The following is a 57,671-nucleotide window of genomic DNA, read 5'->3' on the forward strand; positions in this document are numbered from 1 at the left end:
ATTTTGTACTTAAAAATAAATAAAGCACCATTTTCTTTTTATGATTTAACAATTTATATTTCATCTCCACTAAATTACAATATCGAAGATATAAACAATAAATTTTTAATAAGCAATATTCTTTCTTTATATTACGAGGAGATAAATAATATTTTTTATAAAGTTTATCCGAGAATTATTCGTATTGATAATAATTTTTATAGCATTCTTTACATTGATGCTATCAACGAAAAATATATAGATGGTAAACTTAAAATAAAGGAATTCTTATCATTAGATGAAAAATCTTTCTATAATAAGTTACTTGAAGCTAAAAATAAACAAATTCAAAAAATAACTAGATATCATAGTAATCCTCTCAACTATACTAGAAGTTTGATTAAAGATCAGCTATTTAATGATTTACTTATTGGAACTCAAAGACACGGTAGTATTAATGGAATAAATGAAGAAATAAATATAGATTTATTATATGAATATTTTATGAAAATTAGGGAAGATAAAAATATTTTTTGTGAAATTAAAGAAAATAATATAAAAATGAGAAAAAATAACATTTTTAATTCTAAGTTAAATACTATACAAAAAAAAGATATAGCCATTAAAAAAAATTCTTTAAACGGTCAACAAATTAATACAATTTGTTTTTACTTTAAAGAATCCAATTCACATAGTAAGTATATATTAGGGCCAATGATTCAATGTCTATTATCACAATATGGTCATTCGCTATTATTCAAAACTCTTAGAATTAATAATTTTCAACTTTATCATTTTGAAGCTCATTTTGATGAAGATACAGACCTTTTATTTATTCAATTTACATCTGAAAAGAATCAAATAAAAGAAATTTATAAATCTATTATTTATTCATTTCATAACTTAAAATTGAATGAAAATATTTTAAATGAATTAAAAGTATTTTTATCTAATGAATATCGATATAAGTTTCAAAAAAAGTATGGTCTTGTGAACTTTTATTTAAAATGTGGCAATTCAATCGAATATATGAATAATATATTTGAAGTTATAGAAAATGTCACTTTGGATGAATTAATTAAATACCTTAGTGATAGTGATTTAATTCTTATAAAAGAAGAGGACAATCTATGAATATAAATCGACTATTATTCCAAAAAATGGATGAAAATACAACAAATTCAACTTACAATGGTATAATCACTACCTCATACCATAATAGCCACTCTTTCATTAATAACATTAGTGTCGTAGTAAATATTGGTGGTCTTCAATCAACACCAGGAGCTGCTCATTTTCTAGAACATATGAAATTTTGGTATAATAATACAAATTTATACGATACTATGAATAAATTACAAACGGTATTAAATGCAACAACGTCTGAATTTACAACTGATTTTTCACTATGTTGTACAAAAAATCAAATAACCATTTCAATAAATCATTTACTAAAAAGTTTATATAATCATACATTTTCTATAGATATATTCGAAAAAGAGAAAAAAGTCATTATTAATGAAATTAAGGGTTATGATTTACTAATCTCTGATAAAGAACAATTAAATTTCATTAGAAAAATTATTGGGAGAATTCCTGAGGTGAAATCTCTAACAATTGAAGAACTATCTAAATTATCTATCAAAAATTATCAAAAAAATAATACTCATATCTACATATATGGCGATATGAGTATTGATAACGAAGAATCTACTTCAAATAATTACAATAACGGAGTTCTTCATATTCCAATCAAATTTATCGATAAAGAATGCACTATCTCAGGAAAAAATATAGAAATAATTATTAAAGTTTTATATTTAACGTTCTGTGGAGATTTTAATTTTACATATCATGGTAGGTATATTAAAACCAATCAGGCTTATAGAAAGCTAAGTAAGATACATTTTGATAATGATGATTATTTGATTTTTAAAAATAATTCATTTAAGAGAGTAGTGGACTTACTTGAGGATCCAAATAGTGCTTTAAGATTTTTAGAGTTTTTCAAAATACAAAAAGGTGATTTCTCAAGATTTTATGACTGTATGTCTAACTCACTTAAGTTAGAAACACTATTAGATAATTTAATAACGGAAGTTAATTAATTATGAAAATTCGCTATATACTCTTACCTTTTTTGATCTTATCTATTATGTATTATACTTTTGAACTTGATACTTATTTTTATAAAAGTTTAGACACATTACTTAATTCTAAGAGACATTCTTATAATTTATTCTTTTTATTTTGTATATTATTATCTTTGATACTTTTTCCACTTCAATCAAAATTTTTTAATATCGTTTATAATATGTCATGTATTAATAAAGAATATTCAAAATTAAAAAAAGAAGATAATTTAATGGAAATAAATAAAATTCTATTAAAGTATAAAATTCCTACCAAGAATAAAATTTTTTGTTTATTAATTACTAATGTTATCTCTTGGGGTATTGGCTTAAAAGTTATTGCATATTTTGAACTAAATTTAAATATATATGTATCGTATATTCTTTCATCAATATTTTTCATATGCAGTCTATACAATATATCCTCTATATTTAAATCCAAAATTAAAAACAGAATATATTTATTCTCTATTACGCTATTTCTTTCTCTATCTGTATTAATAATTTTAAATAGTGAAGAAATAATTTTTATATTAATACAATCTATATTCTTAAAACTTTATGCATTACTTTATTTAAAAGAATGATACTATGTCAAGAAAGACAAAGAAATTTGAATTTTGCTTTCATCCTCCCGCGCTACCGCTTGCTGGCCCTGATAAAAAAAGAAAGCAGGAATTATTCGCAGAACGAATAAATTCCTGCTTCTTATTTTACAAAATTAATCTTCCATCGTAGATAAATCACCTGTTGGTAAATTTAACTCCCACGCCTTTAACACTCGACGCATGATCTTACCACTGCGCGTTTTTGGTAGCTTATCCTTAAATTCGATTTCACGAGGTGCTGCGTGTGCGGATAAGCCCCTCTTAACAAAATTACGAATATTCTCAGTCAATGCATCTGAAGGTTCTACACCCTCACGTAAGGATACAAACGCTTTAATAATTTCACCTCGCACAGGATCTGGTTTGCCAATCACCCCTGCCTCGACGATATCAGGATGCTCTAGTAGCTTACTTTCTACCTCGAAAGGACCTACCCGCTCACCAGCTGTCATAATAACATCATCTATACGCCCTTGGAACCAGAAGTAACCATCATCATCCATATAGGCAGAGTCCCCAGTCACGTACCATTCACCTTTTAAGAAATAGGATTCATAACGCTCTGGATTTCCCCAAATTTGACGCATCATCGCTGGCCAACCACGTCGGATTGCTAGATTTCCCATTGTAAAAGGCGGTACTTCATTACCAGCGTCATCAACAATCGTCGCATGAATACCTGGTAATGGCTTACCCATTGAACCTGGCTTAATATCCATAGAAGGATAGTTACAAATCATATGCGCACCCGTCTCTGTCATCCACCACGTATCATGAATACGGTGACCTAGCTCATCAGTCCCCCAACGAATGACCTCTGGATTTAACGGCTCACCAACAGATAAAATATGACGTACCGAAGATAGATCATAGTTCTCAAGCATACCACTACCAGCACCCATTAACATTCTGAAAGCAGTTGGTGCACTATACCAAACTGTTACACTATAATCCTGAATAGCTTGGTACCAAGCTTGTGGTGAAAATCTCCCACCCACAATTAGCATAGTGACACCATTTAACCATGGACCAAAAATGCCATATGCTGTGCCTGTCACCCATCCTGGATCAGCCGTACACCAGTAGATATCGTCTTCTCGCAAATCTAATACCCATTGTGTTGATTGATATTGTTGAAGCATTGCATTATGAACATGTAATACTCCCTTTGGTGCCCCTGTTGATCCAGACGTATAATGAAGAATCATCCCATCCTCTCTGTCCACCCATTCAATGTCAAATTGAGAAGATGCTTCTTTCAAGCGTCTATTAAAATCTAAAATTTGTGTTGTTTCCTCTATATCAGACCCTACTAAAAAGACTTGCTGCAAATGTGGTAGTTTTTCTAAAGGTACACGTCCAAGTAACTCTGGTGTTGTCACTAATACTTTAGCTTCACTATCTGCAAGTCTGTCATAAACAGCACCTTCCATAAATGCCTCGAATAACGGACCTACGATTACGCCCATTTTCAAAGCGCCTAATAAAGAAAAATAAAGCTCCGGTGAACGGGGCATAAAAATAAATAATCGATCACCTTTTTCTAAATTTGTTACTGCCTTAAAAACATTTGCAGCTTTATTTGTCAGCTTCTTCATTTCATTGAAAGAATAAGCCTCTTTACGTTTTCCATCATTAAAATAAAGTGCAACTTTGTTTTTCCGATGTGTTTCTGTATGACGGTCAATTGCCTCGTATGCCATATTCACAAGCCCTGTTTCATACCAACTAAATCCCTTTTCTGTCTCTGCCCAATCATGTGTTGCCGCAGCTTTTTCATAGTCAAGCAAATTATATTGTCCCGGTAAAGCATTCAACTTCTCCAACATTTTCATCCCCATGAAACTACCCCTCTCTTTGCTATCGCCTTAGTACATTAGTAAGCAAATTTCAAATCATAATTTCATCATTTTCCCCCTTCAAAATCCGCCACCATCCCCAAAGACAAATACGTTATGCAGCAATTGTTATACAACAGTTTAGGTAGTATAAAATTAGTGAATGCTTATTCACACTGCATTCATCTGTTGAATAACAGTTGCAATATACATATATTTTACACGAATTCACCAAGAATGTCTTAATATTTTCATTTTTCTAAAAACACAGGTATATTTTGCAATAAATAACGTTTTTCCGCAGGAAATCAGCTATAATGGAATTATTAAACTCAGGTGGTGTAATCATGGAACATAAAAGAACTTTTTTTTCTGTCACAAAGGAAACAAAGCATGGTACTGTGTATGTGGAAGGACCTGTTCCTCCAGAAAAATTAGCTACATATTCATTCCACGAAGGCTTGGTTGCTTTTAGACCTCCAAAGCAACAACAGCAAGCCATTATAGAAATTGCAGGGCTTCCTGAAGGACGAATTATTATTATTCGAAATGAAAACATTATTGTAGGCTACGTCACTTACTTATATCCCGATCCACTTGAGCGATGGGCGGAAGATCGAATTGATAACATGATTGAGCTAGGTGCTATTGAAGTCATTCCAGAATATCGTGGTACAGGTGCTGGCAAGGCACTACTAGCCGTGTCTTTTATGGGAGATGAAATGGAAGATTATCTTGTTATCACTACCGAATATTATTGGCATTGGGACTTAAAAGGGACTGGTTTAAATGTTTGGGATTATCGCAAAATGATGGAGAAAATGATGGGCTCTGCCAACTTCGAATATTTTGCTACAGATGACCCTGAAATTACATCACATCCTGCTAACTGCTTGATGGCACGTGAAGGAAAACGCGTGCCCCCTGAGACAATGGAAAGATTTGATAGACTTCGTTTTAGAAATCGCTTCATGTATTAAAACCAACACAAGGGGATGAGTATATGATCGTAGAAGAAATTATGAATGATGAGCCTCACACACTGGCTCCGACAAATACAGTCGTTGAAGCACTGAAATTAATGCGTGAGAAAAAAGTACGTCATTTGCCAGTTGTAGATGAGGAACATCACGTTCTCGGGGTTATCACAGAAAGAGATATAAAAGAGGCTTTACCTTCCTCATTACGGGATGAACCTAACTCTCCAGTTTTTAATGCAAAAGTGGAAGAAATTATGATTAAAAATCCACTTGTCGGTCATCCACTTGATTTCGTAGAAGAAGTAGCTCTTACTTTTTATGAATCCAAAATAGGATGTTTACCCATTGTCTCTGGAGGGAAATTAGTTGGGATTGTAACTACTACAGATTTACTCTATACATATATAGAGTTAACAGGCGCCACTGAACCTGGCTCAAAAATTGAAATTCGTGTAGCCGATACGCCAGGAATATTATTTGAAGTCACAAAAATTTTTAGCGAACATCATGCAAATGTCCAAAGTGTCTTAGTTTATCCTGACTCTGAAAATACGCAAAATAAAATATTAAGTGTCCGAGTAAAAACCCTGAATCCACTAGCTATGATTGAAAAACTTCGTAAAGAAGGCTTTGATGTATTATGGCCAAATTTACCAGGTGTTTCATTACAATGAAAAAAGCAGTATTTGTTTACTCGCCAGAGCAACTCGGATATAAATTTTCAGATACTCATCCTTTCAATCATAAACGCTTGACACTTACAATGGATTTGCTAAAGAATATTGATGCTCTTACTGATTTTGATATCGTTCCAGCTCGTGTCGCTACAGAGGAAGAGCTTTTACTTGCACATGATCAAAAATATATTGATATCGTTAAAAGAGCAGGTCATGGCGAGCTCTCAGAGGCACTATGTGAAAGCTATGGCATCGGTACTGAAGATACACCCATTTTTAAAAATATGCATGAAGCAAGTGCACAGCTTGTCGGTGGAACGTTAACAGCTGTCGATTATGTTATGGAAGGAAAGGCCGAGCACGCCCTCAATCTAGGTGGAGGGCTACATCATGGCTTCCGTGGCCGTGCATCGGGTTTTTGTATTTATAACGATAGTTCTGTAGCCATTCGCTATTTGCAGGAAAAATACAATGCTCGTGTACTTTATGTAGATACCGATGCCCATCATGGGGATGGAGTGCAATGGAGTTTTTATGAAGATCCAGATGTTTGTACATTATCTATTCATGAAACAGGTCGTTATCTTTTTCCCGGAACTGGTAATATTACGGAACGTGGAAATGGACAGGGTTATGGCACTTCTTTTAATTTTCCAATTGATGCTTTTACGGAAGATGAGAGTTTCCTAGAAATATATGAAAAAGCTATGCGAGAAGTCTTTGAATTTTTCAAGCCGGATGTTGTGCTTACACAAAACGGCGCAGATGCACATTTTTTTGATCCATTAACACATTTATATGGGACAATGAATATTTATCGGGAAATTCCAAAACTTGCACATAAATTAGCACATGAATATTGCAGGGGGAAATGGATTGCTGTTGGCGGTGGAGGCTACGATATTTGGCGCGTTGTGCCTCGCGCATGGTCTATGCTTTGGCTTGAAATGACAGATCAGCAATTACCGACAGGACCCCTCCCTCAAGCATGGTTAGATCGATGGCAGCCTGAATCACCTGTGCCTTTTATTCCAACTTGGGAGGATCCAAATCCACTATATGAGCCAATCCCTAGAAAGACTGAAATTGAAGAAAAAAACACGCAAATGCTAACCAAAGCGCTACATATTATTCGCAATGAGAACCGCGCTTAACACTATGCCTCACGACTATCGTGGGGCTTTTCGTTTGCTCTTAGTCATCTATACGTCTATATAAAAACACGTAAATCCTTAAACAGATTTACGTGTTAAGTATCGTTATTTACTTTTGACAGATTGTCGATATTCAATACGATGCGGTAAAATAACCGCTTCGTCCTCAACAGGCTCTTTGTTCATTAATTTTGTCAGCAAGCGCATTGCGACAGCTCCGATATCGTATAGTGGTAACGCGACACTTGTTAGCTGTGGACGAACCATGCGAGCTAATTTTGAATTTTCAAAGCTAATTACTTCGATATCCTCAGGTACATCTTTGCCTGCATCCTGTGCACCATGAATCAATCCAATTGCTAATTCATCACTACCTGCAAAATAAGCTGTTGGAGGATTTTCAAGTGAGGATAATGTTTCCCACGCCTCTAAGCCCATATCATAGCTCGATTCATCCGCAGCGATTAGTGATTCATCTATAGGGTAACCTGCATCTTGTAAGGCTTTTTTATAAGCTGCAAGTTTGAATTTTCCATTAATAGTATACGAAAGCGGACCTGTTACGAAAGCGATTCGCTTATGACCATTTTGAATAAGTAATGTAACCGCCTCATAAGCCGCTTGGTAATAATCAATATTAACAGTCGCAATTGTTTGTGATTCATCTACTGAACCTGCAAGTACAATCGGCACAGGAGAATGATCCATAGTTTGTTGCATTTTTTCAGTTACTTCATCACTCATCATGACAATACCGTCAACCTGTTTCCCCAGCATTGTATCCAGTAGCTGAAGCTCTTTATCTTCATGTTGGTCTGAGTTGGCTAAAATAATATTGTAACGATACATTGTTGCAATATCCTCAACACCACGTGCCAGCTCCGCATAAACATTATTTGCAATATCCGGGATAATCACGCCAACTGTTGTTGTTTTCTTACTTGCTAATCCTCGCGCTACTGCGTTTGGACGATACTCTAATCGTTCAATTACTTCTAATACTTTTTTTCGTGTTGCCGGTTTTACGTTTTGATTACCATTGACTACACGAGAAACAGTTGCCATTGAAACATTTGCTTCTCTTGCAACATCATAAATTGTAACAGTCATCGTACGTGCCTCCCTTTTTCCTTTAATAGCCTTATCATACGATAATTTTCATATTCTTTTCAAGAAGCAGTATGTATATGCAAAGAAAAACCAAGTACAAGTAGTACTCTTCTAGACATTATTTTGTCACTATATAGTAAACACCACCTGCCGATTAAAGCAAGCGGTGTTTATCAACATATCAATTATGCCCCGACAAATTATGTCTGGAATCGGCTTTGGGCCAACAGATGCTTTTTGCGCGAAAGCGTAGTGCTAACGTAGCGGCAGCACCGTGTTTTTGTCTGTGCGAAAGCGAAGCGACAGCAACACAACACCGATGTTGGTCATTCAGCCGTTGCCACAGGACGTGGCGTTTTTAGACTGAGTTCCTCTATTTCAGCGGGTGTTTGGACACCCGCTGAAAAGTAACTTAAATCTGTATTCTATCTCACCAGCTATAGAGGCGGGGGACTTCTGTACCTGTCGCTACGCTTTCGGTACAGAAAATAATTGCTGAAAAAAGTTAAGCATTGATTTCATGGTTCTTCATGAAAGTTTGTAGTGTTTGGTAGAACGCATCAAATGTTGGAATATCCATTTGTTGTTGTGAATCTGAAAGTGCTACAGATGGATCTGGATGCACCTCTGCCATGACGCCATCAGCTCCAATAGCAATTGCCGCCTTAGCACATGGTAATAGTAAATCACGACGACCTGTTGAATGCGTAACGTCTACAAATACTGGTAAATGCGTTTCTTGTTTTAAAATTGGTACAGCAGAAATATCTAATGTGTTACGTGTTGCTTTTTCGTAAGTACGAATACCACGCTCACAAAGAATGATGTTTTCATTTCCTTTAGACATAATGTATTCTGCTGCGTGAATGAATTCATCTATTGTCGCTGCTAAGCCTCGTTTTAAAAGGACAGGTTTATTTGTTGCACCCGCTGCTTTTAATAATTCGAAGTTTTGCATATTACGTGCACCAATTTGGATAACATCGATGTAATCTAATGCTTCCTCTAAATGACCTGGTGTAACAATTTCCGTAATAACGCCTAAACCGTATTCCTCTGACACACGTTTTAAAATTTTAAGTCCTTCTAACCCTAGACCTTGGAAGTCATATGGAGAAGTACGTGGCTTATAAGCACCACCACGAATTAATTTTTCACCTTTTGCTTTAATAGATTCTGCTACCGCTGCTACTTGTTCGTATGACTCTACAGCACAAGGTCCAAATACGAAAGATGGTTTTCCTTGTCCAATTAGCTCACCATTTATATTAATGACAGTATCTTCTGATTTTTTCTTGCGGGATACAAGTAACTCTTTTTTCTTGTCTGCTTCAAGTTGTTTTAAAGCTGTTTTAAAAATTTGTTTAAATATATAATCTACCGTCATTTGGTTTAATGGACCTTGATTGTGTTCTTTAATAAGATCAAGCATGTGTCGTTCACGCAATGGATCATAGCGAATCACACCTTGTTTTTCTTTAATCTTACCGATTTCATCAACTACTGCTGCTCGTTCGTTAATTAGACGAAGAATTTCTAAGTTCAAACCGTCAATTTGACTACGTAAGCTTTCTAAATCTTTTTGGCTCATGCTTTCTTGCTCCTCTCCTAATGACAGACACTTTCAGAACTCTGAAATGTATGTTACATTTTTAGATAATAGCAACATTATAATCAATGTTGCACAGAATGTCACGTATTTTTAATTTAGCGCTTCAACTCGCTAAATTATATAATTATATTAACATATTACGAGAAAGGAAGCGAGTACATTGAGTTCAAAATTATTTGCACTTGATATCGGTACACGTTCTGTAGTAGGAATTATTTTAGCAGAAGATAATGACCACTTTCACGTGGAAGACATTTTAGTAAAAGAACATAAAGAACGCGCCATGGTAGATGGTCAAATACATAATGTCATGTATGTGGCAGATTTAATCAATGAAATTAAACATCAACTTGAAGAGAAGCATGGTCCTTTAACAAAAGTGAGTGTCGCTGCCGCTGGTCGCTCTTTGAAAACAGAACAAGCAAGCGTGACAATCAATATTCGTAATCGGCCAATCTTTACAGAAGAAGATATAAGCCGTTTAGAACTACAAGCTGTTCAACAGGCACAACAACAGCTCCTTCAACACAAAGATGATGCTAAAATAAGCCACTATTATTGTGTTGGTTATTCAGTTCTATACTATCGTTTAGATGGAGAAGAGATTGGTAGCCTACTCGATCAGCAAGGCGATGAAGCACAAATTGAAGTGATTGCTACGTTCTTGCCAAGAGTTGTCGTAGAATCCCTTATCGCGGCTCTTAAACGGGCGGATTTAGAGATGGATGCACTAACATTAGAACCTATTGCAGCTATTAACGTGCTTATCCCCCCAACGATGCGTCGTTTAAATGTGGCGTTAGTTGATATTGGTGCTGGTACATCTGATATTGCCATTACCGATAAAAGTACTGTTGTCGCGTATGGCATGGTACCAACAGCTGGTGATGAAATAACAGAAGCATTAAGTGACCATTATTTACTCGACTTCCCAGTTGCCGAACAAGCGAAACGACAACTGCAAACAGCAGAAGAAATATTAATTCAGGATATTTTAGGCTTTGATCAATATTATCCGAAAGAGGAAGTTCTTCAAGCAATTGATCCTGCTGTCAAGCAACTGGCGAAAGCCATTGGAGAAGAAATATTACGTCTTAATAATCAGTCAGCTCCTAAAGCGGTAATGCTTGTTGGTGGAGGTAGCTTAACACCCAAACTTACAACTGAACTTGGACTTATACTAAATTTACCTGCCAATCGCATTGCTGTTCGAGGGATTGACGCTATTCAAAACTTAACAAAGGAAGATCATATTAAAGCATCTCCTGAATTAGTGACTCCAATTGGTATTGCCATTGCGGCAAAAAAAACGCCTATTCAATATATGAGTCTAACTGTCAATGAACAAGTAGTGCGCCTTTTTGAATTAAAAGAAATGACTGTTGCTGATGCATTTTTAGCAGCCAATATTCGAGCAAAGCAGTTATATGGAAAACCAGGGCATGGACTATCAGTGAATGTAAATGGACAAGATATTTTCATTCCTGGTGGTCACGGTCAACCGGCAGAAATTTTAGTGAACGGCCACCAAGCATCCACTAAAACAATGATTAAAACAGGTGATGCCATCCAGCTAATTGAAGGCCAAGACGGTCAGCAAGCTAATGCTACGGTGAGAGATATTGTAGATGATGCTGCCATTAAAACCGTTACGATTCAAGAAACAAAATATGTAATTGAGCCACAAATAACTGTTAATGGTTCCCCTGCATCACTCGATAGTGCATTAAATGATCGAGATGTTGTGATGTTTGAAATAGCTGAAACAGTCGAGGATGTATTTAAGCTCACAAATAATTGGGCGTTATTAAAACAATTTGAGTCATTTTATATTCAAGTGGATGGAAAGCCACTTTATTTACCAGATTTTTCAGCTCATTTAATGATTAATAGTAAACCATCAAAAATGTCATATGCTGTACAAGATGGTGATGTACTTACATTTCAGCAACAAACATACCCTACCGTTCAACGGATTGCTGACCAAATGAGTGTTTTACTTGAGGATAAAATCATCATACACTTTCAAAACGAGGTAGTAGAGCTAAAAAAAATGGCTAACGAAGTTCTCGTAAATCAAGTAGTGGTATCACCTCATTCAACCGTTCCAAATGGGGCCGCTATTTCATTTAAAGAGAAAGACCGAAGTCGTTGGATATACCAGGATGTGTTCCGTTTCTCTAATTGGCAACTGCCTACTACTTTTAAAGGTAATTTTACGATTTTACGAAATGGTCAACCAGCAACCTTCGATATGGAGATTTTCGGTGGAGATAAACTAGAAATTTTACTAGAAAAAGCGCCTATATCTTAAAAAAAGGGATACGATACATCGTTGTCAGATGTATCGTATCCCTTTTATCTATTACGCGCGAACTTCTTCACTTTTTTCTTCAGCTTGTTCCTTTTTTTCACTAGCATCCTGTGCTTCAGGTTCTTCGCTAGGAATGAAATCCTCCAGTGGCTCTTCACCCTCGAAAGAAACAGTACCATCGTCAAAAACAGTTGGTGCCTTTGCTGATTTTAATGTTTTTACTTTCTCTACTAATTGTGTAGATTGTTCTTGAATTTGTTTAGATAATTGAACGGTTTTATCTTTTGCAGTTGTCGAGAAATCTGCACTCTTATCTTTTAAGTTAACAGCTTGTACTGCTACATCGCTAAGTAAATCTTTTCCTGATTTCGGAGCTAGTAATAAGCCAGCAGCTGCACCTACAATACCCCCAACTAATGCACCAATAACGAAATCCTTCATGTTCACTCGCTCCTCTTCATAAATCGATTCTTGCGGATGATAAAGCTGCGGCAATGAACTTTCAAGTTGTTGTTCCTTCACTTCATTAAAATTCGGCTTTTGAGTTGTCATGCAACAATTCCTCCCCATCTTATTATCTAATTTGCCTAGACTGGTTGTCCATCTGCTTTTGCGGATGCATTCTTCAACTTATGCCTAAGACTTTATTTTTATTCAGCTGGCATTAACGCCTACCGAACAATAATTATTTTTTACGGCCCCATTTTCTTTTCGATTTCTCAGTTTGCGCTGCTTCAAAAGGATAAACATCATCTTGAATCGCCTCATTGGCTTGTTCGATAATTTTACGTTTTTTCCACTTATCAGCAATGCCGATTGCGACATTACTCCACTGAACAACCTGTGCAATTTTTTCTTCATTTTGTTCCACACTTGTAGAAATTGAAGAAGTAATTTGCTGTACAGATTTATTTAAACCATTCACAGAGTCGCCAATCCCTTTGACTGCATGAACAACAGAATTTAACTGTTCAGATTTTTCTTGAATATCTTCTGCCAAGCTATTTGTTTTAGTTAGTAAGGAAGTCGTTTCACGTGTAATACCTTCCATTTGACCTTCTATACCTGATAATGTTCCTGCTAAACTGTTAAGGATTGGTTTGAGCGAAATTAATGTCATTCCTACACTCACACAAAAAATTAAAAAACCGATTGCTGCGATGATTGCTGCAATATACAAAATAACTTCCATAATTAGACCTCCTGCAAGTACAAATTCTCTTTACTATTCATTTCCTTATTTTCGACAAAAAAAACGGAATCCCTTCTCATTTTTGAGAAAAAACAGCTTATTCCTTGCGGACTAAGCTGTTTCGTTGTTCTTTAGCACGTCTTCAAAAGCATCCTGGAATTTGTGAACATCGCCAGCGCCCATAAATAAAAATACTGCGCCTTTATGCTTTGTCAACACATCGATTCCTTCAGTGGTAATCACTGCACTGCCTTCAATTAAAGACGCTAAATCTTGGATTGAAAGTGCGCCTTGTGTTTCCCTTGCAGAGCCAAATATATCACATAAATATGCTGTATCTGCAAGACTTAGACTATCTGCGAAATCCTGTAAAAAAGCTTGTGTACGTGTAAATGTATGTGGTTGGAAAATAGCTACTAGCTCACGATCCGGAAATTTTTGTCGTGCCGATTGAACCGTTGCACGGATTTCAGTTGGATGGTGTGCATAGTCATCTATTAAAACATTATTCCCAATTTCCGTTTCTGTAAAACGTCTTTTCACACCTTTATATGTGTTTAAACGTTCTTGAACGATGTCTGGTGAAATACCTTCATATTGGCAAAGTGTAATAACAGCTAAAGTATTTAATACCGCATGATCGCCAAACAACGGGATAAAGAATGTACTATAAAATTCATTGCGGACAAATACATCAAATTTTGTACCCTTTGTTGTTTTTTCAACATTACGAGCCTCAAAATCATTTTCAGCCCCAAATCCGTAATAAACAACGGGTACTTTCGCTTGAATACGTTGTAAATGTTCATCATCACCGCAAGCAATAATGGCTTTTTTAACTTGTAATGCTAATGCTTGAAAGGCTGAATATACATCCTCTATGTTTGCAAAATAGTCAGGATGGTCAAAATCAATATTAGTCATTACTGCGTAATCGGGATTGTAAGCTAAAAAGTGTCGACGGTATTCACATGCTTCCATTACAAAGAAGTCAGCATTTTCATGCCCAGCTCCTGTTCCATCACCGATTAAATAAGAAGTTGGCTTATAACCACCTACAACATGAGACATTAAGCCTGTCGTAGATGTTTTACCATGTGCACCTGTAATAGCAATCGACGTATAATTACCAATATATTCACCTAAAAATTTATGGTAACGAATAACTTCTACACCGATTTCACGTGCACGCTCTAATTCGGGATGATCATCAGGAAATGCGTTCCCTGCAATAACTGTCATACCTTCTTTAATATTATCTGCATTAAATGAAAAAATTGAAATATTACGCTCACGTAACGGCTGTTCCGTGAAGAAATATTTATCAATATCTGAGCCCTGTACTTGTTCACCAGCATCAAATAAGATTTGTGCAAGTGAACTCATGCCAGAACCTTTAATGCCTGTGAAATGAAAAACTGTCATTAATTAAACCCCCCGGGAATTCAATATCCCTTCTATCATCTATTAGGTGTAACGTATTTTTTCACTAATTATTAGGTATTAATACCTTTGGTAGTACTAAAAAATACGTACTAATCAACACATCTTGTCTATTATAGCACTATTTATGCATAAGGATAAATGTGTAACTTTTCTAAAAAAACTAATTTCGACGTAATTAAGATAATCTATACGAAAACAATACAATTCTTATTCAAACATAGCAATTAAATCTTCTTCTGTAATATAACTTTCTCTCGGTTTACTGCCTCTTGCCTCAGACACAAAACCATGTGATTCCAACATATCGATTAAACGAGCAGCACGATTATAACCAATATGGTATTTGCGCTGAATCAAGGAAGTAGAAGCACCTCCCTGCTCATAAACAAATCGACATACATCCTCAAACAGATCATCTTGCTCAGCCGAAACTTCCGTCTTCTTTAAAAGTTCCTCTTGATCGAATATATAATCTGGCTCTCCTTGTTCACGAACATGCTCAATAATCGCTTCAATTTCATCATCTGTCACAAATGTACCCTGCAAACGCACTGGAGCAGACATACCATTGCCTAAATATAACATATCGCCCCGTCCAAGTAACCTTTCTGCACCTTGCCCATCTAAAATCGTACGCGAATCGATTTGTGAAGATACCGCGAAAGCAATACGTGTAGGAATATTTGATTTAATAAGCCCTGTAATAACGTCAACAGAAGGTCTTTGAGTTGCAACAATTAAATGGATACCACAAGCACGTGCCTTTTGCGCAATACGACAAATTGCCTCCTCTACATCTGCAGGAGACATCATCATTAAATCTGCTAATTCATCAATGACAATTAGAATATACGGTAATTTTAAGCTATGTTCATTATTTTTATCCGCAATTGCATTATAACGTGTAATATCACGTGCACCCGCATGAGCAAATAACTGATAACGACGCTCCATTTCCTCCACTGCCCATTTCAGTGCAGCTGTAGCCGCTTTAACATCTGTGATGACTGGGCTAACTAAATGTGGAATATGATTAAACGGTGCTAACTCTACCATTTTAGGATCGATGAGCATCAGTTTTAATTCATGTGGTGCAGCTTTATATAATAAGCTAACCAAAATTGAATTAATACAAACTGATTTACCAGAACCTGTAGCTCCGGCAATTAAACCATGTGGCATTTTTCGTAAATCAATGGTTACAGGCTTCCCTGTTAAATCCAGACCCAATGCTGCTTCTAACGGTGAATCTGACTCAAGGAAAGAAGCACTATTTGTCACTTCCGATAATCGAACAGCGCGAGATACACGGTTCGGAATCTCAATGCCAATTGAGCTCTTCCCAGGAATCGGCGCTTGGATGCGGATATCTTTCGCTGCCAATGCAAGCTTCAAATCATCTGATAGATTACGGATTTTACTAACCTTCGTACCATGACTCACTGTTATTTCAAATTGCGTCACGGCAGGTCCTTGCATAATCGATTCTATTTGAGCTGAGACTTGGAAATAAGACAAAGCTTCGACTAACGTATCTCCCTGTTGCTCCATCCACTCAGTATCCTGTGTTTTTTCCTCAGGTGGCTCTAAAAACTCATCATCTGGCTTTTGATACACACGCACAGGTTTTTGAGGCATTTCCATCACTTGATTTTCCACGGATGTTTCATCTGATTTAGAAGGTTGTTCTGGATATTCTTCTAGATCAACATAATTCTTCTCGGGAATCACTACATTTTCGGTAGTAAGCTCCTGATCAGTAGTTGATTCTAGTTCCGTTTCGTTAGTTACCTCTACTTCCTTGTCAGTAGTCGTTCCCATTTCCGTTTCAGTAGGTACTTCTACTTCCTTTTCGGTAATTGCTTCCATTTCCGTTTCAATAGGTACTTCTACTTCCTTTTCGGTAGACGTTCCCATTTCCGTTTCAGTAGTCGCTGAAATTTCGTCGGAGCTTTCAACATCAATCACAGTCTTTTCTAATGTCGAAACGTTCGACATTGATGCAACTGGTGCCATTGAAATGACCGACACACTTTCTGTTGTAGCATTGAATGGAGCAGTATTCGGAATAGAAACCTCGTCTTCCTTCGACGAATGTGGTGTTGCTGTATCATCCATCTCTAACTCGCTAATTTCTAAATGTATAGATTGTTGAATCTTATCTTCATTGGATGGTACTAATCGATGTTCTTCCTCTAAATGAAACGGCTCAGAAGAAGGCGCCTGTTCCTCTTGATCCTTTCCAACAATTGTAGGGGTCGGCATCGTATTTTTTAATTGCTGTCGAATTCTCCATTTCTCTTTATCTGTTTTAAGCATTAAAACATTGAATGGAACGCCACCACTTTTTTCTTTCTTTTCTTCCGGTTGCTCTTCTACAGATTGTTCTTGCAATATATCTTGCTCACGACCTTCATTCACGGATGGCTGGACTACTGTAACTTCACCAATATGGATGGTAGAATTTTCGATTTGTACTTGTTCTACAACTACTTCTTTCACATGAATTTCTGATTGATCAACCGGAAGTTGTTCAATATTCAGCTCTTGCTGAACAGCTTCTTTCACTTGGTCTTCAAATTCTACGGCAAAAGAAGTTGTTAGCGGTACAGGTAATTCCGCTGTCGTTTTATCATTAGGATGATTGGTTTCGTCTGATAATTTATCATCAAAAGTAATCGGCTTCTTAGTAAATGCTTCAATTGTTTCAGGGATTTCTAACTGTTCAGGTCCTTCTTTTTGCTCTGCGCTAATAGGCTCTTTTACTTCCAGTATATTTTCAATAGCCTCATTTGTTGTCGCTTCTTTTATAGACTCAGTTGCTGTAGGTATTTCTAACTCTTTTTTGTCGTGCTCTTCCTTCCGTTTCTCTAATAGTTGCTCAATTGGGCTCGGCTTAGTAAAACCATAGACTGGTGACGGAACATCAGTTGGTACAAAACGTTTGCGATTAGCCTGCAAATCACTTTCATCTGTTTTTTCTGATGGATACTTCGTTTCTTTAGGTGTAGTAGGCAATTCATTTTGCGCATCTCGAAAAACCAGACTTGCTTTCGAACGATTCTCCGGTTGAGGCTGACTTCGCGTAATCGTCGTTCTACCTGTTCTTTTCGTTCGATTTGCTAATAGTTCTCGAATACCTGAAACCTCAATATCATACACACTTGAATCTACAATATGATTATTTAAATGCCTCGGTAGCGATAAATCTTCAATTTGTCCGGAGGATGCATCGTCCATTTGATTGAATGCTTCTTTTAATGATGTTGGAGCTGAAAATTCCTCATCCTCAATTAACGGAAAACGAAAAGTTTTTTGCTTTGCTGCTGTTGTTTCTTTAAATGAGTTTTGTTGCTCAGATTGTTCTTCTTCATAGTCATCATAAAACTCTTCATATTCGTAATCATTGTCATCTTTATTTAAAAATTTATCCATTTGTTTTTTTAACCAATTCACATTGTTTCACTCATTTCTCTTACACTTCATTTATAGCATTAACTAAATCAATTATGCCTCGGCATAATTGCGTCCGGAATCGGCTTTGTCTTAAGCCTGCACGAGGGCCGACACGATGTCGCTCTTTCAGTAATGCCACAGGACATGGCATTTTTACCAATGCAGGTCAGTTAGCCGTTATCGCATGGATGCGATGGTTTTAGGCTAGCATCCTATAATTCTGTGACATCCGCCGGAGGCTTTGGGCTAACACGACGTTGGTCACTCAGTCATGTATTTTTGCTGCCGCTTCGCTTTCGCACAGTTAAAACCTTGTCGCTTTCGCTACAGGAAATATTTGCCGAAAGAAGTTAAATGTCTATAACAAAAAGCATACCATAAAAATGTAATAGAAACTTGTATTTAGAGGCTCATTCTAGACAAAAAAATCGTTATGTTACTAGCATATTAGTAGCATAACGATTTTAAGTACATATAATCAATTCGACCTTGGTACAAATTGGGTTATCGCTTACTATCACAAAGCTAAACCGTGTTTTCCAAGACTTTATTTAGTTGGCGCTTCAAATGCACTACCAGTTGTTGCATCTTCTGGTAATACCAAAATCCCTTTTTCAGAAGGTGCATTTGGTATTGCTAATTCGCGTGCTGAACATAGCATACCGTATGATTCAACTCCTCGTAAATTACCTTCTTTTATAAGCATTCCAGAAGGCATTACTGCACCGATTTTCGCTACGACAACCTTTTGGCCCGCCTCCACATTTGGTGCGCCACATACGATTTGTAATGTTTCGTCACCTACGTTTACAGCACAGATGCTTAGTTTATCAGCATTCGGATGCTTGTCCTTTGTTTCTACATAGCCCACAACAAATTTTGGAGAAAAATCTACATCTAAGCTGATTTCAGCTCCGTTTTTTGTAATAGCTGTCTCTAGCTGTGCAACTAATTCTGGAGTAACTTCAACTAAACCTTGTGCTACAGTTTGTATATAGTTACTAGCATTAAATAAATTAAATGCTTTAATTTCTCCTGTTTGTACTTCCTTTAAAATAGCGATATCACCCGCACGCTCTACCTCTGTTTTAACGATTGATTCTGTCGCTAATTGTACTAGCAATACATCGCCTACATGCTCTTTGTTGTAAAATATATTCATTGTTTTTCTTGCTCCTTTTTAACCCTATTTTTTGCTAATATAAAGATTGGTTCTAGTTCCCCATCTTCATAAATAAAAGATAATGACGTAATCGGTACGGTACCGACAGCAAAGAAATGCATTGTCATCTGTGCTAATACATCATACCCTGTTTCATTACGAATATCACCTACTATTAATACATCCTGATGTGGCACAGATAACGTCATGTCACCCTCAATTTTAGTCTGCATTTCTTTCAAAAAGCTTTCATTTAAAATGCGACTTGCATCATAGCCATCATTAGCATTAACAAAATAGAAAACATTCCCTGCAACTTCATCTTTCTTATAAACTGTTGGTAGTTGCTTTACAGAGAATCGTGCCATGTCACGAACTTGCTCTACTGTTAATTGTAGTACCTCTAACATGGATTCATCAATAAAACGATAAGTTTTTCCTAAATCAAGCGCATAAAAAATACGTGTTTCAGCTGTATGTTCAGTCGTGATGAATACATGCCCTTCCTTCGAGGCTTGAGGGTAGGATGTTGCACGAATAACTGGATAAATTTTTGTAGTCGCTTGGAAACCTTGTTCCATCTCTCGCTCCATCGCATTAAAGGTTTGCTCGATTGTATAAACGACTTCATCGATTGCAGCCCCCTGCTTGTCATTATATTTGGCTAAAATGCCTGGCAGGGAAAGCTCCATCCCTTTACCAATTTTTTTATGGTTTAGACGTAATTTATCGTACTTTTTGTCAAATTCAAAATCAAACTTTTCCTCATTCAATTGTTGTTTTAATAGGGACACAAGTTGTTCTGATTTAATTTGTTTCACCTAGTTCACATCCTTTCTTCCAAATCAATTTAGGTTCAGCACTGTTGCGCAGATAACGTCACTGGATGTGACGTTTATAAACTGAGTTCCTTTATTGTAGCTTAAAATATGCCGAATGAAGAGAAAACGGCTCACATGTTTGTGAACCGCTCTGTTCAAAACTATCCAATTATTTAATCTTAACCGAATGAACGATTTTCGTCATCTCGTGTAGATTATCTTTAATATGTTTCGCGTGAGAAATGGTCGTCATTTTCACACCACCATTACTAACAATAAGCTCAAATTCGTTCTCATTATCAGTTTTTAAAACAGCCGCAAAGCCGAAAATACCATTCTTTTCATAAGTATTTTCTTCGATTATGTTTTTTAAGCTATCAGCTTTTAATAAATTGTAATATAGTTTACTATCTGCATCTTCACGATCATTAATGAAAAGAATATAACTCTCTTTTCCTTTCGTTACTAATATATTATATGCATCTGAACTATCGTCAACTTTAAAGTTTGAAGGTAAGTATAATTCTACATCCCCAATACGATCTGTTTGCTCCTCTGGTTGTTCTGCAAAAACAGTCTTCATATTTTGAAGTCCATCTTGAATTTGTTCATCAACCGATAGATTACAACCAGTAAGCCCCAAAAGTAGAAGTAGTAAGCCAACAACTCTCACCGATGTAAAAGACATATTCTTCTTCCTTTCATTGCTAACCTTTTTCTATTTTAAAAAAGCTTTATCAATTATGCAACTTCACTATTCCATTTTTACTAATTAACTGACACTACTCATGCGCTAATGAAAATAAATATTGACCAATAAGGAGTGAAACTATATGTTCAAACATCATCTGACGACTTACTAATCCTTGCGTAAAAATACCTACAGCTCCCGCACCTTGTCGGATATCCCGACGTTGTGTATATTGCTCCATTACAGGTCCAAGTTCCTTCCCTGCTCTTATTTCCTGGGCAATTTCTTCTGGTAATATAATTTGTGCGCCCGAAGCTGTATAAGTTGTGCCATTTGATACTGTAAGAGCTCCCCAGTTGCAAACATACATCACACCATCAATTTCAGTCACTCCACCCTCTAATCCAAACGATAATTGGGCACCCGTCTCATCGATTGCGTTTTTCGAACGGTTTATTGCGCCTAAGCGTGTTTCTTCATGGGTCATCGGTTGATCCGATACTTGCGATGCAGCCTTAACGCAAGTGAAAATTGGTTTATCAAAATACTTTCTAGCTATAACTTCAACAGCCTCTGTTTTTGCTTTGTTTGTTGTACCAATAGCTATGTTCATTTTCTAATACCTCTTTCTTTGCATAGAAAAAGATGCCCCTAAAGGCATCTATTAACTTATTTCAAACGGATGTCTTTTTTACACATTAGCGCGAATCGTTGCTAATGTCGAACGATCTACATTTTTCACTAGTTCCACAATTAAAGCTTTTGCAGCTGCATAGTCATCAATATGAATAATCGACGCAGACGTATGAATATAGCGTGAGCAAACTCCAATTACTGCACTAGGAACACCGTCATTCGCTGTGTGCACACGTCCTGCATCCGTACCACCTTGTGATACAAAATATTGATAAGGAATATGATTCGTTTCAGCAGTATCTAAGATGAACTCACGCATGCCTTTATGAGTAACCATCGTACGGTCAAGAATACGTAATAATGTCCCTTTTCCAAGCTGACCAAATTGATTTTTTTCACCTGACATATCATTTGCAGGTGAAGCATCTAGGGCAAAAAATAAATCTGGTTTAATCATATTTGCGGACACTTGAGCACCACGCAAACCAACTTCTTCCATCACATTCGCACCTGAATATAAATGTGAAGCTAGCTTTTCACCCTTAACTTCTTTCATTAATTCAATTGCCAGTCCACAGCCATAGCGGTTATCCCAAGCTTTGGCCATAATTTTTTTCGGATTGGCCATCGGTGTAAATGGGCAGACAGGGATAATTGATTGACCTGGACGAACGCCAAGTGCAATAGCATCTTCTTTATTGTCTGCACCAACATCTATAAGCATATTTTTAATATCCATCGGTTTAGAACGTTCAGCATCTGTTAATAAGTGTGGTGGTATTGATGAAATCACACCTGGAATCGCGCCATTTTTAGTAAATACCTCAACGCGTTGCGCTAGCATTACCTGGTTCCACCAACCACCTAATGTTTGAAAGCGGATCATCCCGTTATCGGTAATAGAAGTAACCATGAATGCCACTTCATCCATATGACCAGCAACCAACACTTTTGGTGCATCAGCAACTTCACTATGCTTTACACCGAAAATACCCCCTAAATTATCTTGAACGATCTCATCCGAGTACTTTTCCAACTCAGAACGCATGAATGCACGTACCGCATGTTCATTACCCGGCGCACCTGGTAATTCTGTTAATGTTTTAAATAATTGTAATGTTTCCTCATTCATGTTGACTCTCTCCCCACGAAGTAGAATATTCTTCCTTGTCCATTGTAACATATTTATCTATATCCATCGGAAGACTCCCATTTTCCAATGAATAGCGGAATAAGTGCACATGGAGTTCATCTTCACAGTGTGTCCCAAGTCGCTAAAGTTTTTATCTATGCGAAAGCGAAGCCTCAGCTACAAAAGCCTAATTCGCAAATATGATACATTTCCTAAAAAAGTGCTAACGTGTGAACGTGCATTCACTCTCTATGCTATGTTAAAATGAACCTATAGAAAAAGGAGGAAAAGAGCATGAAATTACGTGATTTTTTAATTGGTGTTGCTACTGGCCTTGCTGCCGCAGTCATTGTTAAAGAAGCAAGTGAAAAGGTTTCTCCGTATGTACCTGCAGGACAAGTACTCGAAAACATAAAAAAGGAATTTAAAAAAGATTCACCGATTGACGGTTCATGGATTTTTATGAAAACAGACAATTTCTCAAACGGCATTATGACTATTCCTGTATACCGTGGAGGTATCTCTCGTTTACATGAGGGTGAAATGCAAACATTTGAATTTGCCGCTGACGCTCGCTCAGGTGTTGTAGTAGAGTTACAAGAAGTATAAACTTACACATTAATACGCGACAAAAATTATAGACTACAAAAGAAGCCATCTCAGCTATTTGAGATGGCTTCTTCCTTGTTATAGAAAAACTTTTATGTCCATCAAATTAAGGTGTGGTTCTTCAACAAAACGAGAGGTTGATTTCCGTTCCGACTGGGCGCTTTGCCGCTGACGCTTCGCTTTCGCGCAGAGCAGAGCTTCCTGGGGGCGTCCGATAGCCGCTTGGGCCAACATGATGTTGGTCACGAAGGCGTTATCACAGGACGTGATGTTTTTAGCCTTCGTTCCTCTATATCGCTAGTCCCCAAGGAGTCGCCCAGTCTCCACTCCAATCAACCACTTAACATAGAGTGTATCTTCTGGCATCTTACTATAGTTTATAGTGATTAAACAAAACTTTAGCAGATTTTTTTGTGCGAAAGCGAAGCGGCAGCAACAATGTATCTGTGCGAAAGCTCAATGATAATGTAGCGATAGTAACAAATACTTATTTAAATAACTACAATAATAATTTATTTATAATTGAGTCACTGTTATAAATCTATTCTGTTCAATTATAGTGAGTAGCCATATCGTTCACTTTTGAAATGAATAAATTTATACGCTACTGCTGATTGGAGCGGAAGGCTACTCGACTCCCGTGGGAAAGCGAGACAGGCGAGACCCTGAGGCCAACACGATGTTGGTCACGAAGGCATTGTCACAGGACGTGACGCACTTAGCCTTCGTTCCTTTAGCGGAGGAAGCGGCTCGACGCTCGCCCACAGGAAGCTTTGCTCTGCGCGAAAGCGAAGCGTCAGCGACAAAGCGAGTAGCCTGGAACGGAAATAACCCACATTTAAAAAAGTACAACTTTTACAAATTTCTCCTTAATCATTTTGTTTTCCGATTCTATGAAAAAACCATCTCAGTTATATGAGATGGCTTCTTTGTTTTACTCAGTCAATCCTTTATTGTTAAAGTACTTTTTATACTTTCGATAATAATTTAAATTATTTAACGTTAGCTTCACCCAACGTTTCGCATTCATATCTTGATTATAGTAAAGGGAGTTTGTATATTTCCCTTCACGAATTAATTTTTTAGCTTCCAGTTTAAGCTTTTCATTAGATGCATATTTAAATAATACACCTTTAGGAATAATCATCCATAAATGCTTATCCTGAACATAAGTTACTTCTTGCTCAATATTTAACATATGGTCATCAGCTACATATTTCATTAAATTATGACCACTTGCTGTAACATAGTAGCTTGAGCGGCCATTACGCAAATTGATTTCAAACAGTTTATACTGTTTGTCCCGCATATCGTATTTCATATCGAAGTTAGCAAAGCCAGTATAACCGATATCCTCTAAGAAAAAGCGTACTTGATCCATTAATTCTTTATCGTATGTTGTAACGATTGCTGCATAACTACCAATTCCTTCAGGTGAATGCTCTTCTAAGATTGGATTTCCTAGACACATTAGCTTCACTTTGCCGTCTTTCCCTACATATGCATTTAATACACGCATATAAGAATCGTCACCTGGGATGAATTCTTGAATAATCATTGTATCCTGATAAGTTGAGCTATAGATTGCTTTTAAGATAGCTGTTTTTTCCGCTTCATCATGTGCAACAAACACTTTTTTCTTACCTGGGAATGAACATGCCCAGTATTCCACCGAGTTCGATGCCTTTAAAATAATTGGATATTCAAAAGGTGGTGTAAAGTTTTCGTAATTGTCAGCTGTCACAGTCGTCGTACCTGGATACTTAAAATCGTACTTATCACACATTTTATAGAAATTTTCTTTTAATAAAATTTCATCCATTAATGATTCGTCAATATATGGTACTGTAAAATGTTCCTGTAATGCTGGCTTATTTTTGATAATAAGCTTTGCATAATCATCTCCACACGCTAACAACAATAGTTTTTTATCAGAATACTTTTTTGCGACCTTTGCAAGTGCAGGTGCAAATACATCCTGTTCATTTAAGCGATCAATTTCTTGGAAATTTATGATATGGCTGTCTTGTGTTGCCGTTAAATGTGAACGTCCTAATACAAGTGGTTTAATTCCATATGCCTCATAAAATGCACGTGCCATACCATATGCATTCATATCTGATCCTAGTAATACTGGTAAAAATGGTTGCTCCGTTGCCATGTATTTTCAACTCTCTTTTGTGTTTTAGTATAGTTTTTAGTGTATCATATTTTCCAAAATGTTCACGAAAAAAGTGTCAAAAAAATGGAGTATAGACAATTAGGCTCATCACCATAACGTGAAGTTGATTTCCGTTCCGGCAGTTTAACTTCAATAATTTATTTGAATGGAATACGTTTGCATATAAAACAAATGCTGAAGTTCCGTTTTAATCACTATAAATTAGAGTGGCATACCAGAGAGACATACTATGTGAAGCGTTTGATTGGAGTGGAGACTGGGCGACTCCTCGGGGATTAGCGATATAGAGGAACGAAGGCTAAAAACATCACGTCCTGTGATAACGCCCTCGTGTGACCAACATCCTATTGGCCCGAGACCCTGCAGCGCAGCGGATGTTTTCTGTGCGAAAGCGTAGTGCTAACGTAGCGGCAGCAACAAAGCGCCCAGTCGGAACGGAAATCAAACCTAGTTTTGCAAATGAGCAATACTTTATTTAATTCCTTAATTTTATTGATACTTTCAACATAACAAAAAAACGTGCGAACGCAAAAGGTTCACACGTTTTTTTATTTAGAATGTAATAACAGCTTGTCTGCCGCGTTCTAATTTATCTACAACTTCTTTTCCTGTTTCATCCCATTTTATCATGCGGTAATACGCGTCATGGTAGAAGATAAAGCCGTAGCCATTCGCCAGCGCCTCTTTCATTATACGTTCCTTCGCAAAGACACTCGTCATTGGATAATCATCATACGCTAAAACCCATAACGGATTTTGATGTGCATGTGTTGGCATAATATCTGCCATATGCAATAATACTTCGCCATTTTGAGTCAATTTTATAATGGCATGTCCATCACTATGACCACCAGTATGAATCATTTCAATACCCGGAGCTACCTCTAACGTACCTTCATACGTTTCGATTAAGTGCTGAACTGGCTCCCAGTTTTCTTTCCAATACGTATTTTTCGAGCGGATATTTGGCTCACGCATTTCATCCCACTCAATTTTCGTTACAAAGATTTTTGCATTCGGGAATGTTGGCACAAGTACATCATCTTCCCATTGCGTTAAACCTCCAGCATGGTCAAAATGTAAATGCGTCATTAATACTACATCAATATCAGCAGTTGTTAATCCTAGCTCCTGTAAACTAGCCGCTAATGTTGACTCCTCAGTTACCCCAAAGTTACGTAGCTGCTTTTCATTTAATTTGTTAAAACCAACGCCTGTATCAATAATATAATTTTTGCCTTCATATTGAATTAATATCGGCTCAGTTGGTAACTCGATTTGATTTTTTTCGTTGACTGGATATTTGCGTGCCCAAAGTGGCTTTGGCACAACTCCAAACATAGCACCGCCATCAAGGCAAGTGACACCCCCGTTTAGCCATGATAATGACATATTGTGAAACTTTAACTGATCCATCCATTCTCCCCCTAGTTAGTTAAGAATTGCGATTCTAGACGATAAATTGGCTGTCCTTTAGCAGAGAATTTCTCCTCATATTCAGTCATAACATTATCCTCAGGCATATTCGCATGTAGGTCGAGAGATACATGCTTAAGTAACATACCATATTCAGACATACTCATTAATGAATACTCAAACAAACCACGGTTGTCCGTTTTAAAATGGATTTCCCCATTATCCACCAAAATCGACTCATATAATTTCAAAAAACCCTCGTGCATTAAACGTCGCTTAGCATGGCGCGTTTTTGGCCAAGGATCTGAGAAATTCAGATACACACGGTCTATATCATTTTTTTCAAAATATTTATTTAAATCTGCGCCATTTACTTTTAATAGTCGTAAATTCGCTGGAGATTTAGCCTCTAAAATTTTTTCCAATGCACAAACAATCACACTATCATAAAGCTCAATGCCAATATAATTTATATCTGGATTTTGTAAGGCCATACCTGTGACAAATTGTCCTTTCCCAGTACCTACTTCAATATGTATTGGGTTGTCATTTCCGAAAACAGCCTGCCAATTTCCTTTAAAGTCTTCAGGATTTGGAACAATCACCTCTGGATGATCCGTAATCATTTCCTCCGCCCAAGGCTTATTTCTTAATCTCAATTTTCTTCCTCATTTCTTTTTCATGAAATTATTAATTTTTTATAGTATAACGTATTACTATTAAATTCGCATGAAATTATTGCGAAATGGTATTTTTCAGACTCATCACTATAGCGTAGGGTTGATTTCCGTTCCGACTGGGTGCTTTCCTGCGGGCGTCCGATGAGCCGCTTCGCTCCAGGGTCTCGGGCCAATAGGATGTTGGTCACGAAGGCGTTATCACAGGACGTGATGTTTTTAGCCTTCGTTCCTCTATATCGCTAATCCCCAAGGAGTCACCCAGTCTCCACTCCAATCAACTTTTATGCATAGCATAGTTTAACAATTGTCATCTCCAACTTTTAGTGAAAGACCATTTTTTTCAATGTTCCTCCGATAGTACCTGCCACGCATCGCGTTGCACTGTACTATGAATCCTCGTTCCCTCTCTTATTTCTCCAATATAGTTACCATCAGTATGACAATCAACGTCATTTCCGTGCACGAAAATGTTAAATTGATGGCCTTGCAAAAAAGTAATCTCTTTAAATTTTGTATGTTTTTCAAAAAACACAGTGACAAATACTAGTAATAATTTAATTCGGGAAATACCGTGAACGATTGTTATTTCGATTTGACCATCATCAGGTTTAGAAGTAGGTGAAATTTTCATTCCCCCTCCGAAATAAGGTTGATTGCACATCGCAACAAACCATGCCTGTTGAAAGTGCCATTCTTGATTGTCCGCTTGTATCTTTACATCAAAGCGTCTAAAACTAAAAAGTCCTCTTACAACAGCCACAGCATAGGATAGCTTACCGAGCCCTATTTTATTGAGGTAAAGCTTCAAACGAGATGTATTAATACGTTTAGTGACAAATGCGTCAAAGCCCACACCCGCATTATTGACAAATATTTCTTGTTGATAATCTCCAAGCTGAACGGCACCAACATCCATTGGGAGGTAAACCATTTCATTTTGTATATAGTTTTCAATTTGAACGGCATCTTGAAATGTAGAAAAGTATCGTGCAAAATCATTTCCAGAACCAGCACGAACTACACCAATAATTATTAATTTATTATGTACAACGCCACTAACAACCTCATGTATTGTGCCGTCACCACCAACAATAACAATTAATTTTTTTGTTTGAGCATCTTGCGCCCAATTTTTCGCAAGCTCTTGCCCATGTCCCTCATATTCTGTAAAGGCGACGTCATAGTTAATTGTTAAATGCTGTTGAAGACGGTGCCAAACTTTTTTACCTTTACCGTGCCCCGCTGCTTCATTCACAATAAATAATACTTGCATTACCTAATCCCCGGCTGGTTGAGAAGATTGCTGCCAAATATCTCGATTAAAGGAAGTTGTTTGTACATTGCTTAAAATCGTTTGAGAAGCACGAATTTGCATATGCTTCATAGGAGAGGAAACTTTCCTTAAATGCTCCATCCATTCTCCATAATTTCGACGATCAACAAATTGAATTCCGTAAGGTGAACCTGGATAATCGAAATAGCCATTCTGTGATAAAATAACCTTGCGAATCGGCATATTTATATTGTCCTGCTTAAATAATTGAGTTAATACGGACTCCATACGATTTAAACTTATCATTGGATTAAGTACTTTTGAATCCTTCGTCCCTACTTTTTTTATCCAGAATCGCTCACTGCCTCCTACATAAACTGCTTGATTTTCAGCTTCTAGTACTGTTATACAAATACATTCTGTCGGTGACATTAGCACGACATCAAGCTCTATAGGTGCTTTTCTAATTTGTAAAATAGGATAATAAAAAAGCAAATAGTTATCCGGTAATTTTTGTAACAAATTTCGCAACAGGGGATCACGCATAAAACGAGGATCCACATACGACTTTTCACGTAGTGTTGAACTTGCCCATTTCATTTGGAAATGGAAAAATTGATCGATAAACATTCGTTTTAATTCATGAATAGATTGTGGTGCATAAACAATTTTTGGTTCAAATGTTAAAGTTGTTTCTTCTTCTGGTATGCTATCTTCATCACTCACTAGCTCATTCGTTATTTCGACCTTTTCAATATCCTCAATTTCTTCCCTCTGACGACCGGCAAATATTTTTTTGAATAAAGAGAACCTTTCTTTTTCCTCAAAAGAATCATTTTCTGAACCGCCGTCGTTATGTTGCCACTCGCTAATTTCTTCTCCTAACTCCCACTGTCGCTTAACACGCTCCCATTGACTTTGCTTTAAGCGTACAAATTGTGTTGGATATCTTGCTAAATCAATTTGATAGCGTGAAATATAATCTTGTAATTTCACCAATTGTGCCATGTGTTTTGGTCACTCCAATCTTACTCGCCCTATATCTAATTTGCTAATTTCTCCACTCTTGCTTAGAAAGCAAATCAATCGCAATATCAATTTGCCTTGGCGTAATTGTGCTGTCGCAATCATTGCTAAATGAAGAGAAATAGACAATTGCATACATTACATCGACATTTGCTCATTGAAATTAAATCCCGATGGCAATCATTCTACAACTGTAGTCATCGTTTTTATTTTACATGACGTTCCAGGAGAAAACATCCATAATTTGTTCTATAGAAAAAGAGAGCTACCTAAAGTTTCGGGTAGCTCTCTTACAAGACTCATTTATTTCCCATTAAATAGAAAGTGGTAATTTCGCCTCGAATGCTTGTTGTAATTTACGAGTCCATTCACCTGGAACTCCAGCGCCAATTTTGTTACCATCAACATCGATAACAGGTGTTACTTCAGAAGATACAGATGACACAATGATCTCACTCATTGTTAATAAATCAGCCTTAGTCATTGGTTCTTCAATAACAGGTAAATTAATTTCCTCAGCACATTTTAAAATAACTTGGCGTGTAATACCGTTTAAAATGAAGTTATTTGCAGGGTGTGTATATAGCTTACCATCTTTAATGCCGTAAACATTTGCTGATGAACATTCTGTTACGATGTCACCGCGATGTAAAATAGCTTCATAGCAACCTTTTTCAGATGCTTCCTGCTTTGCCATTACAGCACCTAATAAGTTTAATGATTTGATATCACAACGTAACCAGCGAATATCCTCTACAAAGGTAGCTTTAACACCTTTTTCAAAGTTTTCATATGAACGCTCGCCTGTTTTAACATTCCCTGTTAATATAGCTGGAACACTTGCATCTGGGAAAATATGATTGCGAGAAGTTGTACCACGTGTGATTTGGAAGTAAACGTGGCCTGTTTCCAAATTATTTTTTTCAATAAGTTCATGTAATAATTTGTGTAATACGTCTTTAGTATAAGGGATGACAAGACGAATTTTTTCGGCACTCGCATAGAAACGATCAATGTGTTCTTGTGCTGTGAACATATTTCCGTTATATACTTTTATTACTTCATAAATGCCGTCACCAAATTGGTAACCTCTGTCTTCTGGAGAGACTGTAATAGATCCTTCTTCTACGATTTGATCATTCCATAATGAATATGCCATGTTTCGTTCATCCTTTTCATATCTAATTTATTTATTTCCTGCAAGTTCAACAATTGCTTCAGCATAAATAGCTGTTGCTTTTATAAGATTTTCAATGACAACAAACTCATCCGCACGATGCGCTACATCAGGTTCACCTGGGAATAGCATGCCAAATGCTACACCTTTTTTCATAACACGCGCATACGTACCACCACCAGTAGACAATAAAGGCGTTTCATAATCTCCTGTTTGACGTCTATAGATATCTGCTAAAGTTTGGATAAATTCATCATCCTCGCTTACATAATGAGGTTTAGAGTCATCTTGAATGTCCAATGAAAATCCTTTTGCCACAGCTAAAGGTTGTGCTTCCGTGATTTTTTCATCAAACGGATATGTGACAGAATAGCGCATACTAATGACCAGGCTACCACCTTTAGTTACATCGTAAGTTACAATACCGGGATTTAATGTAGTTTTACCAGACATTGCATCCTCGAATTGTAAAGCAAGCTTATTGCCATAATGGTCTTGATAAAAAACATCTGCGACAAAGTCGACAAATTGCTTACTTGCCTCTGTCGTCAACTCTTGTTGTAAAAATGCTGTAAGATAAACAGCTGCATTGACACCTTTTTCCGGCTCCATTGCGTGGGCTGCTTTACCTTTGATAGTTATTATATAGTGAGAACCCTCGATTAATAAAGAGCCTTCTAGCTGATTTTTGCTTAAAAATGTATGAAAATTCTGTTCGAATTGTTTGGAAACAAATTGAACTGTTGCTTTTGCAAAATCCGGTACCATATTTGGTCGCTTTCCAGCATTAAATAGTAATAGCTGTTCTTTCGAAGCATCGCCTGTTCTATTTTGGGAGAACACTAGCTCTGCAATGCCTTTTTCAGCATTGATGAGCGGGAAATCCGCATCTGGTGCAAAGCCAATCGTCGGCATTTCCTCATGTTTAAAATAGTGGTCGACACAGCGGAAGCCAGTTTCTTCATCCGTACCGATTATCATACGTACTCTTTTATTAAGCTCAATACCTGCATCCTTGACAAGTTTCATGGCCATCCATGCTGCAATTGTTGGGCCTTTATCATCTATTGCCCCACGAGCAAATAGCTTTCCATCTGCTACAGTGCCGCTAAAGGGTGGGTATGTCCAATCTGTTTCATCACCAACTGGTACCACGTCAACATGACATAAAATACCTAATAAATCGTCACCTTCGCCCATCTGTATGTGACCAGCATAATTATCAATATTTTTAGTTTGTAATCCTTCAGCTTCGCCCTTTGTTAATAACCATTCAAGAGCCTTTAATGGACCATCACCAAAAGGTACTTCAGTAGTGATCGTATTCTCATCGAGAACACTATTAATTTGCACAAGCTCCTGTAAATCTTGTATCAATTCATCTTGTCTTTCCTTTGCAGCTTGTAACCAATCCATATGTGTACCTCCTCTAAAGTAATAACATTATTCTACTCTTTACAACATAATTTACAATCATCTTTCTGGCAAGTTTTCAAAAACTTACTTCAATCACTACCACATATAGCACGTTTTTCACTTATTCCCACAAAATACAGTGAAAATTTTATGTCTGATTTGTAAATTCCTCTTGCATTCACTAGAAAACTGACTTGTTTTTCTATATAATGAACTTATCAGAACTATTTTTCTGAATATAAAATTAGAAAAGGGGATGTCTAAGGCAGCTACTTATTAGCCTAGTGCACTCCGCACATATTGTCGTCCGCTAGTCTTTGCCAAGAGAATTAAGATGAAGGAGTGGTTCATTTATGAAACCAACTACTGATCGAATGCTTAATCGTATTAAAGATGTGTACATGTTTATTTTAGACAAAGGAACCGTGTCTACACAGGATTTAGTCGAAGAGTTTAGTATCACTCCTCGCACCGTTCAAAGAGATTTGAACGTGTTAGCCTTTAACGATTTGGTGATGAGTCCAAGTCGAGGCAAATGGACAACGACGAAGAAAAAAGTGAAATTGACGTCTTAATTTTTACGTGTAACACGTAAAACATTTTGTATTGGAAAAGAATGACCTTTCGTCGTGGTCATTCTTTTTTTGTTTTCTACTTTTTCGGCAAATGTTTTATCTGCGCGAAAGCGTAGCGACAGCGGCAAATGTTTTATCTGTGCGAAAGCGTAGCGACAGCAACAAAGCGCCCAGTCGGAACGGAAATCAACCACACATTATGGTGATGAACCTTATTTATACAAAGCACTATATTCGCTAAGAATTCATTTATTTTACAACATTTGCTTCCTCGGCGTTATATTAAGCTGTTTTTCCTACTATTTACAATTGCTTAACAATCCGTTAAAATCGAAACATTCTACATTTTGAAAGGAGGATTTTTATGAAGCTTTCTAAACTGTTTCATCCTCTAGTTTGGATCATTTTAGGTGGAACTATTTTTACACGCATAGCAAGTTTTATGGCAATGCCCTTTTTAGCCATTTACTTACATAACGAAATTGAAGCATCCCCTTTACAAATAGGTTTGACGATTGGTATTGCACCGTTAATCTCCACTGTAGGAGGATTCTTTGGTGGTTATCTAACTGACCGGTTTGGCAGGAAAAGCATCATTTTACTTACTATTGTTGTTTGGAGCATTGTATTCTTTGGCTTTGCAACAGCGCATACGGTTTGGCTCTTCGTAGCATTGAATGCCTTAAATGGCTTATGTCGCTCCTTCTTTGAACCCTCGACACAAGCATTAATGATTGATTTTACGCCTGTGGAAAAACGGAAAAGATTGTTCTCGCTTCGCTATACAGCGATTAACATAGCAGCTGTCATCGGTCCTGTTATTGGTGTTTATATTTCTCAATTGTCTAGCCCAAGTATTCCGTTTATGCTGACAGGAATTATGTATATTATTTATGCTTTATTTTTATTTTTAGTTTTAAATCACTATGAAATGCAGCAACCAAAAGCTCCAACACCTACAAAAATACTGCAAACCTTCACGATACTTTTGACGAATCGTGTACTACTAAGCTTTATATTCGGGGCAATTTTAATAAATATTGGTTACTCTCAATTTGATTCGACACTGCCACAAATCATTGAGCTTAAAATCGAAGAAGGTGCCAAGCTCTATTCTGTATTAATTTCACTAAATGCAGCGGTTGTATTATTACTTCAATTGCCGATTAGTATACTTTCAGAACGTTTTTCATCCTCGGCTACTCTATTAGTAGGAATTCTGTTCTTTGCATTTGGCCTTTTATTATTCGGCTTCTCGAATAACTATCCACTATATATGATCGCTATGGTTATATTCACGATTGGTGAAATTTTTGCCTTTCCAACTATGAGCATCTTGATTGATGAAATTGCGCCTGATACTCAAAAGGGAGTCTATTTAGGAGCAGCCCAATTTAAAAATTTAGGCGGCTTTATTGGACCAATTATTGGCGGGTGGCTTTTAACACATTACATGGATGCAATGTTTGCGGTTATTGCTGTTCTTGTTTTATGTAGTTGTATATTTTACAGATCAAATCATAAGCCACAACAGGGATAAATTTTATCACCGAGCTCTTTCCTCGACTGATTATTAGTCTTGACCAATCGGGTTATTAAGGAGTTTACATTCAGATGAAAAAATCGCTCCATGTTTATCAGCAAATCTCAAGCATTTGATATACTTCCTTGAACTTACTAATAGGATTGGAGCGAGCTAATGATTGGTTTTACAATTATATTCAAAATTTCAAAGTGGCTTTAACTTTCTTCCCCAACTGTAACTTCTTCATAAATGGTGTATTGGTCTTTACCAGCATTTTTCGATTGATATAATGCCTTATCTGCACGCTCAAATAAGCTTCTTTCTGACTCATCTGGATGACTGCAAATGGCACCGCCCAAACTGACTGAAAGCACAGACCATTTATCAACAGAAATTTTATCCGCAAACTTCAAGTGATGAATTTTCTCCAAAATAGAATGCGCTAATTTTTCCATATATTCATCTTCCGTATCATATAATACAATTGCGAATTCATCTCCACCAAATCTAACAACAAAGCCATTTTTCCCTACTTCTCGTTTTAAAGTTCTAGCTGTTTCAATCAGGATCTTGTCACCTTCAACATGTCCAAATCGATCATTTACTTGTTTAAAATTATCTAAATCTAACAACAATAAACCTGGTTGATTCGTCGTCCTTTTCCTTAATAAATTGCCCATTTTTCTAATATAGGTAGCACGATTATAAACATTTGTTAATGGATCATATGTTGCGAGATGAATCGTTTTGGAAAGAAGTTTATTGATGACTAATAGCATGATGAAAGAAGTTACTAAGGCAATAAACAGTAAGATTCGAAACTGCTTTATATTTTTAGTAAGCGCTCTAATTTCTGTGAAATTACCGTATTTTACATATACAACTCTTTTAGAGGATTCTCCCCGAATCTTTTCCGCTTCTGCTTCATAAGGTAAAAAACGGTACTTTTCGATATAACCATTTTCAAACTCCTTTTGATATTCCGTTGGCTTCATCGTTTCTTTGGCCAGCTTATAATGCTCTTGAAATATTTTCGATTGATCATTTACAGTTTTACGAGATTTAGAATCCTCAAAGAAAACCCCTCCCGCCGTTATCGTTTGTACTTCTAATAAATCAGCATATTTATCAATTAAATAGTCAGCAGTCTTTTCGAAGTTAAACGTTTGGAATACAGGATCTTTAAGCAAGTCTATACCGACCTCGAATAAATATTTCTTGTCTGGTGTTGCTAAATAACCAAATTTTCGATATCCCCCAGTAGTTGTTGAAATATCTATACCATCAACATAGTATTCCCCACTTATTCGACGTTCGTCTAGTAAAGCAGAAAAACGTGTGCAGCATTGAGAAAAATTTAAACCTTTATCTTTTTCAAAAGTTGTATAAATTACAGTATTTGATTGATCGAGTATGTACACATCCATTCCATGCTCGTTTTTTATTTTCTCCAAGTCCCACTTTGCTATATGAGGGTTTTCTTCATAATATGTAATTAGGTTTCGTAATACCGTTTCCATTTTCTCTGAGAGAGTTTTATCAAAATAAAAATGTGCATTATCTACCGTTTGCATATCTGTCAAAATATGATTTTCAATTAATGTTCTATTCATAACTTCTTGTTTTTTGATATCAGATGTAAGTATTTGCCTATTGAAATAAAAAATTACAGCAACTAGTACTAATGCAAAAGCAATTAAAGATATTAATAATTTAATTCTTAGGTTTTTCATTAACGTGTCCTCTACTTATTTTCACCATCATTTTTTTCGAAACTTTTAGTGATTTTTAGTACCATAGACTAAATAGCTTTTAACATAGGATACATTAATTATACAGTTACGGGTATAAGTATGTATATAAAAAATACCCCGATACTAATCGTCGTTAGCATCGAGGAATTCTCTAATCCCTATTTTGTAAGCAGGCTAGTTCTTCAGCCGTTAATTCTCTATATTCACCTAATTTCAAACTGTCATCTAGCTTTAGGTTGCCCATTGATAGACGTTTTAAATAGGTTACACGTTTTCCAACAGCCTCAAACATACGCTTCACCTGATGAAACTTACCTTCTTGGATCGTTAACTCAATTTCAGATTGTTGAGCAGATTTTAATATGATGAGCTCTCCTGGTTTGGTTTCATAACCATCATCTAGCTCAACACCTTGAGCAAATTTCTCACAATCTTCCTCAGTCACAATTCCTTCTATTTGTGCATAATAAACCTTTGGCACATGTTTTTTAGGAGACAATAAATTATGTGCTAAAGAACCATCATTTGTTATTAGCAATAATCCCTCTGTATCTTTATCAAGGCGACCAACAGGGAAAGGCTGGAAATGCTGATGTAAAGGCTCTAACAAATCGATGACGGTTTCATCTCGTAAATCCTCCGTTGCAGAAATAACGCCTGGAGGCTTATTCATCATAAAATATACAAACTCTGTATAGTTCACACGCTCCCCAAATACAGAAACCTCCTGCTTTTCAGGATCAACATGTAATGCTGCATCCTTCACATATGCGCCATCTACTGTCACTGCTTTTTGCTTTAGAAGCAACTTAACTTCCTTGCGTGACCCGTAACCCATATTCGACAGTAATTTATCTAATCGCATTAGTACCTCCTATTTAAATCCCAGTTTGTTCGTTATTCTTGTCAATCGTTCACCGAGAAGCTTTTGTGCTAAGCCTAGGCGTAAAGACAAGAAGCCATATACTGCTACACCTACTCCAGCACAAATAACAGAATAAACTAATGCTGAGAATTTACCACCTACTGGTCCCATTAATAACTCTAAAAGCATATGAACGATGAATACACTTACCGCCATTATCGCTGTCAAAAGAGAAATGAGCATGACACGACGAATAACCATTTCTGATCTGTAGTTCAATGTTTGTCGTAGCACAAGTATATTAATGATAATTGAAACACTATAGCCAATAGCTGTGGCAAGAAGTGCACCATCTGCCTCCATTAAACGAATTAACGGAATATTAATCGCTAGTTTGACTAAAATCCCAGATAATAAGCTGAGGACAATCCACTTTTGGAAATCAATACCCTGTAAAAGTGCTGCAGTCACTTGGAATAATGCAAATAAAATAGCAACAGGTGCATAATGGGCTAAAATCATAGCCCCCATCTCGCTTTCCGAATAGAGCATAAAATATATTTCATTCGATAACAACGAAATTCCAACTACTGCTGGTAATGTAATGAAAATTAATATTTGATATGTCTTATCCATTGCATTTCGTAACGATAAATATTCACCTTGCGTAAAAAATTTTGTAATCGTCGGTACTAGCGCCATTGAAAAACCTGTAGCTAGCATTACTGGAATAATGACAACCTTATGTGTTGTAAAGTTAATCATTGATAAATACTTATCCGTTACTTCCGCTAAGCCTATAGATGCCATAGCTCCATTAAACGTAAGCATATCCACTAATTGGAATAACGGATTAGCAACACCTACAAACACCATCGGAATCGAATACGTAATTACTTCTTTATATATGTTGGACATTGGTAGCTGTGTAGATGTAACACTTTGACTGCGCAATAAATCAAATTCAGGTTGATATTTTTTCCAATAATAATAGAGTACTAGCAACCCGCCAATTGCTCCAATAAAGGCAGCAAATACCGCAAAGGAAACAGCCGTTTCTGGTTTCCCATTAAAAACTACTACAACTAAGAATGAACCACCTAATAACACTACAATACGAACAATTTGCTCTACTAGCTGAGAAACTGCAGTAGGCTCCATTTTGTCATAGCCTTGGAAAAATCCACGCCAAAGACTCATAAATGGCACTACAATTAACGCAAAGCTAACCCAGCGAATAACTGAGGCAATTTGCTCTACCGAAAATGCCTGTTCATCACTTTTAATAACAAGGCCTGCTATTGGTGTAGCTAATATAAAGAGAACAACAAACGCCGCTAACCCAGTACACATCATAATAAGTATGCCGGATTTCATAAGCTTGCGGCCTGATTGATAATCACCTATTGCATTGTATTTAGAAACAAACTTGGATACAGCAATTGGCGCACCCGAGATGGCTACTGCTAGCATAATCGAGTAGGGAATATATGCATATTGATAGAGGGCTACATTCTCCTCACCTACAATCGCATAAAATGGAAAAATATAAATTAATCCGAGCACCTTCGATAAAAACATCCCCATCGTTAATATCGCAGTACCTTTCATTAAATTGGACATTGTAACCATCCATTCATTTTAAAGTCAATATTTTCATTATCTTAACACTTAGAAAAAACTTATAAACCATTTGCCAATCAATTATGCCTAGGCATAATTTCAACGCACTCAAGGTTTAAGCTACTTTTTGAGCAGATCTTTCTGCGAACAAAGCACCTGTTTCACAATAACTTGTAAACGCTGCCATATAAAAAACTTACTCTCACTGTAAAAACTACAGAACTACATTAACAAAATTCAGAAACAACAACCCTAGAAAATATAAAAAAAGTAAAGCAACTGTAATTTTAACATATTTACTAGGTAAACAGACGCATAAATACATTAAAAAGTTCTAGCACTCAAAAAAAAATAGCAGTTATGTCCTCCCAAAGGAAAATAGAAGTTTCAAAATAATCGGTGGAGATTACGAAAACCCCCACCGATTAAAGCTACTTCTCTATTACATATCTACGAAAAATTGTTTATACCATACTAAGAACACATAGGCTGTCCAAATATAACGCCCACGATTTGCTTTTCCTTCATAGTGCTCATCTAGATAGCCTACTAATTGTTTTGTATCAAAGAATTCATTGGCAAAGTCCGTTGTAAACATTTCTTTTACCAGTTTATAATACTTTTCTTCACGTAACCAGTGACGGATTGGCACTGGGAAGCCAAGTTTTGGACGTTTTGCCCATTCTTCAGGTAATTCCTGATGCGCAGCTTGACGAAGAACATATTTCGTATCAATATCATTTACGCGATATTTCGAAGGAATGTTTTTCGCTAATTCCATCACTTCTTTATCTAAAAATGGTACACGTAATTCAATTGAATGGGCCATACTCATTTTATCTGCTTTTAATAAAATATCGCCTGGCATCCAAAGATTTAAATCAAGATACTGCATTTTAGTAACATCATCATCGCCTGGAACTTCATCGTAAATACGTTTTGTAATCGATTTTACAGATGGACCATTTTTATAGTCTGGTTTCAAGACATTTAATGCATCTTCTTCATCCCATACTACCGCTTCTCCGATGAAGCGCTCTTCTACTGTTTGACCACCTTTAACAAGGAAGTGCGTATATTGATTTTTAGGCAACGCCTCTGCTATGCCTCGTAACGCTTTACGGATACCAAAAGGAACTTTTTCATATTTTTGCATTTTGCCAGAGCTTTGATACCATGAATAGCCACCAAAAATTTCATCCGCACCTTCACCTGAAAGTACTACTGTTACATCCTTCGATGCTAACTCAGAAAGGAAGTATAGCGGTACAGAAGATGGGTTCGATTGTGGCTCATCCATATGCCACTGAATTTTCGGTAATGCTTCAAAACACTCATCTGCCGAAATATATTTACGCTCATTTTGAATATCTAATGTATCCGATAATTCTTTTGCTAAATTTGTTTCATTGAACATATCCTCGTAATCAGAGAAACCAACAGAGAAGGATTTATCAGGGCGTAATAATGAAGTAATATAACTTGAATCAATACCACCTGATAAGAAAGAACCGACCTTCACATCACTAATTTGATGCGCATCTACTGATTCTCTTACTGTCGTACGAATTTCTTCTACATATTTTTCAATTGGAGCTTCTTTTGCATGGAATTTTTTATCCCAATACTGCACAATTTGCTTTTGTCCATTTTTAATAAGTATATAGTGTGCTGGTTGTAATTTGAACACACCTTTGAAGAACGTTTCGTCCATTGAAGAATATTGGAACGTCAAATAAGGACGTAGCGCATCTTTATTTAATTCTTTAATAAATGATGGGTGTGGTAAAAATGATTTAATTTCTGATCCAAAAATAAACGTACCATCTGTTGTGTTTTCTGTATAATACAGTGGCTTAATACCAAAGCCATCACGAGCGATGAATTGTAAATCATTCTTTTTATCCCAAATACAGAATGCGAACATTCCGCGAAGCTTTTTGACAAATTCTACACCATATTCAACATAACCATAAATAATAACTTCACTATCAGAGTGTGTTTTAAAGTTATGACCTTTTTCAACCAAATCAGCACGTAGCTCTTGGAAGTTAAAGATTTCTCCATTAAATACTAGAACGATGTTACCATCCGCACTGTACAACGGCTGATTTGCCACGTCTGATAAGTCGATAATACTTAATCGACGGAATCCTAACGTTATTTTATCATCACTGTGAATCCCACCGCTGTCAGGTCCGCGGTGAATAATTGTATTCATCATATTTTCAATCGTTTGATGATGATCAATCACATTTGTTCCATTAATATAGCCTATAAATCCGCACATTCTATTTTTCACCTCATAATTTAGTGCATAACCTTTACCATAATAGCATGAAAAGACATTCATTTCATACAGACAATGCAGATAAAGCAAAACTTTCATCAGTGAGGTTATTCAACACTGATTATTCGTTCAAACAACGAGCACTTTATCTCTCAATTATACTTGAACTTTCCATCCAAACTTTACACATGTAAGCTTTTCACCATAACGTAGGGTTGATTTCCGTTTCGACTGGGCGCTTTCCTGGGGGCGTCCGATGAGCCGCTTCGCTGCAGGGTCTCGGGCCAACAGGATGTTGGTCACGAAGGCGTTATCACAGGACGTGATGGTTTTAGCCTTCGTTCCTCTATCGCTAATCCCCAAGGAGTCGCCCAGTCTCCACTACAATCAACTTATACAGCATACGTTTAACAAACGCAATTCCCAAGGTTTCGGTAAATAACTCTACATTAAAGTAGAAGATACAGCATTATAAAATACTTTTGTTGTATTTTCAATGTGAAAGAAGCCTCTCTATATAGACTTCATGTATAATAGGAAAGATTCCTAATTTGAAAAGAAAGTGAGTTTTTAAATATATGTACGATGTTATCGTTATCGGTGGTGGCCCATCCGGTTTAATGGCTGCTATCGCCGCTGGAGAACGTAAAAAGAAAGTATTATTACTAGAAAAAGGAACAAAGCTCGGCAAAAAATTGGCCATTTCAGGCGGTGGTCGCTGTAATGTCACTAATCGTTTGCCCGTTGAAGAAATAGTCAAGCACATACCTGGAAATGGCCGTTTTCTTTACAGCCCATTCACGGTTTATAATAACGAAGATATTATTGCATTTTTCGAAGGACTTGGTGTGGCATTAAAAGAAGAGGATCACGGACGTATGTTTCCTGTATCTAACCGCGCGCAGGATGTTGTAGATGCACTTATTCGTCAGCTTCAGAGGCTTCATATTGAAGTGCGCTTAAACACACCCGTTAATAAGCTTCTAATGGATGAAGAAAAAATTCTCGGGGTACGCCTTACAGATGGCACAGAAATTCGTAGCGAGGCAGTAGTCGTTGCCGTTGGTGGGAAAGCTGTTCCACAAACTGGCTCAACAGGCGATGGTTATCCATGGGCAGAGCGTGCCGGCCATACAATTACTACACTTTTCCCTACTGAGGTTCCTGTTCTATCAAAAGAAGATTTCATTCAAGCTCGTGAGCTACAAGGACTTGCGTTACGTGATGTCGCTGTCTCTGTTTTAAACAAGAAGGGCAAAGCACTCGTAACACATCAAATGGACATGCTTTTTACTCATTTCGGGATAAGCGGTCCTGCTGTTTTACGCTGCAGTCAATTTATCGTGAAAGAATTGATGAAAACAGGATACGAACCTGTGACAATACGTATTCAAACACTTGTTGATTATAATGAGGAAACGTGCTTGCAATATTTAAACAAACTCATTAAAGAAGATCCCAAAAAAGCGGTGAAAAATGTATGGAAGGGTATTGCTCCTGAACGCTGGCTACTATTTTTATGTGAGCGTGCAAATATCGATGTGCAAATGACAGGCGCTGAATTATCACAGGAGAAAGTCCGCAACTTAGCTAGATTACTCGTCAATTTTACAATGACAGTTAGTGGGACACAATCTCTTGAAAAAGCATTTGTCACTGGTGGTGGCGTCTCTGTTAAAGAGATTGAACCAAAGACTATGGCTTCGAAGAAAAAGAATGGTTTATTTTTCTGCGGGGAAATCCTTGATGTTCATGGCTACACAGGTGGCTATAATATTACGTCTGCACTCGTTACAGGACGTATTGCAGGGATGAACGCAGGAATGTAAGACACTCTGTTTCGGACTTATATTAGTGGTTCTATCACATAAAAACTATTGGGTAATGAGGCTCTTCGGCAAAGCGAGGGGTTAACTGAGCACTTTCCTAGGGGCGTCCGATGAGCCGCCCACAGGAAGCCTTGCTCTGCGCGAAAGCGTAGCGGCAGCAACAAATGTTTTATCTGTGCGAAAGCGTAGCGACAGCAACAAATGTTTTATCTGTGCGAAAGCGTAGCGACAGCAACAACAAAGCGAGTAGCCTGGAACGGAAATCACCTCATTAAATGCGCCACAGCATTCACAAATATTTCCTTGAGCATTTTATTTTTCCACATTATAAAAAGCGTGTCCTGAAAACGCGGACACGCTTTTTTAGCCTTCTTTTGACATATATACTTCCTCATATGGTTGGATGATGACAAACCCTTCACCTGAAAATGCCATTTGAATGGATTCACCACTACCTCGACCGATAAATGTTCGGAAGCTAATATCTGTTTTAAACTCTGGGGATAAAGTACCTGACCAAGCTACAGTAGCATGTGGATCAGTATAAACCGTTTCACCAGGCTTTACTAACAAGGTTAACGGTTCGAAATGAGTTGTAATGGCAACCTTCCCTCTTCCTTGTAAAGTTACATTAAACAACCCACCAGACATAACTCCTGCCATTTTACGCATTAAATGAATATCCCAATCAATACTAGGCTCAAATGCGAGTAAATCATTACCGTTTACACAAATTGTTTCATCCTTTAGATCGAAGACTGTTACTTTTTTTCCTTGATCGGCTAAATAAAGTCGCCCCTTACCCATTGCTTTCATAAGTTGAGTACCTTCGCCGGTTAATGCCTTTTTAAACATTTTACCTAAGCCATGCTCCAGCACACGCTCACGCTCAAACTTAATATCTCCTACATAAGAAATCATTGCGCCCATCTTCGACCAAACCTCGCCATTTAGGTTAACCTCTAATACACGCTCAGTTTCTAACTCGAAATATTCATTTTCGCTATCGTCCTGCTGTGTTTTATTAATAAACTCATTTAAAGAAAATTTCCCCATATATCAATGCCTCCTTATTTATTTTATATACGTTTTAAGTTCTGGAAAGATTCAATCAAATTATCCGAGGGGTAAAAACAAACGATTGAATGATGCGTTGAATCTTTTATTCATGAAATTTTAAAAAATGAAATGGAATCTAAATTAAACTTTTATATTTAATCGTTTCATTCATGCGAAAAAGGCTTCATAATTGATTAAAAACAAAAGGTGTTGACCTAAAAACATTAGTTTGTGGCCACCCACTAGCAAATTAGTTCACACCTCGCATTTGCTTTCCGTTACAAAATTTCTCTTTTAATAGCGAAATCACTTTATTTTCCATAATGATATTGACAGCAGACATCAACTGTTATACATTAAACAGAGATTAATCGAGTGTTATATAACAACAGCTACAAAAAAAAGACCATACAAGCGTCATGTGCGAAATGACACTCATATGGCCATTACCTTCAAGTGCGAATTGAAAGTAAACTTTATTGTGTAGCGGAGACGTCTCCAACCTTTTGAGAAGCTTCTTTTAATGCTGTTCGTTTACGTACATCTGCACGTAATGTTAATGCAATAATTAATGAAGCTGCAATTAACCCTGTAAATACATAGAATACAGGAATATAGCTACCATAAGCATTTTTAATAGTGCTTACTAAAAGTGGACCAAAAATACCACCTAAAGACCAAGTCGTTAATAAATAACCATGAATAACTCCAAGTTGTTTCGTACCGAATAAATCACTTGCAAATGCAGGTAGATTAGAGAAACCTCCACCATAGCAACTAACAACTAAGAAAATAAGTGCTTGGAAAATAATAACGTTTGTAGTATGCGGTAAGACGATAAATGTAACTAGCTGTGCAATAAAGAAAATTACAAAGACATTCGAACGACCAATATAGTCAGACACAGCAGCCCATATTAAACGACCACCACCATTAAATAATCCCATTATACCTACCATTGCTGCGGCTCCCGCAACTGATAACCCTACAATTTCTTGAGCCATTGGAGATGCAACAGAAATCATCATTATACCTGCTGTTACGTTTACTAAATGCATTGACCAAAGCATCCAGAAATGCTTAGTTTTCACAGCTTCACGTGCTGACATGACAGCTAAATCTTTCTTCACTACTTCTTTACCATTATCTGCAGCCGCCTTCATATTCGCTGGCATATAACCAGGTTTAGGCGGTGCTATATATGAAGCCCCTAAAATCATTAACGTGAAATAACTTGCCCCTAAAATAAAGTACGTTGTAGAAATTCCCACAGCCCCCATTAAGTTAGCTGCGACTGGCGCTGTAATAAGTGCTCCTGAACCAAATCCAAGTACGGCCATACCTGTTGCTAGTCCTCGGCGATCCGGGAACCATTTTACTAATGTCGATACAGGCGCAATATAACCAATACCCATACCCAATCCACTTAGTAAACCATATGTTAACCAGTATAATGTTACGGAATCCATTGAAATAGCTACACCTGCACCAGCTTGTCCTGCCCCAAATAGAACAGCTGCTATCATCGCAGATTTACGTGGCCCCATTTTTTCTACTAAGTTACCAAATAATGCTGCCGAAAAACCAGCAAGCCCCATCATTATTGTGAAGGCAACCGTTACGTTTGTTTCACTCCATCCCATTTCTGTAACAATCGGTATCTTGTATACACTGTATGCATATGCTCCACCGATTGAAAGGTGAATAGCGATTGCAGATAATGCAATTAACCATCTATTTTTATTCATAATTTCTCTTTTCTCCCCTCTTTTGCTACCTGTGAAAATTTTATGAACGTCTCTGTAAAACAATTTACCACTTAGAATTATTCAAATGCAAGATGTTTTTTTAAAAAATATTATTTCTGCAAAAAGTATTTTATTTTTCACCCCAATAATTTTATAACGAAAACCCTACAGTCTCTAAGCAAATAGATGTTTTTTAAACAAAAACCATAACATTTTTTAGCTATTATTATTTTTCTACTCTATTATCCAGCTTTACATTAACTATATTAATATAATTAATTTTGTGCATATTTTCACATACAATCAATGTATACCCCACTTTTTCTAACGCTTATTATTTCTTCGTGTTTCTATAAAGGGTCATAAACAAATATCCATTAAGTAGAAATAACGTGGATAAAAGAGAATTTAAAAGCTTAAATAGACAAATTTCATTCATGCAAAAGGGAATATGAAAATCATATTAAATGATTTAATTAACTTTTAATGGATATTCAATTAAATAAATACAATACACATTGTGCATACTTCAAAACGATTAATAATTACTTATTGATTTTTATTATTCAAATATATATTTTTTCTTTTAGTAAAAATCCTACACATTCTTTTTAGCTATGGCTAGTTATACTTTTCAAACTAAAAAACAACTAAACCAATCAGTTATAACAGAAATATTTGCTATAGCGCACAAGTAAAAACAGTACTTTTCAACCAAATACTGTTAATGTTTATAAAAACCAATTATAGATTTTTTTATGTAAATACTAACTTTGACGAAGATATGCATTCTATTAGAGACGGTCAATCTAAGGCGATCTTCAAGACATATTTTGAAGTGAAGTTCCCCATTAATCTAGTTACATATCAAAAAAGAGATGCTCAAAGAATTTCAGAGCACCTCTTTCCTTTTTATGAAAAATAAATGATAAATACAATTATTAGTACTAGTGACATAATAAACAATCCATTTGATATATAATGTCTTTTTTCCTCTCGCCCATAATAATAGTCAATTGCAATAGAACTTATCATGGCGACAGCTAAAAATCCGCATATTGCAGCTATATAGATAAACCATCCATATAGATTCATTAAAATTAAAATTGCCCCTTCTATAAACTTAACAATATACGTTGTACGTTGATGGCCTGTATTTATATATTTTGGCTCCTTTGAGATGCTAAACTTTTTTCTAATAACTATCTCGATAAGCAACCCTAGAAAGAGAGCAATTATTAAAAAAGTAAACATCTCACCGAAACTAATATCTTTATCATCTTTTCGCGTAAGGGCAATAAATGCTGACGCAGTGTCAGCATCTTCCACCTTGTAGAAGATATTTGTATGTCTATCGCTAAAAGCTAACTGCTCATCGCTTAAGTACATTTTTAGCTGCACAACCTGCCGATTGTCAAACTCTACCCATACATCACGATATGCATAGTAATCATCATCCTTCTTCGAAATAACTGCCTTTTGAAGCGTATTGGCAATGAGCTTTGTATCCGAATCATTTTTATAAGACTGTTGCCCTAAAATCCAGCCAGTTCTTCCGGCCTTAAAGGTATCCTCCTCCCAATTATACGCACTCGTAAACTGTTTAACCTCATGTTGGGCTAGTTCAATAATCGTAGCATGCTTAGATAAATCTACTTGCTTCCATGGACCAATTACAATCAAGAAGAGGATCGTCACGACTGCTCCAATGAAAACCATTGGATATTGCCATCTACGAGGTTGTTTATTTTGCTGAACTACATTGTGCAAAATACGCTCCTGCAATTGTTGTGAGAAACGCGGGGCTTCTCCAAGCTCTTTATCCAGTTTATTTTTAAAAGATGTCATCTTCTAGCACCTCCCAATGGTTTTTGTCCAGTTTCCCCTGCAATATTTGTCTAGCCCTACGAAGTCTTGTTTTCACTGTATTTTCGGTACATGCAAGTACCTCCGCTATCTTACGAACCTTTAATTCTTGGTAATAATAAAGAATAATTACTTCTCGGTAGTTGATTGGAAGTTCAAACAAAGCTGCTGTTACAATTCTTCGTTCATCCTTTTCAATCAAATTTGTTTCTGGCGATCGTTTATTGACTCCAATGTGCAGCTTTTCAAATAAAATATGTCGCTTATTTTTCCAACTTCGTAAATAGTCATGACTTTTATGTACTGTTATTTTTACTAAATATGTTTTTAGCGAGGATCGTTGTTCAAAGCGCTCCTGTTGCCGATAATAAGCAAAAAAGACATCTTGAACGATTTCTTCTGCAATAGCCCAGTCTTTAACATATAGATAAGCTACACGAAGGCAATACTCACCATGCTCTTCCATAATATTTGCTAAATGCTCACTCAAACAAACACCTCCTATTCACACTATAGTCGTATCAAAATCTTATATGGTTTCAGCAAAAAAGAAAAAAGTGCCCAAATATTGGACACTTTTCACATTATTATTTCACGACGATATTAACAAGCTTACCTGGAATGACAATTATTTTTACTAAGTCTTTGCCTGCCATATACTCTTGTACTTTATCATCTGCAAGAGCTACTTTTTCGATTTCTTCTTTTGAAGCATCTTTAGCTACGACGATTTTTGCACGTACTTTGCCTAGTACTTGTACAGCGATTTCCACTTCATCATCTACAAGTTTAGCCTCATCATATGTTGGCCATTCCTTATATGAAAGTGATTCATCATGACCTAATATCTGCCATAGTTCTTCAGCAACGTGTGGCACCATTGGAGCTAGCATTTTCACAAAGCCTTCAGCGTATTCTGTTGGAATTACATCCGCTTTGTAGCAATCATTGATGAATACCATCATTTGTGAAATAGCTGTATTGAAGCGAATACCTTCATAATCCTCTGTCACTTTTTTCACAGTTTGATGATATGATTTTTCTAATATTTTGTCATCAGAAGCTTGAATTTTCGCAGCGATTGTACCATCTTCTTCATTAACAAATAGACGCCAAATACGATCTAAGAAGCGACGTGCCCCGTCCAAGCCATTTGTTGACCATGCAACAGATGCTTCAAGTGGACCCATAAACATTTCATATAAACGTAAAGTATCAGCACCGTGTGAAGAAATGATTTCATCTGGGTTAACGACATTACCTTTCGATTTAGACATTTTCTCATTACCTTCACCAAGAATCATCCCTTGGTTAAATAATTTATGGAATGGCTCTTTCGTGTGTACAACACCTAAATCGTATAATACTTTATGCCAGAAGCGAGCGTATAGTAAGTGCAATACCGCATGCTCTGCCCCACCGATATAAATATCAACTGGTAACCAACGTTTCAGTAATTCAGGGTCTGCAATCGCTTCTTTATTTGTTGGGTCAATATAACGAATGAAGTACCAGCTAGAACCTGCCCACTGTGGCATCGTATTCGTTTCGCGACGACCTTTTTTTCCTGTTTCAGGATCAACAACATTTACCCATTCAGAAATGTTCGCTAACGGAGATTCACCCGTACCTGAAGGACGAATATTATCTGTTTTTGGTAGTACTAATGGTAATTCTGATTCCGGTACTGGCGTCGTTGTACCATCTTCCCAATGAATCATAGGAATTGGCTCACCCCAGTAACGTTGACGAGAGAATAACCAGTCGCGAAGACGGTAAGAGATTTTCTTCTCTCCTACACCTTTTTCTTCAAGCCATTGAATTGCCTTAGCAATACCTTCCTCTTTGTTTAAGCCATCAAGGAAGTCAGAGTTAATATGTTTACCATCACCTGTGAAGGCTTCTTTGCTAATGTCTCCACCTTCAAGGACAGGAATAATTTCTAAACCAAATTCTGTAGCGAATTCATAGTCGCGCTCATCATGTGCTGGAACTGCCATAATTGCACCAGTACCGTATGATACTAACACATAGTCCGCAACCCAAATCGGCATTTTTTTACCGTTAATCGGATTAATTGCATAGGCACCTGTGAATACGCCTGTTTTTTCTTTTGCTAAATCTGTGCGTTCTAAATCAGATTTCAATTTTACTTTATCTAAATAAGCTTCAACAGTTTGTCGTTGTTCAGCAGATGTAATTTGATCCACTAATTTATGCTCGGGTGCAATAACACAGTATGTAGCACCAAATAATGTATCAGGACGAGTTGTAAACACCGTGAAGTTTTCATCTGTTCCATCTATATTAAATGTTACTTCTGCACCTTCCGAACGACCAATCCAATTACGTTGCATATCCTTAATAGACTCTGGCCAATCAACTTCCTCTAAGTCATCGATTAAACGATCAGCATAGGCAGTAATTTTAAGCATCCATTGCTTCATTGGACGACGTTCTACAGGGTGACCACCACGCTCTGACTTTCCATCAATAACTTCTTCGTTTGCAAGTACTGTTCCAAGTGCTGGACACCAGTTTACAGCTACTTCATCTACATAGGCTAAGCCTTTGTTATAAAGTTGGATAAAGATCCATTGTGTCCATTTATAATATTCTGGATCTGTTGTGTTAATTTCACGATCCCAGTCATAGCTAAAACCTAACTCTTGGATTTGACGCTTAAATGTTGCAATATTTTTCGCTGTAAATTCTGCAGGGTCATTTCCTGTATCAAGTGCATATTGCTCTGCAGGTAAACCGAATGCATCCCAGCCCATAGGATGTAGGACGTTATAACCTTGCATACGCTTGAAGCGTGAAAGGATGTCTGTCGCTGTATAGCCCTCTGGATGTCCTACATGAAGACCAGCACCAGATGGGTATGGGAACATATCTAACGCATAAAATTTTGGTTTTTCTGTTTCGTTTTCAGTTTTAAACGTTTTATTATCAGCCCAATATTGCTGCCACTTTTTTTCGATTTGTTGATGATTAAAACTCATTATTTTTCCTCCTTTGAATGTGTCATGCTCTTCAACTTAAGAATTGACAAAATATTTAAAAAATAAAAAAACTCGCCCCTTTCTTCATTAGAAAGGGACGAGAGAATTCGTATCTCCCGCGGTACCACCCACATTAGTGATCACACTCGGCTTTAGCTTCCTTAACGCGGAAGGAACGGCACGAGCTGTTTCACTCGGGCAGACTCAGAAGGCGAGTTCAATTTGCTTTCCTACTAGCTCCCACCAACCGCTAGCTCTCTAAAAAGAAACACAAATTTACTATTCCTCATCATTGTCTTACATGTATTGCATTTATTCTAATGGAAAGTACTGAAAAGCACAAGACTTTGTTTACATACTAACCATTTTTGAACAAATTAAATCCCTATGAAGGTAACAATATTCGAAATAAGTTGTATCCATAGTGCTCGCTTTATTTTAAACTACAAGAAAGCTCCGTAAAGATAACTCCTAGCGCATAAGCACCGGCATCCGGATAACCTAGACTTCTTTCACCAACTGTTCCGGCGCGACCCATTCGAGCTACGATTTCCTTTGTATATTCCGCTCCTTTAACAGCAGCCTCTGCCCCTTTCTCAAAAGCTGTTTTAAAGTCCGCACCAGTTGCAGCGCTTTCTGACCAGGAATTCACACAAGGTACAAGCGCATCTACAAGCGTTTTATCGCCTACCTCTGCCCCTCTTCCGAAAGAACGCTCACCGACAGATTGTATACCTTTCAGCGTAGCTTGTAACATTTCAGCAAACTCTCCAACAGTTAATTCCATTTTCCCCTCCACTGCTTTACTAGCAGCTCGGAAAGCCCCGCCCCAAATTGGACCGGAAGCTCCTCCACAATGTTCCATAATGATCATGGAACAACCATCAAGGAAAGTCCCAATACTTAAATGTTCATGATTTAGAATCGAGCTCCATCCTCGTTTTAATTCCTTAAAACCTTTTGCGACACTCATTCCGAAATCGCCGTCACCTGCATGGGTATCCAATTCGCAGAAAGGCACTTCGTTCTTAATAATAATCTCACTCATTTTATCTACAAGATAAATCATATTATTTAATGTGATTACCTCGTTTTTAATGATAGCGTGTTCTTCTTCTGTTTCCGTCTCAAAGAATACCTCTTTCTCTTCTACGTTATCATTAATATCTACGTATTCTACACGTTCAACTGGTCCATCTACCTTAAATGCAGGTGTATTACATTCTTTCGATAATAATGTATTCAGTTCATTATCTAGTTTCATTACTGTAAGAGAGATCCCAGCCATATCAATACTTGTCATGTAATTGCCGACAAACGTTCTATTGATTCGTATATTTCTTTTACTCAGCTCTCTAGTAACCCCATTATTTAACAGATAAAGTTCTTGAAGTGGTGTACCACCAAATCCATTTACTAGAACAGCAATTTCAGCATCTTTATCTAATCCTAAATCTTTCATAAGGTCATTTGTCATACGTAAAGCTAATTCATCTGCAGCCATTATTTTTTCTCTTTTTCTTCCTGGCTCTCCATGAATACCGACACCATATTCCATCTCATCTTCACCCAATTTGAAAGTAGGTGATCCACTAGCAGGAACCGTACAAGAAGTTAGTGCCAGACCAATTGTTCGAACATTTGCTGCTGCTTTTTCCGCTACAGCTTTAACCTGCATCAAATCCATACCTTCTTCTGCGGCTGCACCAGCAATTTTATGTACTAACACAACTCCTGCAACGCCGCGGCGTCCTACTGTATAAAGGCTATCTTCTACTGCAATATCATCTTCTACGCGAACGTACTCTACTTGAATGCCATCCTCCATGGCTAAGTGGGCGCCATTTTTAAAATTCATTATATCTCCGCTGTAATTTTTAATTATGAGCAGTGTACCTTTTTGGCTGGCTGTTGCTTTAATTGCTTGATATACCTGTATTTGTGAAGGAGAGGCAAACACATCACCACATACCGCAGCATCTAGCATTCCTTTTCCTACAAACCCCGCATGTGCAGGTTCATGTCCACTACCGCCACCACTAATTAAAGTTACCTTATTTGCATTCATTACTTTTTTCTTAATTATTTTATATTTTTTTAACAGCTCAAGTTCCGGGTGAGCCATAACTATCCCATTGCACATTTCCATAACAAGTGATTCAGGTTGATTCATAATTTTTTTCATCTTAATCCTCCCCTATAAGTTTTATCACATTCTACGGAGCCTATTCGTAGACATACTTCTATAATTATTCAAAGAAGATTCCTGCTATGATACCCCTCGAAATATATTTAAAAACGAATTCTAATTTACTATGTAAAATGAAAGTTTTGTCTAAAGATACTCATACTCGGCATAATTGCGTTCCTTTATTGCGGGATAAAGTGAAACTTTAATCGATGGGGTATTTTCTGCACCCCATCGATCATTAGTCTTCACCAATCGAGCAATTAGGGGCAGTTCATTTATTATTACTGCCCTTTATTGCGGGATAGCTCCTGACATTCACGGAAAGCAAAATGCTTACAGCCAATACATTTATTTGTATCTAAATAGCTTAAAGCTTTATTAATCGCTTCTCCTGTATGCGGATAGAAATTAGCTTCACCAATTTCATCATATAAGCCATTGTGCTGTAGTGCCTTTTTTAATTCGTCTTGTACTCCTGTAACTAAAATAGTGCCACCCTGTGCTTTAAAATTCCGAATGACATTACTAAAATACGACTCACCTGTTGAATCCATAAAAGGTACTTTACCCATGCGTAATACTAAAACTTTTTGTTCGTGCTGAATAGAACTTACAATTGCCTGCTCAAAGGTTTGAGCTGCGCCGAAGAAAAGAGGACCCTCAACTGTATAAATACTAATTTGTGGACAGTCTCGTTTTTGATGAACAACATGTGATTGTACCTTTCCACTCTCTTTCGAATGATCCGGTAAAACCTTTGTTACGACAAGCTTTTCGCTCATACGCTTTGCAAATAATACGACCGCTAGTACAAGCCCCACCTCTACAGCTAATGTTAAACTTGTAAAAACAGTAAGAAGGAACGTAATGATTAAAACGAGGGAATCTCCTGATTTTAATTTAACAATATGTGCAAAATGCTTTTGCTCACTCATATTCCAAGCAACAACCATTAAAACTGGAGCCATACTAGCTAATGGAATATGTGAAGCAAAAGGCGCAAGTAATAATAAAGTGACTAATACAAATACACCGTGAATAATACCTGATATTGGTGATACTCCACCTGTTTTAATATTTGTCGCAGTACGAGCAATAGCGCCTGTCGCAGGGATCCCTCCAAAGAAAGGAGTGACGATATTAGCAATCCCTTGACCAACAAGTTCTCGGTTACTATTATGCTTTGTATTTGTCATTCCATCCGCTACCACAGCAGATAAAAGTGATTCAATTCCACCAAGCATCGCAATCACAAAAGCTGGTCCAATAAGTAGCTGAATACGTTCCCATGTGATATCTGGAACTGCGAAATTCGGTAGTGTATTAGGAATTTGACCATAGGCTGTTGCTATTGTGGCAACTTGTCCAGAAAAAAAGAATGTTGCCACTAGTGTAGAAACAACAATTCCCGCTAACGCTCCTGGAACTTTCGGTAATACTTTCGGTGTTATTAAAATAATGATAAGACTTATGATCGCCGTTAAAACACTATAAAAGTTTGTCGTACCAATATGCATAACAATTTCTTTTACATTGTCAATAAAATACTCATGTCGTTTAATATTTGTTAAACCTAGGAAATTAGCAATTTGACCTGTAAAAATAATAACGGCTATTCCTGCTGTAAATCCAATTGTCACGGGTCGGGGAATAAATTTTATTAATGAGCCTAGTTTAAAAATACCCATTAAGCACAAAATAATCCCGGCCATTAATCCAGCGATTAGTAAATTTTCATAGCCATACGAAATGACTATCCCTAATAAAATTGGCACAAAGGCACCTGTAGGTCCCCCTATTTGGAACTTCGAACCACCAAAAAGAGAAATAAGTATGCCAGCAATAAAAGCTGTATATATTCCATACTCAGGCTTAACACCTGACGCAATAGCAAAGGACATTGCCAGTGGTATTGCTACAATCCCGACAATTGTCCCTGAGATTAAATCTTTCTTCAAATGATGAACAGAATATCCTTCATATCGCCCTGTAAACAGTGACTTCATCTATAAATCTTCCCTTCAAAATAATAGCAACGTAAATGTTTCGTAAAAACCCCAGTTTACATATCCTCTTCATTATCTTCATTAATAGTCATTTCTTCTAATCTTGTAATTGTATTTATTAAGTGATTATTAAAAATTTCTTTTGCGACGCCAAGTAACTCTCCAATCATCGGATCGCTTAAAGAATAATAAACTTTTTTCCCCTCTTTCGTTCCATACACAATATTTTTGCCTCGTAATACACTTAACTGCTGAGAAACAGCTGAGCCCTCTTTTTCTAAGTAACTTTGAATTTCATTGACATTTTTCTTACCATCTACTAGTAATTCCAATATTCTAATTCGTAATGGATGTGCTAAAGCTTTAAAAAAATCTGCCTTAAATTGCTGCAATTCTTCCACATAAATCCCTCCATGAATCATATTCATATATTCAAATATTTGAATATGTATAGTTGATTGTACGCTAATATAAGCTAACTTTCAATGTCAAACATTAAAAAACGAACAAAAAACGTGTTTCCCACACAGTTTTTGCTCGTTTTTGAAAAATATCTGTTAAATTTAACCTATTATTTTGTCACTGTTTTATTCTTTCGTAAAGGATAATCATAGATAAGGCATGGAATAATCGCAAGCAATACAATTATTACTAAAATTGAAACGAGTGCAATCATACCAAACTGATCAACCATAATACCACCAAATAGAGGGCCAATCATACGACCAGTTGTTGCTGCACTATTAATAATCCCTTGATAAAAGCCCTGACGCCCTTTTGGTGCAAGTTGATTGGCGATTGTAGGTAAGGCAGGCGTATAAAACATTTCACCAAAAGTTAGCACGACCATTGCTGCTCCAAACATTTTAAAATCGCTTGCAAACGCAATGATTCCAAAGGATATCGCGATAAGGACAACGCCAAATACTAATTGACGCTTCAAATTATTTTCCCAACGTTTCACTAGCGGCGCAATTAGCGGTTGCCCTAAAACGATAAGCAGACCATTAATAGTCCAAAGTAAGCTGTACTGTTTCAATCCTAATCCTAGATCTTGTGTATAGGCAGAAATAGTCGCACTCCATTGTGAATAAGCTACCCAGCATAGTACAGAGGAAGAACTTATAATTAATAATGCATAAAACGGTGCTTTATTTATTATTCGCTTACTTTCACTCACGACATTCTTCGGCGCAATGCTCCCCGCTTCTAATCGTTTAAAAGTAAAAAATGCTATAAAAAAGAACAAAATATACATGGCTAAGTTGACCTTAAAGACGTAGTCAAATTGATAAGCAGCAACAACACCCGCAAGTGCAGGACCAATTGCTACACCTAAATTTTGAGCTAAATAAATTGCGTTAAAAGCCTTTCGTCCACCCTCCGGCCACGCAGTACCAGCTAAAGCAAACATTCCTGGGAATACAATACCCCCACTAAAGCCGAGTATTGTTAAAATCCACACATAATGTGGCCAGCCGTGCCAAATCGTTAAAGCAATTAATGATGCAATCGTCAAAAGAATGCCAAACATTGTTGATTTATAGCCACCTATTCTATCAAATAAGTAACCACCTAAGAGATTCCCTAATACGCCAGCAGCAGAATTCAACATCAACACAAAGCCAGCCATCGCAAGCGACTTCCCTAAATAATCATGCATATAAATGGCGTTTAAAGGCCATAAAAAAGAGTTGCCCGTTGTATTCACAAGCATACCAATAATTAAAAACCAAACACTTTTTGGCATAGAATGTCCTCCATTATTTCGCTACTCTAAATAGTTAGTTTATGTTTAAACATACAAAAGCACAAGAAAAATAAATTTACTCTTTTTACATATGCTTTAGAATATTTTTTGTGTAGTTTTTTGGGGCCTCCTGATGAAATACGATGGTCGATGTACTTTTCGCTTGCCTTCTCTCATAGTACATCCACATATTATTAAATTCTTCCCTCATGACGGAAACACCAGCACGTGATAAAATATAGTTTTAGAGGAGTGAAATAAATGACAGAAACAAACTTTCCTTTTCCATCAGACGGGAAAAGGTATTATACATGGAATCGCTATTTACGTGAGCAATTTGGTCATAAAGTTTTTAAAGTAGCACTAGACGCAGGCTTTGACTGCCCAAACCGTGATGGTACAGTTGCCTTTGGCGGTTGTACGTTCTGTAGTGCTGCAGGTTCAGGTGATTTTGCGGGCAACAAAGTTGATCCTATCGAGGTACAATTTGCTGAAATACGTGACAAAATGCATCAAAAATGGAAGGATGGCAAATACATGGCTTACTTCCAAGCGTATACAAATACACATGCACCGCTACCAGTATTAAAAGAAAAATTTGAAGCTGCATTAGCCCAAGAGGGGGTTGTCGGATTATCCATCGCAACACGCCCAGATTGTCTGCCGGATGATGTAGTTGAATATTTAGCTGAATTAAATGAGCGTACCTATTTATGGATTGAATTAGGACTTCAAACTGTACATGAAAAAACAGCCAATCTTATCAACCGTGCCCACGATTATGCAACATATGTGGAAGGTGTTGAAAAGTTACGAAAACATGGTATTCGTGTATGCTCACACATTATTAATGGTCTTCCTCTCGA

At 36.8% G+C, this 57,671-nt stretch carries 43 protein-coding genes and 1 other annotated feature (1 of these 44 running past the window's edge); of the genes, 11 read left to right on the plus strand and 32 right to left on the minus strand.

Translation table 11 applies throughout. The annotated features are described in order from the left end of the window. On the plus strand, positions 1-1,113 hold a 1,113-nt coding region (locus tag ACFTQ7_RS18675), incomplete at its 5' end, for an insulinase family protein (RefSeq protein ID WP_386830344.1). Further along, a complete protein-coding gene (locus tag ACFTQ7_RS18680) occupies positions 1,110-2,087 on the plus strand; it encodes an insulinase family protein (RefSeq protein WP_386830345.1) in 978 nt (325 codons plus the stop codon). The genes ACFTQ7_RS18675 and ACFTQ7_RS18680, both read left to right, overlap by 4 nt. Before the next feature lie 745 nt (positions 2,088-2,832). On the opposite strand, the gene acsA is transcribed toward ACFTQ7_RS18680, so the two are convergent. Then, positions 2,833-4,560 carry an acetate--CoA ligase gene (acsA, locus tag ACFTQ7_RS18685; protein WP_386830346.1) on the minus strand — a complete coding sequence of 576 codons (1,728 nt, stop codon included), beginning with the start codon at positions 4,558-4,560 and terminating at the stop codon, positions 2,833-2,835. Between the two features lie 344 nt (positions 4,561-4,904). On the opposite strand from acsA, the gene ACFTQ7_RS18690 reads away from it, so the two are divergent. From ACFTQ7_RS18690 to ACFTQ7_RS18700, 3 genes are read left to right on the plus strand one after another with little or no spacing between them, the layout of a single operon-like run. Further along, positions 4,905-5,537 (plus strand): GNAT family N-acetyltransferase, encoded by a 633-nt coding sequence (locus ACFTQ7_RS18690; protein WP_079561699.1) that lies wholly within the window; start codon positions 4,905-4,907, stop codon positions 5,535-5,537. Between the two features lie 23 nt (positions 5,538-5,560). Next, positions 5,561-6,211: an acetoin utilization AcuB family protein gene (locus ACFTQ7_RS18695; protein WP_386830347.1), complete on the plus strand. Its 651-nt coding sequence runs from the start codon at positions 5,561-5,563 to the stop codon at positions 6,209-6,211. After that, entirely contained in the window at positions 6,208-7,368 is a 1,161-nt protein-coding gene (locus ACFTQ7_RS18700) for an acetoin utilization protein AcuC (RefSeq protein ID WP_386830348.1), read from the plus strand. The genes ACFTQ7_RS18695 and ACFTQ7_RS18700 overlap by 4 nt, the downstream gene beginning before the upstream one ends. Positions 7,369-7,473: 105 nt before the next feature. Here the strand turns inward: ACFTQ7_RS18700 and ccpA are convergent, their stop codons facing one another. After that, the gene (ccpA, locus tag ACFTQ7_RS18705) at positions 7,474-8,478 is read right to left on the minus strand and encodes a catabolite control protein A (RefSeq protein ID WP_386830349.1); all 1,005 of its coding nucleotides are present in this window, start codon (positions 8,476-8,478) and stop codon (positions 7,474-7,476) included. A 505-nt stretch (positions 8,479-8,983) separates the two neighbouring features. Further along, positions 8,984-10,069, minus strand: coding sequence for a bifunctional 3-deoxy-7-phosphoheptulonate synthase/chorismate mutase (locus ACFTQ7_RS18710; protein ID WP_197144650.1), 1,086 nt, complete (start codon positions 10,067-10,069; stop codon positions 8,984-8,986). Positions 10,070-10,250: 181 nt separating this feature from the next. Between ACFTQ7_RS18710 and ACFTQ7_RS18715 the strand changes: the two genes are divergently transcribed. Next, positions 10,251-12,404, plus strand: a complete 2,154-nt coding sequence (locus tag ACFTQ7_RS18715; protein ID WP_386830350.1) for a cell division FtsA domain-containing protein — start codon at positions 10,251-10,253, stop codon at positions 12,402-12,404. Between the two features lie 51 nt (positions 12,405-12,455). Here the strand turns inward: ACFTQ7_RS18715 and ACFTQ7_RS18720 are convergent, their stop codons facing one another. The 9 genes from ACFTQ7_RS18720 to ACFTQ7_RS18760 all read right to left on the minus strand — a co-directional run bounded on the left by ACFTQ7_RS18720 (position 12,456) and on the right by ACFTQ7_RS18760 (position 22,940). Next, a complete protein-coding gene (locus ACFTQ7_RS18720; protein ID WP_386830351.1) occupies positions 12,456-12,956 on the minus strand; it encodes a YtxH domain-containing protein in 501 nt (166 codons plus the stop codon). Between the two features lie 133 nt (positions 12,957-13,089). Then, entirely contained in the window at positions 13,090-13,596 is a 507-nt protein-coding gene (locus tag ACFTQ7_RS18725; protein WP_386830352.1) for a DUF948 domain-containing protein, read from the minus strand. A 111-nt stretch (positions 13,597-13,707) separates the two neighbouring features. Further along, a complete protein-coding gene (gene murC, locus ACFTQ7_RS18730; RefSeq protein WP_386830353.1) occupies positions 13,708-15,021 on the minus strand; it encodes a UDP-N-acetylmuramate--L-alanine ligase in 1,314 nt (437 codons plus the stop codon). Between the two features lie 228 nt (positions 15,022-15,249). Continuing rightward, positions 15,250-18,498 (minus strand): DNA translocase FtsK, encoded by a 3,249-nt coding sequence (locus ACFTQ7_RS18735; protein ID WP_386830354.1) that lies wholly within the window; start codon positions 18,496-18,498, stop codon positions 15,250-15,252. Positions 18,499-19,045: 547 nt separating this feature from the next. After that, on the minus strand, positions 19,046-19,660 hold the full coding sequence (gene ytpR / locus ACFTQ7_RS18740; protein WP_386830355.1) for a YtpR family tRNA-binding protein: 615 nt from the start codon (positions 19,658-19,660) through the stop codon (positions 19,046-19,048). Continuing rightward, positions 19,657-20,481 carry a DUF1444 domain-containing protein gene (locus tag ACFTQ7_RS18745; protein WP_349659155.1) on the minus strand — a complete coding sequence of 275 codons (825 nt, stop codon included), beginning with the start codon at positions 20,479-20,481 and terminating at the stop codon, positions 19,657-19,659. Before ACFTQ7_RS18745 ends, ytpR begins: the two co-directional genes overlap by 4 nt. A gap of 169 nt (positions 20,482-20,650) precedes the next feature. Beyond that, positions 20,651-21,169, minus strand: coding sequence for a hypothetical protein (locus tag ACFTQ7_RS18750; protein ID WP_386830356.1), 519 nt, complete (start codon positions 21,167-21,169; stop codon positions 20,651-20,653). A 94-nt stretch (positions 21,170-21,263) separates the two neighbouring features. After that, complete coding sequence (locus ACFTQ7_RS18755) at positions 21,264-21,785, minus strand: DUF84 family protein (RefSeq protein ID WP_386830357.1); 522 nt, start codon at positions 21,783-21,785, stop codon at positions 21,264-21,266. 78 nt (positions 21,786-21,863) lie between these two features. Beyond that, positions 21,864-22,940, minus strand: a complete 1,077-nt coding sequence (locus ACFTQ7_RS18760; protein ID WP_349659152.1) for a M42 family metallopeptidase — start codon at positions 22,938-22,940, stop codon at positions 21,864-21,866. Between the two features lie 294 nt (positions 22,941-23,234). Between ACFTQ7_RS18760 and ACFTQ7_RS18765 the strand changes: the two genes are divergently transcribed. Further along, entirely contained in the window at positions 23,235-23,549 is a 315-nt protein-coding gene (locus tag ACFTQ7_RS18765) for a peptidase M4 (RefSeq protein WP_053485038.1), read from the plus strand. Positions 23,550-24,483: 934 nt separating this feature from the next. Here ACFTQ7_RS18765 and ACFTQ7_RS18770 read toward each other — a convergent pair. The 7 genes from ACFTQ7_RS18770 to pepV all read right to left on the minus strand — a co-directional run bounded on the left by ACFTQ7_RS18770 (position 24,484) and on the right by pepV (position 32,719). Next, complete coding sequence (locus ACFTQ7_RS18770) at positions 24,484-25,710, minus strand: carboxylate--amine ligase (RefSeq protein ID WP_197144639.1); 1,227 nt, start codon at positions 25,708-25,710, stop codon at positions 24,484-24,486. A gap of 573 nt (positions 25,711-26,283) precedes the next feature. Continuing rightward, the gene (locus ACFTQ7_RS18775) at positions 26,284-27,147 is read right to left on the minus strand and encodes a YtnP family quorum-quenching lactonase (protein WP_386830358.1); all 864 of its coding nucleotides are present in this window, start codon (positions 27,145-27,147) and stop codon (positions 26,284-26,286) included. 11 nt (positions 27,148-27,158) lie between these two features. Further along, positions 27,159-27,806 carry a tRNA (guanosine(46)-N7)-methyltransferase TrmB gene (trmB, locus tag ACFTQ7_RS18780; protein WP_386830359.1) on the minus strand — a complete coding sequence of 216 codons (648 nt, stop codon included), beginning with the start codon at positions 27,804-27,806 and terminating at the stop codon, positions 27,159-27,161. Between the two features lie 361 nt (positions 27,807-28,167). Next, entirely contained in the window at positions 28,168-29,100 is a 933-nt protein-coding gene (locus ACFTQ7_RS18785) for a diacylglycerol/lipid kinase family protein (RefSeq protein WP_386830360.1), read from the minus strand. A 3-nt stretch (positions 29,101-29,103) separates the two neighbouring features. After that, a complete protein-coding gene (locus tag ACFTQ7_RS18790; protein ID WP_386830361.1) occupies positions 29,104-30,108 on the minus strand; it encodes a nuclease-related domain-containing protein in 1,005 nt (334 codons plus the stop codon). A 331-nt stretch (positions 30,109-30,439) separates the two neighbouring features. Then, positions 30,440-31,285, minus strand: a complete 846-nt coding sequence (gene dat, locus ACFTQ7_RS18795) for a D-amino-acid transaminase (RefSeq protein WP_349659146.1) — start codon at positions 31,283-31,285, stop codon at positions 30,440-30,442. 27 nt (positions 31,286-31,312) lie between these two features. After that, on the minus strand, positions 31,313-32,719 hold the full coding sequence (pepV, locus tag ACFTQ7_RS18800; protein WP_386830362.1) for a dipeptidase PepV: 1,407 nt from the start codon (positions 32,717-32,719) through the stop codon (positions 31,313-31,315). A gap of 353 nt (positions 32,720-33,072) precedes the next feature. Here pepV and ACFTQ7_RS18805 point away from each other — a divergent pair, with 353 nt between their 5' ends. Further along, positions 33,073-33,294, plus strand: coding sequence for a DeoR family transcriptional regulator (locus ACFTQ7_RS18805; RefSeq protein ID WP_049667439.1), 222 nt, complete (start codon positions 33,073-33,075; stop codon positions 33,292-33,294). Between the two features lie 364 nt (positions 33,295-33,658). Continuing rightward, positions 33,659-34,834 (plus strand): MDR family MFS transporter, encoded by a 1,176-nt coding sequence (locus ACFTQ7_RS18810; protein WP_386830363.1) that lies wholly within the window; start codon positions 33,659-33,661, stop codon positions 34,832-34,834. 200 nt (positions 34,835-35,034) lie between these two features. On the opposite strand, the gene ACFTQ7_RS18815 is transcribed toward ACFTQ7_RS18810, so the two are convergent. From ACFTQ7_RS18815 to asnB, 4 genes are all read right to left on the minus strand, one after another. Continuing rightward, entirely contained in the window at positions 35,035-36,552 is a 1,518-nt protein-coding gene (locus tag ACFTQ7_RS18815) for a diguanylate cyclase (RefSeq protein ID WP_386830364.1), read from the minus strand. A gap of 172 nt (positions 36,553-36,724) precedes the next feature. Then, positions 36,725-37,438, minus strand: a complete 714-nt coding sequence (locus ACFTQ7_RS18820; protein ID WP_349659142.1) for a pseudouridine synthase — start codon at positions 37,436-37,438, stop codon at positions 36,725-36,727. A gap of 9 nt (positions 37,439-37,447) precedes the next feature. Next, positions 37,448-39,061, minus strand: a complete 1,614-nt coding sequence (locus ACFTQ7_RS18825) for a putative polysaccharide biosynthesis protein (protein ID WP_386830365.1) — start codon at positions 39,059-39,061, stop codon at positions 37,448-37,450. A 442-nt stretch (positions 39,062-39,503) separates the two neighbouring features. Continuing rightward, positions 39,504-41,351, minus strand: coding sequence for an asparagine synthase (glutamine-hydrolyzing) (gene asnB, locus ACFTQ7_RS18830; protein ID WP_386830366.1), 1,848 nt, complete (start codon positions 41,349-41,351; stop codon positions 39,504-39,506). Between the two features lie 578 nt (positions 41,352-41,929). Between asnB and ACFTQ7_RS18835 the strand changes: the two genes are divergently transcribed. Continuing rightward, positions 41,930-43,180: a BaiN/RdsA family NAD(P)/FAD-dependent oxidoreductase gene (locus ACFTQ7_RS18835; RefSeq protein WP_386830367.1), complete on the plus strand. Its 1,251-nt coding sequence runs from the start codon at positions 41,930-41,932 to the stop codon at positions 43,178-43,180. A 363-nt stretch (positions 43,181-43,543) separates the two neighbouring features. Here the strand turns inward: ACFTQ7_RS18835 and ACFTQ7_RS18840 are convergent, their stop codons facing one another. From ACFTQ7_RS18840 to ACFTQ7_RS18880, 9 genes are all read right to left on the minus strand, one after another. Next, positions 43,544-44,236, minus strand: coding sequence for an AIM24 family protein (locus ACFTQ7_RS18840; RefSeq protein WP_386830368.1), 693 nt, complete (start codon positions 44,234-44,236; stop codon positions 43,544-43,546). 479 nt (positions 44,237-44,715) lie between these two features. Next, positions 44,716-45,987, minus strand: a complete 1,272-nt coding sequence (locus ACFTQ7_RS18845) for an L-lactate MFS transporter (protein ID WP_349659136.1) — start codon at positions 45,985-45,987, stop codon at positions 44,716-44,718. A 912-nt stretch (positions 45,988-46,899) separates the two neighbouring features. Then, on the minus strand, positions 46,900-47,835 hold the full coding sequence (locus ACFTQ7_RS18850) for a hypothetical protein (RefSeq protein WP_386830369.1): 936 nt from the start codon (positions 47,833-47,835) through the stop codon (positions 46,900-46,902). Then, positions 47,822-48,343, minus strand: a complete 522-nt coding sequence (locus tag ACFTQ7_RS18855) for a sigma-70 family RNA polymerase sigma factor (RefSeq protein ID WP_386830370.1) — start codon at positions 48,341-48,343, stop codon at positions 47,822-47,824. Before ACFTQ7_RS18855 ends, ACFTQ7_RS18850 begins: the two co-directional genes overlap by 14 nt. A gap of 97 nt (positions 48,344-48,440) precedes the next feature. Beyond that, entirely contained in the window at positions 48,441-50,858 is a 2,418-nt protein-coding gene (gene leuS / locus ACFTQ7_RS18860) for a leucine--tRNA ligase (RefSeq protein WP_386830371.1), read from the minus strand. Positions 50,859-50,948: 90 nt separating this feature from the next. Beyond that, positions 50,949-51,160 (minus strand) — a binding site (T-box leader). A gap of 131 nt (positions 51,161-51,291) precedes the next feature. Further along, positions 51,292-53,043 carry a dihydroxyacetone kinase subunit DhaK gene (gene dhaK, locus ACFTQ7_RS18865; RefSeq protein WP_386830372.1) on the minus strand — a complete coding sequence of 584 codons (1,752 nt, stop codon included), beginning with the start codon at positions 53,041-53,043 and terminating at the stop codon, positions 51,292-51,294. 287 nt (positions 53,044-53,330) lie between these two features. Then, on the minus strand, positions 53,331-55,055 hold the full coding sequence (locus tag ACFTQ7_RS18870) for a SulP family inorganic anion transporter (protein WP_386830373.1): 1,725 nt from the start codon (positions 55,053-55,055) through the stop codon (positions 53,331-53,333). Positions 55,056-55,111: 56 nt separating this feature from the next. Beyond that, entirely contained in the window at positions 55,112-55,477 is a 366-nt protein-coding gene (locus ACFTQ7_RS18875; RefSeq protein ID WP_386830374.1) for an ArsR/SmtB family transcription factor, read from the minus strand. Between the two features lie 149 nt (positions 55,478-55,626). After that, positions 55,627-56,805, minus strand: a complete 1,179-nt coding sequence (locus ACFTQ7_RS18880; RefSeq protein WP_386830375.1) for an MDR family MFS transporter — start codon at positions 56,803-56,805, stop codon at positions 55,627-55,629. A gap of 261 nt (positions 56,806-57,066) precedes the next feature. Between ACFTQ7_RS18880 and mnmL the strand changes: the two genes are divergently transcribed. Continuing rightward, on the plus strand, positions 57,067-57,671 hold the 5' portion of the coding sequence (gene mnmL / locus ACFTQ7_RS18885) for a tRNA modification radical SAM protein MnmL/YtqA (protein ID WP_079561670.1). 352 nt of this gene lie beyond the right edge of the window; the window shows 605 of its 957 coding nt (coding positions 1-605); its start codon is at positions 57,067-57,069; the stop codon falls past the right edge of the window.

Origin of the sequence: Lysinibacillus sp. NPDC056959, assembly GCF_042674095.1 — a bacterium.
Classification (GTDB): Bacteria; Bacillota; Bacilli; order Bacillales_A; family Planococcaceae; genus Lysinibacillus; species Lysinibacillus zambalensis.

Excerpts from the sequence above, each read along its gene's own strand:
- ACFTQ7_RS18680 (WP_386830345.1), top strand. The coding sequence starts at position 1,110 with ATGAATATAAATCGACTATTATTCCAAAAAATGGATGAAAATACAACA.
- acsA (WP_386830346.1), bottom strand. The coding sequence starts at position 4,560 with ATGGGGATGAAAATGTTGGAGAAGTTGAATGCTTTACCGGGACAATAT.
- ACFTQ7_RS18690 (WP_079561699.1), top strand. The coding sequence starts at position 4,905 with ATGGAACATAAAAGAACTTTTTTTTCTGTCACAAAGGAAACAAAGCAT.
- ACFTQ7_RS18695 (WP_386830347.1), top strand. The coding sequence starts at position 5,561 with ATGATCGTAGAAGAAATTATGAATGATGAGCCTCACACACTGGCTCCG.
- ACFTQ7_RS18700 (WP_386830348.1), top strand. The coding sequence starts at position 6,208 with ATGAAAAAAGCAGTATTTGTTTACTCGCCAGAGCAACTCGGATATAAA.
- ccpA (WP_386830349.1), bottom strand. The coding sequence starts at position 8,478 with ATGACTGTTACAATTTATGATGTTGCAAGAGAAGCAAATGTTTCAATG.
- ACFTQ7_RS18710 (WP_197144650.1), bottom strand. The coding sequence starts at position 10,069 with ATGAGCCAAAAAGATTTAGAAAGCTTACGTAGTCAAATTGACGGTTTG.
- ACFTQ7_RS18720 (WP_386830351.1), bottom strand. The coding sequence starts at position 12,956 with ATGACAACTCAAAAGCCGAATTTTAATGAAGTGAAGGAACAACAACTT.
- ACFTQ7_RS18725 (WP_386830352.1), bottom strand. The coding sequence starts at position 13,596 with ATGGAAGTTATTTTGTATATTGCAGCAATCATCGCAGCAATCGGTTTT.
- murC (WP_386830353.1), bottom strand. The coding sequence starts at position 15,021 with ATGACAGTTTTTCATTTCACAGGCATTAAAGGTTCTGGCATGAGTTCA.
- ytpR (WP_386830355.1), bottom strand. The coding sequence starts at position 19,660 with ATGAATATATTTTACAACAAAGAGCATGTAGGCGATGTATTGCTAGTA.
- ACFTQ7_RS18750 (WP_386830356.1), bottom strand. The coding sequence starts at position 21,169 with ATGTCTTTTACATCGGTGAGAGTTGTTGGCTTACTACTTCTACTTTTG.
- ACFTQ7_RS18755 (WP_386830357.1), bottom strand. The coding sequence starts at position 21,785 with ATGAACATAGCTATTGGTACAACAAACAAAGCAAAAACAGAGGCTGTT.
- ACFTQ7_RS18760 (WP_349659152.1), bottom strand. The coding sequence starts at position 22,940 with ATGAATGAGGAAACATTACAATTATTTAAAACATTAACAGAATTACCA.
- ACFTQ7_RS18765 (WP_053485038.1), top strand. The coding sequence starts at position 23,235 with ATGAAATTACGTGATTTTTTAATTGGTGTTGCTACTGGCCTTGCTGCC.
- ACFTQ7_RS18770 (WP_197144639.1), bottom strand. The coding sequence starts at position 25,710 with ATGGCAACGGAGCAACCATTTTTACCAGTATTACTAGGATCAGATATG.
- ACFTQ7_RS18775 (WP_386830358.1), bottom strand. The coding sequence starts at position 27,147 with ATGGATCAGTTAAAGTTTCACAATATGTCATTATCATGGCTAAACGGG.
- ACFTQ7_RS18785 (WP_386830360.1), bottom strand. The coding sequence starts at position 29,100 with ATGCAAGTATTATTTATTGTGAATGAAGCAGCGGGGCACGGTAAAGGT.
- ACFTQ7_RS18790 (WP_386830361.1), bottom strand. The coding sequence starts at position 30,108 with ATGGCACAATTGGTGAAATTACAAGATTATATTTCACGCTATCAAATT.
- dat (WP_349659146.1), bottom strand. The coding sequence starts at position 31,285 with ATGGCATATTCATTATGGAATGATCAAATCGTAGAAGAAGGATCTATT.
- pepV (WP_386830362.1), bottom strand. The coding sequence starts at position 32,719 with ATGGATTGGTTACAAGCTGCAAAGGAAAGACAAGATGAATTGATACAA.
- ACFTQ7_RS18805 (WP_049667439.1), top strand. The coding sequence starts at position 33,073 with ATGAAACCAACTACTGATCGAATGCTTAATCGTATTAAAGATGTGTAC.
- ACFTQ7_RS18810 (WP_386830363.1), top strand. The coding sequence starts at position 33,659 with ATGAAGCTTTCTAAACTGTTTCATCCTCTAGTTTGGATCATTTTAGGT.
- ACFTQ7_RS18815 (WP_386830364.1), bottom strand. The coding sequence starts at position 36,552 with ATGAAAAACCTAAGAATTAAATTATTAATATCTTTAATTGCTTTTGCA.
- ACFTQ7_RS18820 (WP_349659142.1), bottom strand. The coding sequence starts at position 37,438 with ATGCGATTAGATAAATTACTGTCGAATATGGGTTACGGGTCACGCAAG.
- ACFTQ7_RS18825 (WP_386830365.1), bottom strand. The coding sequence starts at position 39,061 with ATGTCCAATTTAATGAAAGGTACTGCGATATTAACGATGGGGATGTTT.
- asnB (WP_386830366.1), bottom strand. The coding sequence starts at position 41,351 with ATGTGCGGATTTATAGGCTATATTAATGGAACAAATGTGATTGATCAT.
- ACFTQ7_RS18835 (WP_386830367.1), top strand. The coding sequence starts at position 41,930 with ATGTACGATGTTATCGTTATCGGTGGTGGCCCATCCGGTTTAATGGCT.
- ACFTQ7_RS18840 (WP_386830368.1), bottom strand. The coding sequence starts at position 44,236 with ATGGGGAAATTTTCTTTAAATGAGTTTATTAATAAAACACAGCAGGAC.
- ACFTQ7_RS18845 (WP_349659136.1), bottom strand. The coding sequence starts at position 45,987 with ATGAATAAAAATAGATGGTTAATTGCATTATCTGCAATCGCTATTCAC.
- ACFTQ7_RS18850 (WP_386830369.1), bottom strand. The coding sequence starts at position 47,835 with ATGACATCTTTTAAAAATAAACTGGATAAAGAGCTTGGAGAAGCCCCG.
- leuS (WP_386830371.1), bottom strand. The coding sequence starts at position 50,858 with ATGAGTTTTAATCATCAACAAATCGAAAAAAAGTGGCAGCAATATTGG.
- dhaK (WP_386830372.1), bottom strand. The coding sequence starts at position 53,043 with ATGAAAAAAATTATGAATCAACCTGAATCACTTGTTATGGAAATGTGC.
- ACFTQ7_RS18870 (WP_386830373.1), bottom strand. The coding sequence starts at position 55,055 with ATGAAGTCACTGTTTACAGGGCGATATGAAGGATATTCTGTTCATCAT.
- ACFTQ7_RS18875 (WP_386830374.1), bottom strand. The coding sequence starts at position 55,477 with ATGATTCATGGAGGGATTTATGTGGAAGAATTGCAGCAATTTAAGGCA.
- ACFTQ7_RS18880 (WP_386830375.1), bottom strand. The coding sequence starts at position 56,805 with ATGCCAAAAAGTGTTTGGTTTTTAATTATTGGTATGCTTGTGAATACA.